This window comes from Polaromonas sp. CG_9.5, from assembly GCF_035984465.1.
In the GTDB taxonomy this organism is placed as follows: domain Bacteria; phylum Pseudomonadota; class Gammaproteobacteria; order Burkholderiales; family Burkholderiaceae_C; genus Polaromonas.
Window position 1 is genome coordinate 1 of the sequence record NZ_JAXCHR010000001.1, and the last position, 57,333, is coordinate 57,333.

The following is a 57,333-nucleotide window of genomic DNA, read 5'->3' on the forward strand; positions in this document are numbered from 1 at the left end:
TGGTGGTACTCGCAAGCCCTAAATCCGTCCGGACCGCCTAAAAATGGGGGGCCAGGGGGATGCCTCGTCATTGGAGGGATTTATGCAACAACGCCCCGTAGGCGGTCGGCTGGAATATCAAGTTAGGTTGCATACGACATAGCTGACGTATTTTGCAGAGGCGGAAAGTCTGTATTCCAAGCGTCGCGGTAGCTATTGATTGATTTTCCTTTTTTCCTGCCCACCGTCACATCGCCGTCACAGTGAAGCACCAACGGTATATTGGATGATGTGCTCTTGCCTCGAAGCCCCATTAGTTGAGTGCTCGTAAGAACATAACATTGCCATTCTCCAAAAACATACAGATAAATTACAATGTGAATGTTGGGATCCTTAAGGAGATTGATTTCAATCGAAATTTGAAAGTTTATAAATCCTGTGAGCTTTGAAAAATCAGGCTGCGCAGCAGTTTTAATTTGGAGGCGTCTACCTGTTCCACTTTTATGGTCCACGGCCCAAAGATCTGCGCCCTCATCAACGGTTGGTATATGAGCTACATAGCCACGTAGTGATAATTCACTAGCTGCTCGTAATTCACCCGCCGTTCCAAGATATGACTTAGAGAGATTTACGTTTGGTGTGGTGGCCATCTTCGTTACCATTTTTTTCTAATGTGTATTGGACGACACAAAGCTACCCAACAGTTCTAATTCAAATACAGAAAAATTTGAATTTTCTTTTAATTTGCAACGGCTTATAAAATTTCAAGTGTTTTAGGAAAATCTAAAATTCAGCGGATGAGCAGCGCTCTACCAGACCTTGCACCAAAACATAAAGTCAGCTGAAAACCGCTAAATCACCCCAGCAACCGCCCCCTCGCCTCTTCATACTCCCGCTTCAGCTGCGCCACATAATCAGCCGTTTTTTGCACTTTGCTGACCGCGCCAATGCCCTGCCCGCAGCCCCAGATGTCTTTCCAGGCTTTGCTCTTGTCGCCGCCGAAGTTCATCTTGCTCGGGTCGCTTTCGGGCAGGTTGTCGGGGTCCATGCCGGCGGCGCGGATGGACGGGGCCAGGTAGTTGCCATGCACGCCGGTAAACAGGTTGCTGTAGACGATGTCGTCGGAATTGCTTTCGACAATCGCCTGCTTGTAGGCGTCTGAGGCCCGGGCTTCTTCGGTGGCGATGAAGGCGGAGCCGATGTAGGCAAAGTCGGCACCCATCGCTTGCGCGGCCAGCACGCCGCCGCCGGTCGAGATGGAGCCGGACAGCGCCACCGGGCCGTCAAACCACTGGCGGATTTCCTGGATCAGGGCGAACGGACTTTTCACGCCCGCATGGCCGCCTGCGCCGGCCGCCACGGCGATCAGGCCGTCGGCGCCTTTTTCAATTGCCTTGTGGGCGTGCTTGTTGTTGATGATGTCGTGCAGCACCACGCCGCCCCAGCCATGCACGGCCTGGTTCAGGTCTTCGCGCGCGCCCAGCGAGGTGATGATGATGGGCACCTTGAAGCGGGCGCACATTTCCAGGTCGTGTTCGAGCCGGTCGTTGCTTTTGTGGACGATCTGGTTGATGGCATACGGCGCGGCGGGCTGGTCGGGGTTGGCCAGGTTGTAGGCGGCGAGTGTCTCGCTGATTTCGGCCAGCCAGTCTTCAAGCTGCGCGGCCGGGCGCGCATTGAGGGCAGGCATGGAGCCGACGACGCCAGCCTTGCACTGCTCAATGACGAGCGTGGGGTTGCTGATGATGAACAGCGGTGAGCCGATGATGGGCAGTGGCAAGTGATTCAGGGCGCCGGGAAGTCTGGACATGATTGTCTCCGTTGAAATTGTTTATTTTTAAGCAAAAAGTGGCTTATGCGCACGGCTGGCATGCGCAGTCAGCTATTTATTCAGTAGCAAAAAGCAAGCGCTTAAAACGCGTCGAGGGCCAGCGCATTCACGCTGTCAGCGCCTTCGACGATGCTGTCGCGCATACCGGGCACTTTGGTCAGCAGGTGGTCGGCGTAGAAACGCGCGGTGGTGATTTTGGCCTGCATGAACGCCGTATCAACACCCTGCGCGAGTTGCTCTTGCGCCACCAGCAGCGAACGCGCCATTTGCCAGCCAGCGACCACGTTGCCGGCCAGCATGAGGTAAGGCACGCTGCCGGCAAACACGGCGTTCGGGCTGGATTTGGTGTTGGCGGCGACGAACTCGACCACATCGACGAAGGCTTGGCGCGCGGCGCTCAAACGCTTGGCCACGGCCAGTGCGTCGGCGCTGCCTTGGGCCAGCAATTCGGCTTCGGTGGCTTCGATCTGGGCGGCGATGCCTTTGGCGGTCTGGCCACCGTCGCGCATGGTTTTGCGGCCAACCAGGTCGTTGGCCTGAATGGCGGTCGTGCCTTCGTAAATCGTCAGGATTTTGGAGTCGCGGTAATGCTGCGCAGCGCCGGTTTCTTCAATAAAGCCCATGCCGCCATGCACCTGCACGCCGAGCGAGGTGACTTCCTGGCTCATCTCGGTGCTGTAGCCCTTGACCAGCGGCACCATGAATTCATAGAAGGCCAGATTTTGCTTGCGCACGTCGGCATCCGGGTGTTGGTGCGCGGCATCGTAGGCAGCGGCGGCAACAGCGGCCATCGCGCGGCAGCCTTCGATGTAAGCGCGCATGGTCATGAGCATGCGCTTGACATCGGGGTGGTTGATGATGGCGACGCTGGCCTTGACGGAGCCATCGACCGGGCGGCTTTGCACGCGATCTTTGGCGAAGGTCACGGCTTGCTGGTAAGCGCGCTCGGCAATCGCAATGCCCTGCACGCCGACGGCGTAACGCGCGGCGTTCATCATGATGAACATGTACTCAAGGCCGCGATTTTCTTCACCGACGATGTAGCCGACTGCGCCGCCGTGGTCACCAAACTGCAACACCGCCGTCGGCGATGCCTTGATGCCCAGCTTGTGCTCGATGCTGACGCAATGCACGTCGTTACGGTCGCCCACCGAGCCGTCAGCGTTGACCATGAATTTCGGCACGACAAACAGGCTGATGCCCTTGACGCCTTCCGGTGCGTCCTTGGCACGGGCCAGCACCAGATGGACGATGTTGTCGGCCATGTCGTGTTCGCCGTAGGTGATGTAGATTTTGGTGCCAAACACCTTGTAGCTGCCGTCCGCTTGCGGCTCGGCGCGGGTGCGCACGGCGGCCAGGTCGGAGCCGGCTTGCGGCTCGGTCAGGTTCATGGTGCCGGTCCATTCACCGCTGACCAGCTTTTCAAGGTAGACGGCTTTGAGGTCGTCAGAGCCAGCAGTCAGCAGCGCTTCGATAGCGCCGTCGGTCAGCATCGGACACAGCGCAAAGCTCATGTTGGCCGAATTGACCATTTCGCCGCACACCGCACCGATGGTTTTGGGCAGGCCCTGGCCGCCAAAATCGGCCGGGTGCTGCAGGCCCTGCCAGCCGCCTTCGGCGTATTGCTTGAAGGCGTTCTTGAAGCCGGGCGTGGTGGTGACGACGCCGTCTTTCCAGCTGGACGGGTTTTGGTCGCCGGCCCAATTGAGCGGCGACAGCACGCCTTCGGTGAACTTGGCGCATTCTTCGAGCACGGCTTGCGCGGTGTCCAGCCCGGCGTCTTCAAACCCCGGAATCTGTGCGATCTGGTCGATGCGGGCCAGATGCTGGATGTCGAACAACATGTCTTTAAGAGGCGCTTTGTAGCTCATTTCTTTTCTCCAATAAATCAACAGTTGCCCGGCAGCCCAGGCAGTACAGATAAAAAAAGGGCGTCCATCAAGACGCCCTTTGGTTTGTCCTGGTTTACAGCGCAGCAACCAGTTCCGGCACGGCGGTGAACAGGTCGGCTTCAAGGCCGTAATCCGCCACACCGAAGATCGGCGCTTCGGCATCCTTGTTGATCGCCACGATGACCTTGGAGTCCTTCATGCCGGCCAAATGCTGGATGGCGCCTGAAATGCCGATGGCGACGTAGAGCTGCGGCGCAACAATCTTGCCAGTCTGGCCGACTTGCCAGTCGTTCGGTGCGTAACCGGCGTCCACTGCGGCGCGCGAAGCACCCAGTGCAGCGCCCAGCTTGTCGGCCAGCGGCTCCAGCACTTCATGGAATTTCTCGTTTGAGCCCAGTGCGCGGCCACCGGAGACGATGATCTTGGCGGCGGTCAGTTCAGGCCGGTCGCTCTTGGCAATTTCGGCGCTGACGAAGCTGGACTTGCCGCTGTCGGCCACGCCGCTGACGGTTTCAACGCTGGCCGAACCGCCGGTAGCAGCTGCGGCATCAAAGCCGGTTGTGCGTACGGTGATGACTTTGACGGCATCCAGGCTTTGCACAATGGCAATGGCGTTGCCGGCGTAAATCGGGCGCTCGAATGTGTCAGCCGCATCAACCTTGGTGATGTCGGAAATCTGGCCGACATCGAGCAATGCCGCCACGCGCGGGGCAATGTTCTTGCCTGACGCCGTGGCCGGAAACAGGATGTGCGAATACGCACTGGCCATGCCAATCACTTGCGCAGCCATGTTTTCAGCCAGGCCGTGGGCGAAGTGTTCGCCGTCAACGTGGATGACTTTGGAAACGCCGGCTATCTTGGAGGCGGCCTCGGCGGCGGCCTGGGCGTTGTAGCCCGCGACAAGCACATGCACGTCGCCGCCGCACTGGCTGGCAGCGGTCACGGTGTTGAGGGTGGCGGGCCGGATGCTCGCGTTGTCGTGTTCTGCAATTACAAGAGAGGTCATTGAGGTCTCCGTCATTCCCGCGAAGGCGGGAATCTAGGGGGTTTTCTGGGGAAGCTGGATTCCCGCCTGCGCGGGAATGACAACCGTTTTGCTGCGAGTCTGGCGGGGATAGTTTGCGTTTGGCGTCAAATCACCTTGGCTTCGTTCTTGAGCTTGTCCACCAGCGCGGCGACATCAGCCACCTTGATGCCGGCGCTGCGCTTGGGCGGCTCGCTGACTTTCAGGGTCTTGAGGCGCGGGGCGACATCAACGCCCAGATCAGCCGGCTTGACGTTGTCAAGCTGTTTTTTCTTGGCCTTCATGATGTTGGGCAGCGTGACGTAGCGCGGCTCGTTGAGGCGCAGGTCGGTGGTGATGATGGCGGGCAGCGTGAGGCTGAGCGTCTCTGAGCCGCCATCGACTTCGCGCGTGACGTTGACCTTGCCCTCAAGCACTTCCACTTTTGAAGCAAACGTCGCCTGACCCCAGCCCAGCAAAGCTGCCAGCATCTGGCCGGTCTGGTTGCAGTCGTCGTCGATGGCCTGCTTGCCAAGAATGACCAGCTGCGGCTGCTCTTTGTCGACAAGCGCCTTGAGCAGCTTGGCGACCGCCAGCGGCTGCAACTCTTCTGCGGTTTCAACCAAAATGGCGCGGTCAGCACCGATCGCCATGGCAGTACGCAGGGTTTCCTGGCACTGCAACACGCCGCAAGACACGGCGATCACTTCAGTCGCCACGCCTTTTTCTTTCAGACGCACGGCTTCTTCGATAGCGATCTCGTCGAACGGATTCATGCTCATCTTGACGTTGGCGATGTCGACACCGCTGCCATCTGACTTGACGCGGACTTTGACGTTGTAGTCGACGACGCGCTTGACGGGGACCAGAATTTTCATGACAGGCTCCAAAGTTATTAATTGACGTTGACGTAAACGTAAGCTTACGCATTCTATGCCGGGCACTTGTGGTGCTCTGTGTGTGACCAAGCCGCACAAGCAGCGTAATCGCTTGTGGCAGCATCAAAAAAGAACGGTCGTTCTATTTATTATAAATGGCCTGTTGCCGCTAATTAGAGCATTCTCCCGAACGACTGTCGTGCAGGCGTCAGCAGATTGCTGCAACGCTAAAAGTGGCAAAAGCCGCCAGCGCAGGCGCATCAGCCATGGCTGCACACGCCGCCGAAGCAGCCAGACTTACGCCGCTGCTGCGGGCCATTGCGGCTTTCTTTTTTCGATAAACGCCTGCACGCCTTCTTGCGCCACCGGATGCACCATGTTGCAGGCCATCGTCTGGCCGGCCAGCTGGTAGGCGGCTTCGATGCCGGTTTCACGCTGCTTGTAGAAAAGCGCCTTGCCCATCGCCACGGCTTCACGGGGTTTGGACAGCACCGCCTGCACCATCTTTTCAACCTCGGCATCCAGTGCGTCCAGCGGCACCACACGGTTGACCAGCCCCCGCGCTTTCGCTTCGTCTGCCGTGATGAATTCGCCGGTCAGCAGCATTTCCATGGCTTGTTTGGCCGGCATGTTGCGCACCAGCGGCACACTGGGCGTTGCGCAGAACAGGCCGACATCAATGCCGTTGACCCCGAAACTGGCCGAACTGGCGGCCACCGCCAGATCGCTTTGCGCCACCAGTTGGCAACCCGCCGCAGTGGCCAGCCCCTGCACCTTGGCAATCACCGGCACTGGAAGCTGCTGGATGCTGAGCATCATGCGGGTGCATTGCGCAAACAGCTTTTGGTAATAGGCCAGTTCGGGCTGGGCGTGCATTTCCTTGAGGTTGTGGCCGGCGCAAAACGCCTTGCCCTGCGCCGACAGCACCACGATGCGGGCGGATGTATCCAGCGCTACGGCATCCAGCGCGGCTTGCAGCGCGGCCAGCATTTCTTCACTCATGGCGTTGAACGTGGCGGGCCGACTCAAGACTAAGTTGTGAACGCCGCGCTCGTCACGGGTGTGAAGCACGGCGGGCGGCAGGTCGGCAGCAGTCGCCGGAGCAGAAATGACAGGTTGCATGAAAATTCCTATAAATCAGCCAGCACGCGAATATGCGCTTCGACGCTGCGGCCCAATGCGCCGTGGCTGTATCCACCTTCCAGCGCTGACACGATGCGTCCTTTGCTGTGGCGCTTGGCGACGTTCTTGATGCGCTCGGTGATCCAGGCGTAGTCTTGCTCGTTCAGATTCATCTGGCCCAACTCGTCGTCCCGGTGGGCGTCAAACCCGGCGCTGATAAAAATCATTTCAGGCTTGAAGGCTTCGAGTTTGGGAATCCACATCATGTCGATCAACTCGCGCACGTCCATGCCCTTGGTATGGGCCGGCACCGGCAGGTTCACCATGTTGGACTCGTGCGTGTCGGCACCGCTGAACGGAAACAACGGGTGCTGGAAGAAACTGACCATCAAGATGCGGTTGTCACCCCGCACGATGTCTTCGGTGCCGTTGCCGTGGTGCACGTCAAAGTCCACGATGGCCACGCGCTTCAAGCCGTGCCGCTCCAGCGCATATTTGGCGGCAATGGCCATGTTGTTAAAAAAGCAAAAGCCCATGGCTTTGCTGCGCTCGGCATGGTGGCCCGGCGGGCGCACCGCGCAAAAGGCGTTTTCCATCTCGCCGGCCATCACCGCATCGGTGGCGGCAACTGCAGCGCCGGCCGCGCGCAAGGCGGCGTTGAAGGTATGCACATTCATGGACGTGTCAGGGTCGATCTGGACATGGCTTGGCCCGCCCGCTAACGCGTCATCGGCGAGCTGTTCGCTCAGGCCGCGAAGCCCGGCCACCAGCATCCGGTCATGCGCCAGTTCGATATCGCCAATGGCGGCCTGCGGCGCTTCGCGGTGCTGCAGCGCATCGGCCAGGCCGCTGGCCTGCAACTGCGCTTGAATCGCATCGAGCCGCTCGGGACATTCGGGATGGCCGGGCCCCATTTCATGTTTCCAGCAGTCTGTGTGGGTGAAATAGCCGGTGGTTTTCATGAGGAATAATTTTTGTTAAAAATTGCGCTATGGTTCAACTCATGCACGTCAAAGAAAAACTTCAAGCACTTCTAAATCAGCTTAACACGGTGATTGTGGGCAAGTCCGCACAAGTCAGCGACTGCGTGGCGTGCCTGCTGGCAGGCGGCCATTTGCTGATTGAAGACGTGCCGGGCGTCGGCAAAACCACCCTCGCCCATGCGCTGTCGCGCTCGTTCGGCCTGCAGTTTTCGCGCGTCCAGTTCACCGCCGATTTGATGCCCAGCGACCTGTCAGGCGTGTCGATTTACGAGCGCCAGAAAGAAAGCTTTGTGTTTCATCCGGGGCCGATGTTTGCCCAGGTGTTGCTGGCCGACGAGATCAACCGTGCCAGCCCCAAAACGCAAAGCGCGCTGTTAGAGGCGATGGAAGAAAAGCAGGTCACGATTGAAGGCCAGACGCGGCCACTGCCGCTGCCGTTTTTTGTCATTGCGACGCAAAACCCGCACGACCAGTTGGGCACCTACGCCCTGCCGGAATCGCAACTAGACCGTTTTCACATGCGGATTTCGCTCGGTTACCCCGACCGAGCCGCCGAACGCGAACTGCTGCGCGGTGCTGACCGGCGCGAAATGCTGGACGTGTTGCCGGCCATGCTGGTGCCGCACGAATTGCTGGAGTTGCAGCACCTCGTGCAGCAAGTGCATGCTGCCGAGCCGCTGCTGAACTATCTGCAGGATTTGCTGGCCGCCACGCGTTCGGGCCGCTGGTTTTTGCAGGGCCTGAGCCCGCGCGCCGGCATTGCCATCATGCGGGCAGCCAGGGCGCAGGCGTTTATGAGCGGACGGGACTATGTCGCGCCCGACGACATTGCCGCCATCCTGCCGCAAACCGCCGCCCACCGCCTGGTTCCGGTTGGCGACGCGGGCCGGGGTGCGGTCGAGCAAGTGCGCGCCATGCTGGACGCCGTGCCGCTGCCTTGAGGCGCAGGCCTGCTTTTTTCATGGCTGTGTTTGCATTTCTTCCTCGCCCCGTGTCGTTTGTCAGGGCACGTTTTCAACACTGGTTTGAATCGCGCATTGGTTTGAGCGACAGCGTCACGCTGACCCAGCGCACTGTCTACATCCTGCCGACGCGCCCCGGCTGGATGTTGTTTCTGACGCTGTTGGTATTGCTGGTAGCGTCCATCAACTACCAGCTCAATCTGGGCTATCTGCTGACGTTTTTGCTGGCCGGCACGGCGCTGGTCGGCATGCATGTCTGCCACGGCACGCTGCGCGGGCTTGCCATGAATTTAATAGCGCCTCACGCCCACTACGCGGGCGCCAGCACGGCTTTTGATATCAAATTGACGAATTCAAGGCGCTCTGTGCGCTACGGCATCGGCCTGAGCGTGCTGAATCCGCAAATGGCCAATCCCAAAAAAGCCAGCCCGCCCCACTGGGTCTGGACTGACGTGCCGGCGCAAGGCAGCAGCCTGGTGCAAGTGGCGTTCACACCGTCCCAGCGCGGCCTGCACCGCTTGCCGACGCTGACAGCTGAAACGCGTTTTCCGCTGGGCACTTTCCGGGTCTGGACGGTCTGGCGACCGGCGGCGCAGGTCATGGTGTATCCGGCACCCGAGCTGACGCCGCCGCCGCTGCCGCCAGGCGAGCCCCGCGCACAAGGCGCAGGCAGCGCCGCCCGAGCGCAGAGCAGCGCCGAATTTGACGGTGTGCGTGGCTACCGGCGCGGCGACCCGCTAAAAAACGTGCTCTGGAAAAAAGCTGCCAAAGCGGGCGAACAAAGCGGCGAAAGCGGTGGCCTGGTGGTGCGCGACACCCAGCAGGCCGAGCGACACGAGCTGTGGCTCGACATTCGGCAGGCCGGTTCGCTGGACTTGGAACACAAGCTCTCGCGCTTGTGCGCCTGGGTGCTGCAGGCCGACCGGCTCGGGCTGGACTACGGCTTGCGCCTGAGCGCACTCGAAATCAAGCCCGCCAGCGGCGAAGCCCATAAACGCCGCTGCCTGGAGGCGCTGGCCACATGCTGACACCCGCCCCACCCCGGCCAGCCAAGGCCGCCCGATTGACCCCAACCACGCAGTTGCCCACGCTGGCCACCTTGCGGGCTCTGCCGCGCGAAGGCCGCGACACGCTGTTTTTGCTGGCCGTGATTGCCTGGGTGCTGTTGCCGCAAGCCGCCCGTTTGCCGCTCTGGTGCAGCCTGGGCGCGGCGGCTGTGTTGCTGTGGCGCGGCTGGCTGGCGCTCAATGCCCGCAGTCTGCCGCGCAAAATTTGGCTGGTGGTGCTGCTGGTACTGACGCTGGCGGGCACTTACGCCACGCACGGCACGCTGATTGGTCGCGACGCTGGTGTCACGCTGCTGGTGGTGTTGCTCACCCTTAAAACGCTGGAGCTGCGCGCGCGGCGCGATGCGTTTGTGATTTTTTTCCTCGGCTTTTTCTGCATGCTGAGCAATTTTTTCTATTCCCAGTCGCTGCTGACGGCAGTCAGCATGGTGATCGGGCTGCTCGGGCTGCTAACGGCGCTGGTCAATGCCCACATGCCGGTCGGCAAACCGCCGCTGGCGCAAGCCGCCAAAACTGCCGGCTGGATGGCGCTGCTGGGGGCGCCCATCATGCTGGTGCTGTTCATGCTGTTTCCGCGCATGGCCCCGCTCTGGGGTGTGCCCAGCGACGGCATGACCGGCCGCAGCGGCCTGAGCGCGCGCATGGAAGTCGGCACGATTGCCACCCTGGCGCTGGACGACAGCGTGGCCATGCGCATTAAATTCGCAGGCAAACCGCCGCCTCAGCGCGACCTGTACTTTCGCGGGCCGGTGCTGTCCGGCTTTGACGGTCGCCAATGGCTGCCCGCCCCCGACAACCTGCAGGCCAATTTGCAAGTCACGGGCGAGCCGGTGCGCTACGAAGTCACGCTGGAGCCTACGCAGCGGCCTTGGCTGTTCGTGATGGAAGCGGCCACGCAAAAACCCGTGTTGCCCGGCTACCGCAGTGTCATGTCGGATGACCTGCAGTGGCTGACCAACCAACCCATCACCGAGCTGGTGCGCTACCAGGCCAGCAGCTACGCGTCGTTTACCCACGGGCCAGTGCAAAAAACCCTGGGCCTGCAGCAATACGTCGATTTGCCGCCCGGCTTCAATCCGCGCACGCACCAGATGGCCGCCGACATACGCCGCGACCCGCGTTATGCCCAAGCTACTACTGACGTGCTGGTGCAGGTCGCCATGGAGCGGCTGCGCACGGGTGGCTACACCTACACGCTGGATCCCGGCGTCTATGGCCGCGACACAGCCGACGAGTTCTGGTTTGACCGCAAGGAAGGTTTTTGCGAGCACATTGCCTCCAGCTTTGTGATCTTGATGCGCGCGCTCGACATTCCGGCACGCATCGTCACCGGCTACCAGGGCGGCGAGGAAAACGGCGTGGACGGCTTTTGGGTGGTGCGGCAAAGCGACGCACATGCCTGGGCCGAAGTCTGGCAGGCCGGGCGCGGCTGGGTGCGGGTCGACCCGACTTCTGCCGTGTCGCCGGGGCGCACCGGTGCTTTCCAGCGGCTGGCCGCACCGCGCAGCGCTATCGGACAGGCCTTCGGCAACTTCAGCCCGACCTTGTCGGCCCAGCTGCGCGCCACCTGGGAGGCCATCAACAACAACTGGAACCAATGGGTGCTCAATTACACCCAAGGCAAGCAGCTCAAGCTGCTCAAGGACATCGGCTTTGACACGCCAAGCTGGCAAGACCTGAGCACGCTGCTGATTGGCGTGATTGTTCTGGCCAGCGCGGCAGGCGGCGGCTGGGCGCTGTGGGACCGGGCGCAGCACGACCCGTGGCTGCGACTTTTGGGCCGGGCCCGCAAGCGGCTGGCGCAAGCCGGCATCGAAAGCACCGCCGCCACTTCGCCGCGCCAACTGGCCCGCCAGGTGCTTCAAAAATACGGCGATCCGGGCCAGCCGCTGCATGACTGGCTGATGCAGCTGGAAATGCAGCGTTATGCTTCGCAGGGTACGCAGGCTGCGTCGCGCGGCCAGGCGTCAAGCCAGCGCCAGCGAATTGCTCAGCTCCAGCAGCAATTTAGCCGCCTGCACTGGCCTGCTTGAGATCTGGCGCAGTCCATCCCATTGCCACGCATGATTAAAAAATCCTCCTTCCGTTTTAAATTCACTCTCTTTTTAATAGCTTCTATCGCAGGTGCAGCAAGCGCAAGCGACACAAAACTCTTAAAAAAGAAGGTTTCAGCTCGCACCGAGCAAGCGCAGGGACCGCTTTACGCTACGCGCCCGGACGCGATGCAGTTTGCCGACGACCTGGCCAGCCGACGCAACCTGGACCCGCAGTGGGTGCGGCAAACCATCGGCCAGTCGCGCTTCAACCCCACCGTGTCGCGGCTGATGCAGCCGCCGACGAAGACTTTCATCAAAAACTGGCGGGTTTACCGCAGCCGCTTTATTGACCCGATCCGCATTCGGGCCGGTGTAAATTTTTGGCAGGCCAACCGCACGGCGCTGGCGCGCGCGCAAGCCGAATACGGCGTGCCGGCTGAGATCATCGTCGGCATCATTGGCGTTGAAACCATCTACGGCCGCGACACTGGCAGTTTTCGGGTGATGGATTCGCTCGCCACGCTGGCCTTCGACTACCCGTCTAGCCATCCGCGCGTGCAGGAACGCAGTGACTATTTCAAAGGCGAGATCGAGCAATTCCTGACGACGGAAAGCCGGCGAAATGCCGACCCGTTCGAGCCTAAAGGCAGTTATGCCGGGGCGATGGGCATGCCGCAGTTCATGCCGTCAAGCGCCGCCAAATACGCCGTGGACTTTGACGGCGACGGCAAGATTGACCTGTGGAACAGCCCGGCTGACGTGATTGGTTCGGTCGCCAACTATTTCAAGTCCTACGGCTGGCAAACCGGCATGCCGACGCATTACCCGGTGCGCTTTGACACCGCCCGCCTGGACATGGACGCGCTGATGGCACCCGACATTTTGCCCACCTTCGGCGTGACCAGCTTCACGGCCAAGGGCGCGGTGCTTGAAGGCCCGGCGCTTGAACACAAAGGCCCGCTAGCACTGATCGAATTACGCAACGGCCCAGCTGCACCGAGCTATGTGGCCGGCACCGAAAACTTCTACGTCATCACCCGTTACAACTGGAGCAGTTATTACGCAATGTCGGTGATTGAACTGGGGCAGGAAGTGACGCAGGCGATGGCAAGCGGGCGTTAAACGGCTTCAACCCGCAAGACGCGGGCCTGGCCAGCCCGTGCCTCACATCACTTTTAGCAGCGCATGAATTTGCGCCTGCGGCCCTTCTTACCGCAGGGTGGCCGTAGAAATCGTCTGAACGTTGCCGGCAGGCTCCGTCCAGCCACCGCCCAGCGTTTTGTACAGCGTGACCTGGCTTTGCAGCTGGGCCAGCCGGGTTTGCACCACGGCTTGCTGCGCCGTGAACAGCGAACGCTGTGCATCGAGCAAATCCAGGTAACTGGCAATGCCGTTTTTGTAGCGCAAGTCGGACAGCTTGAAACGCACGGCTTCAGCATTGGCCTGCGCCTGCTGCGACCGCAGCTGGTCGACCAGCGTGCTGCGCGTGGCCAGCGCATCGGCCACTTCGCGAAACGCGGTCTGGATCGATTTTTCGTATTGCGCCACGGCAATGTCGCGCCCGGCTTTGGACGAGTCGAGGTTGGCGTTATTGCGTCCGGCGTCAAAAATCGGCAACAGCAATTGCGGTGCCAACGTCCAGCCCCACGAGCCGCTTTGCAGCAGATCAGAGAGATGGCTGCTGGCGCTTCCCGCCGCCACCGTCAGCGCAATTTTCGGAAAAAAAGCCGCCCGTGCCGCACCGATGTTGGCGTTGGACGCCAGCAGCAACTGCTCGGCCTGACGGATATCGGGCCGGTTGGTGAGGAGCTCGGACGGCAGTCCGGCCGGCACATTGACCATCAATTGCGCCTGCGCAAGAGGCACTGACTGGCTGGCGGCAGTCGGCAATTCGCCTGCCAGCGGCTGGCCCACCAGCAAGGTCAGCGCGTTTTCATCGAGGGCGCGCTGGCGCTGCTGCTGCGCGTACGCGACGCGTGCGGCTTCCAGTAAAGACTCCGACTGCCGGTAGTCGAGCTCGGAAGTCACGCCGCTGTCAAAGCGCAGCTTGCTCAGCTTGATGGATTCCTGGCGCGTGGACAATGTCTGGCGTGTGATTTCTAGCAGCTCTTCGTCCGCCAGAATGCTCAGGTAGGTGTTGGCTACTGCAGACACCAGGCTGATCTGGGCGGTCTTGCGGCCTTCTTCCGTCGCCAGGTACTGGCCCAGTGCAGCTTCCTTCAGGCTGCTGACGCGGCCAAAAAAGTCCAGTTCATACGCAGTCACTGTCAGACCAACGTTGTAAAGGCTGGAGATGCCGCCGTTGGCATTGGGCGCGCGCGAACCGGTCAGTGCGCCGCTGACTGTCGGCAACTGGTCAGCCCGGCGAATCCGGTATTGCGCCCGCGCCTGCTCGATATTGAGCACGGCTACGCGCAAGTCGCGGTTGTTGACCAGCGCCAGCTCGATCAGGCGCTTGAGTTTGGCGTCTAAAAAGAAATCCTGCCAGGCGATGCTGGCCGCTGGCAGCGCGCCTTCAGCTTGCGCGGCGCTGCCTGAACCTCCATAAGCCGGAAAGCTGGTGGCAATCGGCGCCACGGGACGCTGGTAGGTGGGAATCATCGAGCAGCCGGCCAGCAACACCGCCGCAGTGAGCGCCAGGAGCTTCGGAAGCCTTGTTGTCTTAATCATGGGCTTTGCCTTCATTGCCATCAATACCTGCCGATTTGGCATGCTCGGAATACACCTGCTTTTGACGCTCGCTGCCTTTGAAAAAGCCGCGAATCAGGACAAAGAAAACAGGAACAAAAAACACCGCCAGCACCGTGCCGGTGATCATGCCGCCAATCACGCTCGTGCCAATGGCGCGCTGGCTGGCCGAACTGGCACCGGTGGCAATGGCCAACGGCAACACGCCCAGCATGAAAGCCAGCGAGGTCATGACGATGGGCCGAAAGCGCAGGTGCGCGGCCGTCAGCGCCGACTCAATTACGCCCTTGCCCTGCGCCTGCAGGTCTTTGGCGAACTCAATGATCAAAATCGCATTTTTTGCCGACAGACCAATGATGGTGATCAACCCGACCTGGAAATACACGTCGTTGGAGTAACTGCGCAGCAAGGTCGCCAGCAAAACACCCAGCACGCCCAGCGGCACGACCAGAATCACCGCCAGCGGAATCGACCAGCTTTCATACAGCGCGGCCAGGCACAGGAACACCGCCAGAATCGCAAAGCCGTACAGGATCATGGCTTGCGAGCCGGCCAGCTTTTCTTCACGCGACTGGCCACTCCACTCGTAGCCAAAACCCTGCGGCAACTGCGCAGCAATTTTCTCCATCTCGGCCATGGCCGCACCCGTGCTGTAGCCCGGCGCTGCGCCGCCGCTGATACGCATGGCGGGGTAACCGTTGTAGCGAACCGTCTGCATCGCGCCTTTCACCCAGTGCGTGGTCGCAAAAGCCGACAGCGGAACGGACTCGCCTTTGCTGTTGCTGGCGTTGATCCTGAGCAAATCGTCGGGCTGCATACGGGACGGCGCATCGGCTTGCACCACCACACGCTGCAGACGGCCCTGGTTCGGGAAGTCGTTCACATAGCTTGACCCCAGCGACGTGGACAGCGACGCATTGATGGCATCAAAACTCACGCCCAAAGCGTTGGCTTTGTCGCGGTCAATATCGATCTGCAGCTGCGGCGCATCTTCCAGGCCGTCGGGCCGCACCTGCGCCAATATCGGACTTTTCCCCGCCATGCCCAGCAACTGGTTACGCGCTGCCAGCAGCGCCGCACCTCCGGCGCCGGAACGGTCTTGCAGGCGGAAGGTAAAGCCGGTGGCATTGCCGAGTTCAGGAATCGGCGGTGGGCTGAGCGGGAACACGAATGCATCGCGAATCCCGGAAAGAGCGCCAAAAGCACGTTTGGCCAGCGCATCGGCATGCTGATTGTCTTGCTTGCGCTCAGACCAGTCCTTCAGTGTCACAAAGGCCAGCCCGGCGTTTTGTCCTTGTCCGGCAAAGCTGAAACCCAACACGCCAATCATGCTTTGCACTTCGGGCTGCTTGAGCATGAAGCCTTCGACTTGTTCCATGACCGCCTGCGTGCGCTCAATCGTGGCACCCGGTGGCAGTTGTATGTTCACCAGCAGGGTGCCTTGGTCTTCGGCGGGCAAGAATGACGTTGGCAGGCGGGTATAGACCAGCCCCACCACACCAATGATGGCGGCATAAATGATCATGTAACGCCCGGCCCGCTTGAGCAGACGCGCCACCACGCCTTCATAGCCCTTGGCGGTGCGCGTAAAGCCCCGGTTGAACCAGCCAAACAGTCCGGTCTTGGCATGCTGATGGCCGGCTTCCACCGGCTTGAGCAGCGTGGCGCAGAGCGCCGGCGTCAGCGACAAGGCCAGGAAAGCGGAAAACGCAATCGACGTGACCATGACGGCAGAGAACTGGCGGTAAATATTGCCCACCGAGCCTGCAAAGAAGGCCAGCGGCACGAACACCGAAATCAGCACCACCGTCACGCCGATGATGGCGCCTGAAATCTGGCTCATCGCCTTGCGGGTGGCTTCCAGCGGCGGCAAGCCTTCTTCGCTCATGATGCGCTCGACGTTTTCGACCACCACAATCGCATCATCGACCACGATGCCGATCACCAGCACCATGCCAAACATCGTCAGCACGTTGATCGAAAAACCCAGCGCCAGCAACGTAGCAAAGGTGCCCAGCAGCGCAATCGGCACGACGATGGTCGGGATAACGGTGTAGCGCCAGTTTTGCAGAAACAAAAACATCACCAAAAACACCAGCACAATCGCCTCGACCAGTGTCTCGGCCACCTGCTTGATGGAAATACTGACAAAGCGCGAGCTGTCGTAGGGGATGGAATAGTTCACGCCCTGCGGAAAATAGGGCTTGAGCTGGTCCATCTTTACACGCACGGCCTTGGCGGCATCCAGCGCATTACCGCCCGGTGTCAGTTGCAGGCCGATGCCGACGGCAGGCTTGCCATTGAGGCGCGCGGACGTTGCATAAGTCTGTGCGCCAAGCTCAATACGGGCGACATCCTTGAGGCGAACCGTGGCGCCATCGGTCTTGGCCCGCAGCACGATATTGCCGAATTGCTCGACACTGGAGAGCTGGCCATTGACCACCACCGTGGCAGCAATGCCTTGCCCCGCCACATTGGGCAGGTCGCCAATCGTGCCGGAGGAAATCTGGGCGTTCTGGGCACGGATGGCATTTGTCACGTCGGTTGACGACAAAGCAAACCCGGCCAGCTTGGCCGGATCAATCCAGATGCGCATGGCACGTTCGGTGCCAAACAGCTGGGCCTGGCCGATGCCCGTCAAGCGCTGGAGTTCAGGAACCACATTGCGCGAGGCATAGTCGCCCAGCGCAATCGGGTCAACCGCTGGATTGTCCGAAGACAACATGGCGAACAGCAGGAAGTTGGAGTTGGACTTGTCCACCCGCACGCCCTGCTGCGTCACAGCTTGCGGCAGGCGCGGCGTGGCCCGCGACAGCCGGTTTTGCACATCCACCTGCGCCAGCGCAGGGTTGGTGCCTGGCTGGAAACTCAGGGTAATGTTGCCGCTGCCGTTGGCCTGCGCCACCGATTCCATATAAATCAGGCCGGTCGCGCCGTTCATCTCGCGCTCAATGACGCTCAGCACACTGTCTTCAAGCGTCTTGGCAGATGCACCGGGATAGCTGGCCGCCACCACAATCGAAGGCGGCGCCACCGGCGGATACTGGGCAATCGGCAGCTGCGTGATGGCTACGCCGCCCACGACCAGAATGAACAGGGCAATCACCCACGCAAAAATCGGTCGGTCAATAAAAAACTTTGCCATGAAATGCGCTCCTTACTTCGCTGCAGCCGAGGCAGCAGACGCTGCGGAGCTGGCGGTAGCGGGTGCCGAAGCGCCAGCGGCAGGCGCAGAAGCTGTACCGGCGGGCTGGGCCGCCCGAGCGCCTTTGGGCTCCCACGGAACGGCCTTGACCGGGGTTCCGGGCGGCATCATCTGCAATTTCTGGAATCCGTCAACCATCACCTGCTCGCCCGCCTTCAGCCCTTCAAGCACCACCCATTGCGTGCCTTTGGACGAACCGATCTTGATGGGGCGCGGCGACACCTTTCCGTCGGCCCCCACCACCATGACGGTATCGCCCTGCGCCGTGCGCGTTACCGCCTGCTGCGGCAAGGTAATGGCATTGGTGGCCTGCGCCTGCTCCAGCCGCACACGCACATAAAGTCCGGGCAACAACTGGCCGCCGGCATTCGGAACTTCAGCCCGCAAGGTAATCTGTCCGGTGGTGGAGTCAACCGTCAGGTCTGAAAACAACAAACGGCCCGCCTGCGCGTATTCCGAGCCATCTTCCAGCACGATGCGCACGCTGGCTGCATCGGCAGCGCCAGCACGCTTGAACTGGCCGCTGGCCATGGCAGCGCGGAGCTTCATCACATCCGACGCCGACTGCGTGAAGTTCACGTACATCGGGTTGATCTGCTGGATGACGGCAAGCTGAGTCGCATCGCCCTGCCCGACCAGCGACCCCTCGGTGACCAACGAGCGCCCAATGCGCCCCGAAATGGGCGCCGTCACTGCGGCATAGCCAAGGGTAATGTTGGCGGTTTGCACGTTGGCCTTGGCCACGGCAACATCAGCTGCAGCCTGCTTTTGAGCGGCCACTGCGTTCGCATATTCCTGCTTGCTGATGGCATTCGCTTCAACCAGCGGCTTATAGCGGTCAGCGAGGGCTTTGGCCTGAGACAAATTGGCTTCAGCCCGCGACTGCCCGGCACGCGCACTGGCGGCAGCCGCAGCGTAAGGAGCCGAGTCAATGGTGAAGAGCGCCTGACCGGCTTTGACGTCGCTGCCTTCACGAAACAGGCGCTTTTGCAAAATGCCGGCTGCACGTGCCCTGACCTGGGCAACGCGGGAGGCCTCCAGACGGCCAGGCAATTCGGTCACCAGACCCACGTCACCCGGCGTGACCGTCACCACGCCGACTTGAGGCGACGGTGGTGCTCCGCCTGCCTTGGGCGCTGGCGCATTGTCCTTACCGCAGGCGGCCAAAAAAAGCGATAGAACGGCAGCCAGTATCAACGGCTGATGGGGCTTAAACCCAAGAGATAAAAAAGAAGGGGCAACGCGGGGCGTAGGCATATCTGTTCCTCAAATTTTTGGAATGAAAGCGCAAAAAAGTAGTGCGATACCGGGATTGAGTCAACCTGAACGCCGAAAGCAAAAGACCAGAAAGCAAGAATTTTCACCAGTGCTATAGTTTACATACATTTTTGAATGTATATAAGATCAAGATGAAATCGATTTCAGGAGACTCAAATGGCCCGTCGAACAAAAGAAGAAGCTTTGGAAACGCGTAACAAACTGCTTGATTCTGCAGAATATCTGTTTCAGTCAGAAGGCGTATCACGCACCACCTTGCAAGATATCGCCCAGCACGCAGGCGCGACGCGGGGTGCTGTGTATTGGCATTTCAAGGACAAGGCAGATTTGTTCGGTGCCATGATGGAGCGCGTCACACTTCCGCTGGAAAGCTTCTTCAACGACGAACAAACCGATCAAGAAGCCAGTGATGATTCAGGCGTGCAGGCGCTTGCCCACACGAAGAATGCCATTCTTAAAGCGCTGTACCAAATCGTCAATGATCCGCAGACGCGCCGCGTTCTTGAAATCGCCACGCAAAAAGTGGAATATCTGGAAGGAATCAAGAACATTCGCGTTCGGCATATGACTACATGCAATAGTTTTTTGTGTCGCGTCAAGCAAGGTCTGGACACCGCATCCCGGCAGGGCAATCGGACACTGCCTTTGTCCAGCATCCTTGCCGCCAGAGGATTGCACGCACTTATTGACGGACTGATACAAAACTGGCTGTTTGACCCGCAAGCTTTCGACTTGGTGGACGCTGGTGAGCGCACCATGAATGTTTACTTTGTAGGTTTGGGGTTTACGCCTGAAAACCCGCCACGCCCGGCTCTGCAGGAAGCCTAAAAATGGCAAAAACCGCGCGGATTGGTAAAGGTTAAACACTACCGTAGCTCACCGGATGACCAGCGCCTGACGGCAAATGTATTGCCAACTTCCTGAATAGGATTTTTTATTCCGCGATTCTTGACGCATAATAGGACGGTATGGATAGCAATATATCCAGACAGGTTAGGTGATAGGTCTGTTTCGCGCGCTACGGCGATACTTTTTGGGTTTGTTGTGCTTTCGGGACCCCATCGCTTTTTTTTTATGTGTTTTTGAGGAGTCCCCATGGGCAATAAACTTTACGTAGGCAACCTGCCTTACACCGTTCGTGACGAAGATCTGCAACAGTCTTTCGGCGAATTTGGTTCCATCACCAGCGCAAAAGTCATGATGGAACGCGACACCGGCCGTTCAAAAGGCTTCGGCTTTGTCGAAATGGGCAGCGATGCTGAAGCTCAAGCCGCAATCGCCGGCATGAACGGTCAGTCATTGGGTGGTCGTAGCATCACTGTGAACGAAGCCCGTCCGATGGAGGCACGTCCTCCGCGCACCGGCGGCTTCGGTGGCGGTGGCGGCTACGGCGGTGGTGGTGATCGCTCCGGCGGTGGCGGCTACGGCGGTGGTGGTGATCGCTCCGGCGGTGGCGGCTACGGCGGTGGCGGTGGTGGACGCGGCGGCTACTAAGCCCTGCAAAACCCAATTCACGACAGTGATGTCGTTGAAATAGCTAGCTCAGTCTTGTACTGAGAAAAGCAAAAAAAGGCTTCGAAACTCCAGTTTTGAAGCCTTTTTTATTAGGCAGATCGAAATATCGTTATCGAAATTGAGCTACGCGAATCGCAGCGCGCGAAATACTGCATCACAAGAAACCAAAGATTTTTTGCAGCACTTGTGCTTACTTTTAGAAAAAATCCTGGCTCGTCAATCATAGAAGAATGCCGTGACGATTAAACTTCTTGGGAACCGTACCAATAGGTCTTGATGAATGCAAAACCCCAGAAACTCATTTGCGCTGCACATGATCAGTGGCAACGACAGATTCATTTACGGTGAATGCTGAAAAATACAGCGATTCTTGCTCAAGCGCCATCGCAGACCACTCATATTTACTGGCGAAATCTATAGCTCCTTGTACCAGTTTTTTGCTGAGTTCTGGCTGAAAAAGAACACTTTCAAGTGCACGGCGCAAGCGAATGGCATCTTTAGGTGCTTCAAGCAGCAAAGCATTCACGCCATCTTGCAGCAGCCCTGCAATACCGCAGTAGGCAGACCCACTGACGACAACTGGCAAGCCATAAGACATGGCTTCGAGCACCACCATGGCAAAAGTATCTTCCAGCGTGGGATGAACCAGGCAATCAGCAGCTTCATAAGCAGGCGCAACCTCTTTCAGCGACCCCAAAAAGAACACGCGCTTGCCAAGACTTGCGATTTTCACTTGCTCGCGAAATACAGAAATCTGGCCAGGATTTCCCACGACGGTCAGAAAAACATCGTCTGGTAATTCTGACAAGGCTTCAAGCAAGGTTTTCAAGCCTTTTTTTCGGTAATCGTTCGCAACAAAAAGCAAACCTCTACCCACGGTCGGCAACCCCAACATGGCTCTCGCATTGCTTTTTTGCAGGGGTGTCACAGGTGCCGGCATCGTAATGCCCGGCGTAATCACCGAGATCATCTCCCGGCAAGCTGGATAACTGGAATCCATGATGCTGCGTAAGCTGTCAGAAGTTACAACCACCTGCCGTCCTGGCCGTTTGGCATAACGAAAACGCTCCAGGACCAGATAGGTCAGCAGGCGCGGGCTGCTCATCACCTTTATCCATCGCAATACGCGGCTCCAACCTTTACGCCCGTAAAAAAGGTTGTGCTTTACGGGTAATACGTGAACAGTCTGAACGTCACCGTGCCATGTGTTTTCATGCGAATGGACAACGTCAAAACCCTTTCGCGTCAACCACCAGGTGCGGGTAGCAAACCACAGCTGGTTGATCCAGCGGGGTTTAAGCATCGGTGCAGATACGGTGTGATAACTTACACCGGGCCATTGGTGATCAATATGCTGTGCATACACATGAATCTCATGCCTGGCAGCGAGTTGTTCGACTAACGCAATGGAGTAGCGTTCTGCACCGCCACCCGTGGTGGCAAAAGTCCGATTCAAGACCGCTATACGCAATCTTTTTTTTATCTGATTGACTGGCGAAACAGCGCTCAAGAGATGCACGCTCATTTTTTACGACGATCCTCATAACCAGTCGCAATTTTTAACCAGAAAATCGGCAAACTGGTAGAGCGCAGCACGGGCACACGTGGCAGTTGCAGCAAGTCCATCTGCGCACGGCAGCGACTGCGCACAGTTGTGGTGGCGGTCACGAACCCCAATTTGCCGGCAATGGCCGTGTGTCTTGGCTCATAGCGACCATACGGATAGCAAAAGTGGTCGACTGGCTGCTTAATTAACGCCTCAAGCTTCGTTTTGCCCACCCCCATTTCAGCGCGACACGTCTGATCGTCTACCGCTGTCAAATCAATATGCTGATGCGTGTGTGAGCCTATCTCTTGCCCTGCGGCCTTCCATTGAAGAATTTCGGATTCGTTCATTAAGGGGGTTTGCGCAATGCCTAAGCTCGCATCCCACACATTGGTCTTTCCGAGCAAGCCACTCACAGCGTAGCAAGTGGATGAAAAGCCCTTTTTTTCCAGTATCGGCAAGGCATGGACGAGGTTATTTTGATAACCGTCATCAAAAGTAATTCCCACCACTTTGCCGCTTTTCTCGCCAAGCAGATACGGTTGTAAAGCGCTCATCGATAAACCTGTGTAACCCAGCAGTTTGAGCCAGGCCATTTGCCTGGCAAAGGCTTCGGGCGCCACATACAAACTCCGAAAAGGGCTGCCCTTGGGCGGTGCAGCTTCAATCTGGTGATAAACCAGAATCGGAATAGGTCGGTGGTTGGCAGTGTGTGTGTTTGACATGGTGCGCAAATTGACCCGGGTCAGAGCAACACGATGTCGTATTGTTCTTGCGCCATGACGGCTTCAGCCTGCAGGGAAATCGGCTTGCCAATAAAGCCACTCAGGCTCGCCAAATGGTGGCTTTCTTCATCCAGAAACAACTCAATCACCTTGGGCGAGGCAACTACCCTGAATTCCCTTGGATTAAACTGCCGCGCTTCCCGCAAAATTTCACGCAAGATGTCGTAGGTTACGCTACGTGCCGTTTTAACGACGCCTTTGCCCACGCACGCGCTGCAAGGTTCACACAATTGATGCGCCAGCGACTCCCGGGTTCGCTTGCGTGTCATCTCAAGCAATCCCAGTGCAGAAAAACCATTCACGGCGGTCTTGATGCGATCACGCGCCAACTGTCTTTTGAACTCTGCCAATACCGCATCGCGGTGATTGTCCTTGGTCATATCAATGAAATCGACAATCACAATGCCACCCAAATTACGCAAACGAAGTTGCCGGGCAATCGCCTGCGCCGCTTCAAGATTGGTTTTATAAATGGTTTCATCAAAATTACGCGCACCGACAAAACCTCCGGTATTGACATCAACGGTGGTCAACGCTTCCGTCTGGTCAATGACCAGGTAACCTCCTGATTTGAGGTCTACACGGCGTCCCAGTGCTTTGGCAATTTCTTCGTCAATATTGAAGAGATCGAAAATCGGCCGTTCACCGCTATACAGCTGAAGTTTTGGCACTGTTGCGGGCATAAACTCCACGGCAAAGGCCTTCAATTTTTCAAACTGCTCCCGTGAATCAATGCGAATGGTTTGCGTGGTTTCCAGCACCATGTCACGCAATACGCGTTGCAGCAGGCTCAAGTCCTGGTGCAACGCCGAGGCTGCAGGCAAGCGCAATGCAGCATCCTTGATGCGTATCCAGGTTTTACGCAAATAGGCGATGTCTTCGGCCAGTTCTGGGTCGGTGGCATCCTCCCCATTAGTACGAAGAATAAATCCGCCGCCTGTTTCACCCGCCAAAGACTGCAGGCGCTGACGCAGGTCTTCACGCTGCCGGAGCGGGATTTTTTGCGACACGCCAATATGGTTGTCCTGCGGTAAAAACACCAGCAAGCGGCCAGCGATACTAATTTGCGCCGTCAGCCTTGCCCCCTTGGTGCCCATCGGATCCTTTAGCACTTGCACCATGACAGCCTGTCCTTCGAAAAGCTGCTTTTCAATCGGCTGAAGCGATGCGCCCGGCGACGACGCTGAAGTGCCATTGAGCAGCGGTTCGGGTTCCGCATGGCGACTGTTGATGCTGCTCATCAAGTCGGCGACATGCAGAAATGCGGCACGTTCCAATCCAATATCGATGAACGCGGACTGCATTCCCGGCAACACCCGTGCTACTTTTCCCAGATAAACATTACCCACCAGACCGCGTTCAAGCGTTCGCTCAACTTGCAACTCCTGCACAGCGGCGTGCTCCACCACGGCAACACGGGTTTCCTGCGGCGACCAGTTAATCAGGATTTCTTGTTGCATGGTTATCAGAAGTTAAGAGGGCTAGATTTTTATGCCGGCAGCTTGCAGGAGCGCGGCGGTTTCCCAAAGCGGGAGTCCCATGATGCCACTGTAGCTGCCATGAATACGCATGATGTGCATTGCCACCCTGCCCTGTATGCCATAGGCACCCGCTTTGCCCATCGGTTCGCCTGTGGCCACATAGGCGTGTATTTTTTCGGCAGTCATGGGCTCAAAGCTCACACGCGAAGTGCTCACAGCCTGAAAGCGCTGCGTGCCCTGCTGGACGGCAATGGCGGTCAAAACGCGGTGGGTTTTGCCCGCCAATTCGGACAACATGCGCTCGGCGTCACGCGCATTTTCCGGCTTGCCGTAGATGGTGCGGCCCAATGCGACGGTGGTGTCAGAACATAGAACAGGTGCAGGTGGCAGTTTGCGCCGAATCAGTCGCGCTACAGCGGCGTCAAGCTTGAGCGCAGTGACGCGTTTGACATAAGCGGCTGGTGCCTCATTTTTCAGCGCAAGCTCCAGCGCTTCAGCGTCCTCACTGGCATCTGCCAGCAGCAATTCATACTGCACGCCAAGCTGCTCCAGCAACTGGCGGCGCCGGGGGCTTTGCGACGCCAGATAAACAAAATTCACCATGCTCAAGACCTGAAAAAACTACTCGCGATGATACGGATGGTTGATCGTGATGCTCCACGCCCGGTACAGCTGCTCAATCAGCAGCACACGCACCATCGCATGTGGCAAGGTCAAGTCTGAAAGACGAATGCGCTCATGCGCTGATTGCTTGAAACCAGCGTCCAGCCCATCCGGCCCGCCAATTACGATGGCGACGTCGTCACCGGACAGCTGCCAGCCTTTGAGCTTTTCGGCAAGCGCCATGGTGGTGACATTCGTACCGCGCTCATCCAGTGCCACGACCCGGCAACCCCGGCTGATAGCCCCCTCAATGCGGGTACGCTCTGCCGCCAGCAGGTTTTCGAGGGTTTTAGAGGCACGCGGCTCGATTTTTACCGCCTTGAGTTCAACTTTCAGCTCGGGGGGAAACCGTTTGGCGTAGTCGTCATAAGCCGTCTGCGCCCAGTCGGGCACCTTTTGTCCGACTGCGACGATCGTCAGTCTCATTCGCTCCGGGGCGTGAGTTTCTTGGCCGCTGGCTTCTTGACGGAAGGCTTTTTAACGTCGGCTTTAGCGGCTGCTTTCTTGGCGGCAACTTTTTTGGCCGCTGGAATTTTCACAATCGGCGTTTTGGCGGGTGCTTTTTTAGCAGCGACCTTTTTCGCGGGTGGTGCGGCATCCGTCTTGGCTGCGCTGGCTGGCTTGCGCGCCTTGATGAGCTTTGCTTCAGGCTCGGTCACCGGTGTGACGGCATTGCGCTTGGCAGTCCAGTCGTTGGTCTTGCCGACGCGGCCTACGTAAGTGCCGTCATCGGTGCGCGCGATTTTCTGCGCGGCGGGCGCATCGTCTCCAGCGTCTTTTTCGGCCTTGGACGGCTTGGCGGCAGACTTGGACTTGCTGCCAGCGGCGGCGCGTGACTTGGCGGGCTTGATCTCTGCTTTCGGTTCTGGCTTGCTTGCTTTCACCAAAGGCGCAGGCGCACCCAGCTTGAGCTTGATGGGTTTTTCGCCCCAGAGTTCTTCGAGGTTGTAATACTGGCGAATCGTGGGCTGCATGATGTGCGCAACGGCGGCGCCGCAATCAACAATGATCCACTCACCGTTTTCTTCGCCTTCAATACGCGGCTTGGCAAAACCGGCGTCGCGCACGGCGTCGCGCACACTGGCGGCAAGTGCTTTGGTCTGGCGGTTGGAGGTTCCCGAAGCGACGATCACGCGCTCAAAAAGCGAGGTGATGTGCTCGGTGTCAAACACCTGGATGTTTTGCGCCTTGACATCTTCCAGCCCGTCAATAATGGCGCGCTGCAGTTTTTGGACATCTTTTTTGCCCTCGGTGCTGGGGGTTTTGACAATGTTAGAGGTCATGCAATGCTTTGCTTCAATAAGGTAAAAAATTAACGGGGTGCGTACAGTTGATGGAGTGCAATATAACGCGCAACCGGTTCGGGAACCAGCGTGGCGATATCGCAGGCAGCGCCAGAGGCTATCAATTGACGGACTTGGGTGGCGCTGACCAACATCCAGGGCAGCTTGAGCGCAAAAAAGCGGTGACTTTGTGCACCGTAAGCATCAAATTGAGTTTGAGTCGGCGTGGATTCAGCGCGATCAGCTATACAAATTATAGCAATTTCAAGAATCTCCTGCCATTGGTGCCATTGCCTGAAGGCGACAAACTGGTCAGTCCCCATAAACAGGTAAATCTGCGCCTGTGGGTTTTCGGTTTGCAGCGCCCTCAAGGTGTCGATTGTGAATGTCGGCCCCTCGCGCTGCAATTCGCGGTCATCGACCACCCCGCGGGCCACATCGTCAAAAGCCAGCCGCGTCATGGCCAAGCGATGCACGGGCGCACTCAACGCTCGGGATTTGTGCCAGGCCAGTCCGGTCGGCACCACATGGAGTGAGTCAAGTTGAAACTGATCCAGCGCCGACCTGGCCAAGGCGACATGGGCATTATGGGGAGGATCAAAAGACCCCCCAAACACGCCGATTCGTTGACCTCGGGGCAAGGCTTGGGCGTTCAAACCCATTCCCGGCGGACAAGAAAATCTTTGTAAAGACGTTCTTCAGGCGAGCCGACTTCATTTGGGCGCTGGTACGACCAGCTTGCCAGCGGCGGCATGGACAGCAAAATCGATTCCGTGCGTCCACCGGACTGAAGGCCAAAATGCGTTCCCCGGTCCCACACCAGGTTGAACTCCACATAGCGGCCACGGCGGTAGAGCTGGAAATCCCGCTCTTTCTCGCTGTAGGGCGTGTCCTGGCGGCGCTCGACAATCGGCAAATAAGCCTGCAAAAAGGAATCGCCCACGCTTTGCATCATGGCAAAACTCTGCGCCAGACCCAGCTCCTGGAAGTCATCAAAAAAGACCCCGCCGATTCCGCGCTGCTCCTGGCGGTGCTTGAGGTAAAAATACTCGTCGCACCATTGCTTGAAGCGCGGATATTTGTCCGCACCAAACGGCGTCAGCGTGTCTTTGCAGACCTGATGAAAATGCACGGCGTCTTCGTCAAACCCGTAAAAAGGCGTCAAGTCCATGCCGCCGCCAAACCAGCAAACCGGCTCAACATCCTGGCCCAGCGGGGTTGCCGCCAGCATGCGCACATTCATGTGGACTGTCGGCACATAAGGATTGCGGGGATGAAACACCAGCGAAACCCCCATCGCTTCAAACGGAGCCCCCGCCAGCTCAGGCCGATGCTGGGTGGCTGAAGGCGGCAGTCTGGGTCCCCGCACATGTGAAAAACCGCAACCGGCGCGCTCAAACACGCGGCCCTGCTCCAGAATTTTGGTAATGCCACTGCCCTGCAGTGTCTCGCCCGGCTCTTTTTGCCAGTGGTCGGCCACAAACGGCTGCCCGTCCAGCTCGGCAATCGCGCTGGTAATGCGCTCTTGCAACCCGAGCAAAAAAGTGCGAACGACTGAAAGGTCAATGCTGGACATGTGTTGGCCTCAAGACTTGATGGCGCGGTAGCCAATGTCTTTGCGGTACTGCGCGCCGTCGAAATCAATGCCGCGCGCGACTTCATAGGCGCGCTGCTGCGCCGCCTTTACCGTCTCGCCCAGCGCAGTGACGCACAGCACGCGGCCACCGGAAGTCACGGTCTCGCCTTCGCGCCGCTGGGTTCCGGCATGAAACACCATGGCATCTTCAGTCGCCGCAGGCAGGCCGCCAATAGCATCGCCTTTGCGCGGATGCAGCGGATAACCGTGCGCAGCCATCACCACGCCCAGCGCCGGGCGGCGATCCCATTCCAGCTCGATCTTGTCCAGCGCGCCCGAGGTGGCGGCCATCATCACGTCAAACAAATCGGTTTTCAGCCGCATCATGATGGGCTGGGTTTCCGGGTCACCCATGCGGCAATTGAACTCCAGCGTCTTGGGCTTGCCGTGCGTGTCAATCATCAGGCCGGCGTACAAAAATCCGGTGAAGGGAATGCCGTCTTTTTCCATGCCCTTGATCGTGGGCAAGATGATTTCGCGCATGGCGCGGGCATGCACCTCGGGCGTGACCACCGGGGCCGGTGAATACGCGCCCATTCCGCCGGTGTTTGGCCCCAGGTCGCCGTCGAGCAGGCGTTTGTGATCCTGGCTGGTGGCCATCGCCACCACGTTCTTGCCGTCGCACATGACGATGAAACTGGCTTCTTCGCCTTGCAGGAATTCCTCGATGACGACGCGTGCGCCGCCTTCGTTGTGCGTGACGCCCAAGGGGTTGAATTGCGGGTCGGGTGCCAGCATGAACTCGATGGCTTCGTGCGCCTCGTGCAGCGTCATCGCCACCACCACGCCTTTGCCTGCGGCCAGGCCGTCGGCCTTTACGACAATTGGCGCGCCTTTTTCGTCAATGTAGGCGTGTGCGGCGGCGGCATCGGTGAAGGTTTCGTAGTCTGCCGTCGGAATCTGGTGGCGCTTCATGAAGGCCTTTGAAAAGGCCTTGGAGCTTTCCAGCTGCGCCGCCGCTTGGGTCGGGCCAAACACCCGCAGGCCGTGCTGGCGAAACTCATCAACAATGCCGGCAGCCAGTGGCTGCTCGGGACCGACCACGGTCAGCGCTATCTTTTCAGTAGCTGCCCACGCCCGCAGCGCTTGCATATCACTGATATTTATGTTCTCAAATCGCGAATCCAGCGCCGTTCCGCCGTTGCCGGGTGCCACGTAAACCGCCTGCACTTTGGGTGACTGGGCCAGCTTCCAGGCCAGCGCATGTTCACGGCCACCGCCGCCCACTACTAAAACTTTCATGCTGCTGCTTTCATTGTTGTTGTTGTTGTGCTCATCGGGTCGGCTTATTCGGAAAACTCGGCGTTGTGAAAAACGTCTTGCGTGTCGTCAAGGTCTTCCAGCACATCGAGCAGCTTTTGCATCTTGCGGGCTTCTTCGCCCGACAGCTCAATCGGGTTGTCGGCGCGCATGGCGACTTCGGCCAGCTCGGGCGTCAAGCCGGCCGCCTCCAGGGCGTTCTTGACAGTCTCAAATGCGGTGTAGGGCGTCAGCACTTCAATGGCGCCATCGTCATGCGCAATCACGTCGTCGGCACCGGCTTCCAGCGCTACTTCCATGACTTTGTCTTCGCTCGTGCCGGGGGCAAAAATCAGCTGGCCGCAGTGCTTGAACTGGAAAACCACCGAGCCTTCCGTGCCCATGTTGCCGCCGTGCTTGGAAAATGCATGCCGAACCTCGGCCACGGTGCGCACCTTGTTGTCGGTCATGCAGTCAATCACAATCGCCGCGCCGCCAATGCCATAGCCTTCGTAGCGGACTTCTTCGTAGTGAACGCCTTCCAGACTGCCGGTGGCTTTGGCAATACCGTATTTGACGTTTTCAGACGGCATGTTGGCGGCCTTGCCTTTTTCGACCGCCAGGCGCAGGCGCGGGTTGGTTCCCAGGTCACCGCCGCCCATGCGCGCTGCCACCATGATCTCGCGCATGACGCGTGTCCAGACACGCTGGCGTTTTTCGTCCTGGCGACCCTTGCGGTGTTGAATATTCGCCCATTTACTATGACCAGCCACGGCAAATCCTTTTGCAATTGATTTAATCTATACGCTGCATTTTACTTTTCGCTTGTCTTTGCCTGACAAGTTTCATCAGGACACCTCAAAACCATGGCCGAGCCGCTCGTCATTGCAAAAAATTCGTCGATTCAATGTGCACTGCTGCCAGCCCTGGCCAACCGCCACGGCTTGATCACGGGTGCCACCGGTACCGGCAAGACCGTGACGCTGCAAACCCTGGCCGAGCGCTTCTCGACAATAGGTGTTCCGGTGTTCATGGCAGACGTCAAAGGCGATCTGACCGGCATCAGCCAGGCGGGCAGCATCGCGGGCAAGATGGCCGCCATCCTGAAAGAGTGCGACATCGACCTGCCCGAACCGCTGGCCTGCCCCACTACGCTGTGGGACGTGTTTGGCGAACAAGGCCATCCGGTGCGCGCCACGGTGTCTGACATGGGGCCGCTGCTGCTGGGGCGCATGCTTAACCTGAACGAAACCCAGTCGGGCGTTCTCAATCTGGTCTTCAAGATTGCTGACGACAACGCCATGCTGCTGCTCGACCTCAAGGACTTGCGCGCCATGCTGCAATACGTAGGCGAAAACGCCAGCGAATTCACGACGAAATACGGCAACGTCAGCGCGGCCAGTGTGGGTGCCATCCAGCGCGGGCTGCTGCAGATCGAGACGCAGGGCGGCACAAAGTTCTTCGGCGAGCCCATGCTCAATATCAACGACCTCATGCAGACCAACAGCGCCGGCCACGGCATGGTGAACATCCTGGCGGCCGACAAGCTGATGAATTCACCGCGCCTGTATGCGACTTTTTTGCTCTGGATGCTGTCTGAGCTGTTCGAGCAGTTGCCCGAGATTGGCGACCCGGAGAAACCGAAACTGGTGTTCTTCTTTGACGAGGCGCACTTGCTGTTCAACGAAGCGCCCAAGGCGCTGGTTGAGCGGATCGAACTGGTAGTGCGGCTGGTGCGCTCCAAAGGCGTCGGCGTTTACTTTGTCACGCAAAATCCGCTCGACATTCCCGATTCAGTGCTGGCTCAACTGGGCAACCGGGTGCAGCACGCTCTGCGCGCCTACACGCCGCGCGACCAGAAAGCCGTCAAGGCCACGGCGCAAACCATGCGCCAGAAACCCGGACTGGATATTGAGGCGGCCATTACCGAGCTGGCCGTGGGCGAAGCGCTGGTGAGTTTCCTCGACGACAAAGGCCGGCCTAGCGTGACAGAACGCGTCTATGTGCTGCCGCCCGGTAGCCAGATCGGCCCCATCACACCGCAGCAGCGCCAGCAATTGCTGCAAGACTCGCTGGTCGCCGGCGTGTATGAAAAAGAAATAGACCGCGCGTCCGCTTACGAAATGCTGCAAGAGCGTGTCGGCGCAACGGCTGCCCAGGCCAACACAGCCCCCAACGGCGGCGCGGCAGGCCCATCGGCTTTTGGCGGCATGCTGGGCGGCCTGAACGACATGCTGTTTGGCAGCACCGGGCCTCGCGGTGCCAAGCATGACGGATTGGCGCAAAGCATGGCCAAATCTGCCGTCCGCACGATGGGTTCTACCGTCGGGCGCGAAATCATTCGAGGCGTGCTGGGCAACCTGTTTGGCGGCAAAAAACGCTGATTTTTCCTCTCTCATCACTCCAAGAAAGCTTCCTGATCCATGAGCAACGTCCACCTGATTGATCACCCGCTGGTGCAGCACAAGCTGACGCTGATGCGCCGCAAAGACGCGTCCACCAACACCTTTCGCACGCTGCTCAATGAGCTGAGCAGCCTGATGGCGTATGAAGTCACACGCGACATGCCCCTGCAAGACGTGGAGGTCGAAACGCCGCTGGAAACCATGACCGGCAAAATGATTGACGGCAAAAAACTGGTGTTTGTGTCCATCCTGCGCGCCGGCAATGGCATTCTGGAAGGCATGCTCAGTGTGGTTCCGGGTGCCCGCGTCGGCCATGTCGGCCTGTACCGCGACCCTGAAACGCTGCAGCCTGTCGAGTATTACTTCAAGATGCCGCAAGAAATGGAAGAGCGCGACATCGTCATCGTTGACCCGATGCTGGCCACCGGCAACTCGGCCATTGCAGCGGTGGACAGGCTCAAGCAGCTCAAGCCAAAATCCATCAAGTTTGTCTGCCTGCTGACCTGCCCGGAAGGCGTGGCCGCACTGCAAAAAGCCCATCCTGACGTAGCCATCTACACCGCAGCCATTGACCGTCAGCTTAATGAGCACGGCTACATCCTGCCGGGCCTCGGGGATGCCGGTGATCGTATTTTTGGAACTAAATAAGGCTCTGGCGCAATGGATACGTGCGCTGGCAGCTATTTAATTGATAGCAATTTATTTGCTTATGAAATGACGTGACGTTCCAGGTTCATCTTCTTCATGCCCATGGTTAAGCAATCACATAGCCCCCCGACGCGGCCGCTGCCTTGGCTGGCACCCGGGCAGGTTTTTCCGCCGCTTGAAAGCGCCTGGGGCGGCGCAGACCCCGCGCCAGGCCTGCTGGCCGCTGGTGAAACGCTGGATGTGCCCACATTGGTTGAGGCTTACTCGCACGGAATTTTCCCCTGGTTCAGCCTGGGGCAGCCGGTGCTTTGGTGGAGCCCAGACCCTCGCATGGTGCTGGAGACGCGTCACTTCAAGCTGCATCGCTCCTTGCGTAAAAGCCTGGTTCATTTCATCAACGATACGAAATGCGAAATCAGGGTTGACAGCGCTTTTGAGCGTGTCATCAACGCCTGCGCCAGCCAGCCCAGAGCCGGCCAATCCGGCACCTGGATCGTGTCGGACATGCAGCGTGCCTACCTCGATTTACACCACGCGGGTCATGCGCACAGCGTGGAAACCTGGATCAATGGCGAGCTTGCCGGTGGCCTTTACTGCGTTAACCTGGGCCAGATGGTGTTTGGTGAATCCATGTTTGCGCATCAGACCGATGCGTCCAAAATCGCATTGGCTGCGCTGGTCGCGTTTTGCCGCGCAAATAGCATCACGATGATCGACTGCCAGCAAAACACTGGCCATCTCGCCTCATTGGGTGCGGCTGAAATCAGCCGTGCCGAATTTGCCATACATGTTGCGCAGAACGTAGCGGCAAGCGCGCCGGTCTGGCACTTCAGCCCGTCTTACTGGAATCAGCTTTTGGCGGCCACAGCCCCTGCAGCGCCGACAAGGCCAACAACGCCGTGACGCACCTCAAAGACCTGCCGCTGCACACGCTGCAGTTTTACGCCACAGCACCCTACCCGTGCAGCTATCTGCCGGGCAAGCAGGCCCGCTCGCAAGTCGCCACGCCCAGCCACCTGATCCACAACGATGCGTATTCAACGCTGGTCACTCAGGGCTTTCGGCGCAGCGGCATGTTCACCTACCGGCCTTACTGCGACGGTTGCCAGGCATGCGTGCCACTGCGGGTGCCAGTGAACACTTTCAAGCCAAACCGCAGCCAGCGCCGCGCCTGGACACATCACCAGTCGCTACAAGTCAGCATTTTGAAATTGTGTTTTCAGCCTGAGCATTACCAGCTCTATTTGCGCTACCAGAATAGCCGCCACGCGGGCGGCGGCATGGACCACGACAGCATCGATCAATACACGCAGTTCCTTTTACAAAGCCGTGTCAATTCACGGCTGGTGGAGTTTCGCGAAACCCTGCCCAACGGAGAGGCAGGCGCGCTGCGCATGGTCTCGATCCTGGATGTATTGGAGAACGGGCTGTCAGCGGTTTATACGTTTTATGAACCCGACGCACGGGCCGCCTACGGCAACTACAGCGTGCTGTGGCAAATCGAGCAAGCCCGGCACCTTGGCCTGCCCTATGTCTATCTGGGTTACTGGATAGCGCAAAGCCCGAAGATGAATTACAAGCTCGGGTTCAGCCCGTGCGAGCTTTTGATGAACGGCGAATGGCTGAAGGCAAGCGAAGCGCTTGCCGTAAAACAGGAAAGCCCGGCGGGTTGAATTGCCTGTCCCGAATGAAACGCCTGCAGCAACTTCACTAAATTTCACAAGGTAAAATTTAGCGCAGAAAGTCTGCACATGACAAAACACGAAAGCATCCTTCCCGTAAAGCCTACCGTTCAGGTTATTGAACGCATGTTCACCTTGCTGGAAATTCTGGCGACCCGTGAAGAGGCAGTTTCGCTCAAGGAAATCAGCGAAAAATCAGGGTTACATCCCTCTACAGCGCACCGTATTCTGAACGACCTGGCGACAGGCCGTTTCGTTGACCGGCCTGCTGCTGGAAATTACCGTTTGGGAATGCGCCTGCTCGAGTTAGGCAACTTGGTCAAAGCGCGCCTGAATGTACGCGACGCAGCCTTGCTTCCGATGCGTGAACTGCACAAACTGACCCAGCAGCCGGTCAATCTGAGCATGCGTCAGGGTGATGAAATTGTGTATGTCGAGCGCGCTTACAGCGAGCGTTCCGGCATGCAGGTCGTCAGAGCCATCGGCGGAAGAGCGCCACTGCACCTGACGTCGGTGGGTAAACTTTTTCTGGCGTCTGACGATCCGCAGCGCCTGAGCACCTACGCCACACGCACCGGACTGCCCGGCCACACCCGCAACAGCATCACCGAGCTGCCAGTCCTTGAGCGTGAGCTTTCAAAAGCCCGCCAGTACGGCATTGCCCGTGACAATGAAGAGTTGGAACTCGGCGTGCGCTGCATGGCTGTCGGCATTTACGACGACCAGAACACACTGGTGGCCGGCCTGTCGATTTCAGCACCTGCCGACAGGCTTGATGAAAGCTGGTTACCAAAACTGCAGGCCACGGCCAATGAAATATCGAAATCGCTGGGCGGCGTCCGGAAGGTTTGAAGGCGGGCAAGGCAGGGGAAATTTCCTCAATCCCGTGCTTTTCACAGGTGGATGCCCGAAAAAACTTCAGGCTTGAAGGTTTCTGCTTCAAGCCTGTTGTCTAACCGTGGATCTTCAACTTAGCCGCTGATTTGCTTGCTGGAGGCACTAAGCTTGAGTTTTTGCTCTGTCACAGGGTTGGCTTCCACCCAGCGACGCACACGTTCTGCATCGCCCAGACGACTCATTTTTCCTGCGGAGTCCAAAAACACCATGATCAGCTTGCGTCCTGCAATCCTGGTCTGCATGACCAGGCACTGACCCGCTTCATTGATGTACCCGGTTTTTTGCAACCCAATATCCCAGTCCGGATTTTTCACCAAGCGATTGGTATTGTTGTACTGCAAGGTTCGGTTACCCACCGCAACCTGATAACCCGGCGATGTCGTCAACTCACGCAGCATCGGATCACCATGCGCTGCATTGACCAATGCGGCTAAGTCCTGCGCGCTTGACTGGTTACGGCTGGAAAGACCCGTCGGCTCTGCATAACTGGTGTCATGCATACCAAGCATTTTTGCCTTGGCGTTCATCAGGCTGACAAAGGTAGCCATGCCGCCCGGATAGGTTCGCCCCAAGGCATGGGCGGCACGGTTCTCGCTCGACATCAGGGCCAGATGCAGCAACTCGCCGCGCGACAGCGTAGCGCCTACGCTGAGCCGTGAACGGCTGTGTTTTTCAGTATCCACGTCATCTTGCGTGACGGTGATCATTTCATCCATGGGAAGCCTGGCGCCGCTGATGATGACACCCGTCATCAATTTGGTCAGGGACGCGATAGGTAAAACAGCATGGTCATTTTTACTGAACAGCACTTCACGCGTGTCCTGGTCAATTACCAGGGCAACACTGGACTTCAAGTCCAGCGGATCAATAGCACCGTGCAGGCCGGCCAGCTGACCAAACGAGGGAATGGCTGGAACCAGCGCCTGAATGATGGACGGACGTTTTGATCTGGCGGTCTTGACGCTTGCTTCAAAGCGAACACTCTTGCGGGTCGAAGCGACTTTTTTGGAAGCGGTTGCTTTTGCAAAGTGCGGCTTCTTGACAATCGCGCGCTTGGCAGAAGACTTGGCGGGCGCCGCATTGACCGAAGGAACAACCAGAGCCACCGATAAAGCAAGGAGTCCGACGATTTTTAATGCGCGACTCAAAAGCTGATTAGACATGGTGAATATCGCCTGTTTTGGTTGCGAAAAAGAGAAAGGCTGAAGTGTATAGAAATAAAAAAAGTCACGCAATATCATGAGCTTGCGTGACTTTCTTGATTGTGCCAAAAAGTTATATATCTACTCTTTGCATAAGAGACAGATTATGACCCCAAGCGATTGAATATAAAGGATATTCTTAAAAAAACTCCGAAATTATCCTTGGGCAGCAACCCTGTCAGCTTTACTTTGCAGTTTATTCAAGGCGCTCAAATAAGCCTTGGCTGAAGCCACCACAATGTCCGGATCAGACCCAACACCATTGACGACGCGCCCACTGTTTTGCAACCGCACCGTTACTTCACCTTGGCTTTCGGTCGAACCGCTGATGGCATTCACAGAATAAAGCACCATCTCGGCACCGCTTTTAACGTGTTTTTCAATTGCCTTGAGCGATGCATCCACCGGCCCATTGCCGTCTGATTCGCCTTTGACTTCCTTGCCCTCCACGGTAAATACTACGCAGGCCTGAGGACGCTCGCCAGTTTCACTGTGCTGGGACAAGGACACAAAACCGTACTGCTCTTTGCCGTGGGTTGCGCTCTCGTCGCTGACCAAGGCAAGAATATCTTCATCAAAAATTTCGCTTTTGCGGTCTGCCAGGTCTTTGAACTTGATAAAAGCATTGTTGATATCGGTTTCACTTTCCATCGCAACACCAAGTTCCTGCAGGCGCTGCTTGAACGCATTGCGGCCACTCAACTTGCCCAGCACAATTTTATTGGCCGACCAGCCCACATCTTCAGCGCGCATGATTTCATAGGTGTCACGGGCTTTAAGCACGCCGTCCTGATGGATGCCCGAGGCATGCGCAAAAGCATTGGCACCCACCACGGCCTTGTTGGGTTGCACCACAAAACCCGTCGTCTGGCTGACCAAGCGGCTGGCTGCCAGAATCTGCTGCGTGTCAATGCCCACGTCAAGGCCGAAATAGTCCTTACGGGTTTTCAGCGCCATGACGACTTCTTCAAGTGAACAATTGCCTGCACGCTCGCCCAAGCCATTGATGGTGCATTCCACCTGCCGGGCACCGCCGATTTTCACACCTGCGAGTGAATTGGCAACCGCCATGCCCAGGTCGTTATGGCAATGAACCGACCAGACGGCCTTGTCGCTATTGGGAATTCGTTCACGCAAGCTCTTGATGAAGTTGCCGTAGAGCTCTGGAATCGCATAGCCCACCGTGTCGGGAACGTTGATGGTGGTGGCACCTTCGTTGATAACAGCTTCAATAACCCGGCACAAAAAGTCCGGGTCAGAACGGTAACCATCTTCGGGGCTGAACTCGACATCGGCCATCAGGTTACGCGCAAAGCGCACCGACATTTTTGCCTGCTCAAACACCTGGTCGGGCGTCATGCGAAGCTTTTTTTCCATGTGCAGCGCACTGGTTGCCAAAAAGAGATGCAAACGGCCTGAGTTCGCCGGTTTGAGCGCTTCAGCGGCCCTGGAAATATCACGGTCGTTGGCGCGGGCCAGCGAACAGATGGTGGAATCCTTGATGACTTCGGCAATCGCCTTGACACATTCGAAGTCGCCATTCGAGCTGGCGGCAAAACCAGCTTCAATCACATCAACCTTCAGCCGTTCCAGTTGACGGGCAATGCGCAGTTTTTCATCACGTGTCATTGAAGCGCCTGGGGACTGTTCGCCGTCGCGCAATGTGGTGTCGAAAATAATGAGTTTGTCAGTCATGGAAGGTCTTTCGGTTTAAAGGATTTTCATAATCCGCAATAGGCGGAAAAAAGAGAGGTATCTGGCTGCAGGCTGGTTTTAAATTGGTTCTAAATGGATTGAACTTTCCTGTTTTCAAAAACCAGCAACCAAAAAAAACGGCCCGTTGCTGGTGCAAACGGGCCGTCGAATCTGGTGTACGCGTACGCTACCGTCTCCGCCCGTTGGCAGATAGCAGTAGTGCTAGCGAAATTTTTTTCATCGAAACAATGTACCACAAATTTATTTGTGAAGCCCGCGCTCGTCCGGCTCATCGGTCGAAGTTGAAATTACGCTGGTCTGCTGACCTTTTGCTTTTCTCCACCCATAAAGCGCATAACCTGAGAAACCATAAATGACAAACAGACCAAAGATAACGGTCGGCGGATGAATATTGATAATGGCAATACCCAGCGCGATCAATACGATAACGGCAAAGGGAACGCTGCGCTTCATATTAATATCCTTGAAGCTATAAAAAGGCACGTTGGTCACCATGGTCAATCCGGCATACAGCATCAACCCAAAAGTAATCCAGCGTACTTCCAATCCTTCAAAACCCAGGTCGTTCATCAGCCAGATAAAGCCCGCCACAAGAGCAGCAGCGGCAGGCGAAGGCAGGCCCTGGAAAAATCGCTTGTCAACCACCGCTGTATTTACATTGAAGCGGGCCAAGCGCAAAGCCGCGCAAGCACAATAAACAAAAGCGCCAATCCAGCCCCATCGACCCAGGCTAGTCAGCGCCCATACGTAGGCGATCAGCGCAGGCGCAGCCCCAAAAGACACCATGTCTGACAATGAATCCATCTGTTCGCCAAAAGCGCTCTGGGTATTGGTTAGGCGTGCTACGCGGCCATCCAGGCTGTCTAGCACCATAGCGCAAAATACGCCGATCGCGGCTTGGTCAAAGCGTCCGTTCATCGCCATGACGATGGCATAAAAACCACCGAACAGTGCCGCCAGCGTGAAGAGATTGGGCAATATGTAGATACCCTTGCGCCGCTTGCGTGGCAGGATATCTTGCGTTATGGAAGCGGAGTCCTCACCATCATGCATAAAAAGTACTCCTTTAGCACGGTTGGCGCGCGCAAATAGCTATTAAATTAATAGCACATGGTTAATCTGTTGCCATGTGCAAAGGTGGTCGTGCATGCAGCGGGGTAAGCATAACAAGTTGGCTGACGGCGGTGGCACGGCGTAAAACAGTCAATGATTTTGCCAGCGCCATTGAAAAAGCCGCGCAAAAACATGCGCGGCTTTTTTGCAGACCAAGGCCTGCGCTAATCAAAAGATCAGTTACGTGTCTGGTCAACCAGCTTGTTCTTGGCAATCCAAGGCATCATGGCGCGGAGTTTTCCGCCCACTTGTTCAATCTGGTGCTCGGCATTCAGACGACGACGGCTGATCAACGTTGGTGCGCCAGCGATGTTTTCCAGCAGGAAGCTCTTGGCGTATTCGCCGGTCTGGATGTCTTTGAGGACAGCGCGCATGGCGTTCTTGGTGTCTTCGGTCACGATGCGCGGGCCGGTCACGTACTCGCCATACTCGGCGTTGTTCGAGATCGAGTAGTTCATGTTGGCAATGCCGCCTTCGTAGATCAGGTCAACGATCAGCTTGAGCTCGTGCAGGCATTCAAAGTAGGCCATTTCAGGCGCGTAGCCGGCTTCCACCAGCGTCTCGAAACCCGCCTTGATGAGTTCAACCGCACCGCCGCACAAAACAGCCTGTTCGCCGAACAGGTCGGTTTCGGTTTCTTCGCGGAAATTGGTTTCAATAATGCCGGCCTTGCCGCCGCCATTGGCCATGGCATAGCTCAGCGCCAGGTCACGCGCTTTGCCGGATTTGTCCTGATGCACGGCAACCAGGTGAGGAACGCCGCCACCCTGGGTGTAGGTGTTGCGAACGGTGTGGCCAGGCGCCTTGGGGGCGACCATCCAGACATCCAGGTCGTCGCGCGGAATCACGGCACCGTAATGCACGTTGAAGCCGTGGGCGAACACCAGCGATGCGCCTTGCTTGATGTTGGGCGCCACATCGTTCTTGTAGACGGCACCGATTTGCTCATCAGGCAACAAAATCATGACCACATCGGCAGATTTGACCGCATCAGCCACTTCGGCCACTTGCAGGCCGGCTTTTTCAACCTTGGGCCACGAAGCGCCGCCTTTGCGAAGACCGACAACGACCTTGACGCCACTGTCGTTCAAATTTTGGGCGTGTGCATGGCCTTGACTGCCGTAGCCAATGATGGCCACTGTCTTGCCCTTGATCAGGCTCAAATCGCAATCTTTGTCGTAAAAAACTTTCATCTGTCGCTCCTAAATAATCAGCAAAAAAATAAAACTGCCAGATCCGATACCCGGATTCCAGCCGTATCAGACTCTCAGAATTCGCTCGCCACGGCCTATGCCGCTTGAACCGGTTCTCACCGTCTCCAGGATGGCGCTGCGGTCGATGGCTTCCAGGAACGCATCGTTCTTGGTTTGGTCGCCCGTCAGTTCAATCGTGTAACTTTTCTCGGTCACGTCAATAATTCGCCCGCGAAATATATCAGCCATGCGCTTCATCTCTTCGCGCTCCTTGCCGACCGCCCGCACCTTGACCATCATGAGTTCGCGCTCGGTATAAGCGCCTTCGGTCAGGTCGACCACCTTGACCACTTCGATCAGGCGGTTCAGGTGCTTGGTGATTTGCTCGATCACGTCATCCGAGCCCGAGGTCTGGATCGTCATGCGCGACAGCGTCGGGTCTTCCGTCGGCGCGACGGTCAAACTCTCGATGTTGTAGCCACGGGCCGAAAAAAGGCCGACGACACGGGAAAGAGCGCCGGGCTCGTTTTCGAGCAAAACTGCAATGATGTGTTTCATATAGATAGATTCCTCTTTTCGCTGCCCTCCTCTGCGCACGGTAATGCGCAGACTCGGCAGTCAATAGATTCGTCAATTGACGGGGTAAATGAATGGAACGGCGATGCGGTTACAGGTCTTCCGACCCCAGCAGCATTTCAGTGATGCCCTTGCCGGCCTTGACCATCGGAAACACGTTTTCCGTCGGATCGGTCCGGAAGTCCATGAATACGGTGCGGTCTTTGAGCTTGCGCGCTTCGCGCAGCGCTGGCTCCACATCCTGCGGCTTTTCAATCAGCATACCAACATGGCCATAAGCCTCGGCGAGCTTGACGAAGTTGGGCAGCGCATCCATGTAGCTGCTGCTGTAACGGCCGGAATATTCGATTTCCTGCCACTGGCGCACCATGCCCAGATAGCGGTTGTTGAGCGACACGATCTTGATCGGCGTGTTGTACTGCAGGCAGGTGGAAAGCTCCTGGATGCACATCTGCACCGAGCCTTCGCCGGTGATACAGAAAACTTCCGAATCCGGCTTGGCCAGCTTGATGCCCATGGCGTACGGAATGCCGACGCCCATCGTGCCCAGGCCGCCGGAGTTGATCCAGCGGCGCGGCTCGTCAAACTTGTAATACTGGGCAGCCCACATCTGATGCTGTCCGACATCGGACGTGATGTAGGTGTCGGCATCCTTGGTCATGTTCCAGAGCGTCTCCACCACATACTGCGGCTTGATGACATCGCCGCTGCCCATGCTGTACTTCATGCAATCCCGTGAGCGCCAAGCCTCAATGGTGCTCCACCAGCCGCCCAGCGCATCGGCGTCAGGCTTGAGGCCTGATTCACGGATCATGCCGATCAGTTCTGTCAGTACATCCTTGACGTCACCCACGATGGGAACGTCCACCTTGACGCGTTTTGAAATGCTCGAAGGGTCGATATCGATATGAATGATCTTGCGTTCGTTCTGGGCAAAGTGCTTGGGGTTGCCAATCACACGGTCATCAAAACGCGCGCCGACGGCCAGCAGCACGTCACAGTTCTGCATCGCATTGTTGGCTTCAAGCGTGCCGTGCATGCCCAGCATGCCGAGAAATTTTCGGTCGCTCGCCGGATAGGCACCCAGTCCCATCAACGTGTTGGTGCACGGATACCCCAGCATGTCCACCAGCGTGCGCAACTCCTGCGATGCATTGCTGAGCAGCACACCGCCACCGGTGTAAATATAGGGGCGCTTTGCCGCCATCAGCAAATGCAGCGCCTTGCGAATCTGGCCGGCGTGGCCTTTGCGAACCGGGTTGTAAGAACGCATTTCGACGGTTTTTGGATAGCCGGTATAAAGCGTCTTGTTGAACGAAATATCCTTGGGTACATCCACCACCACGGGGCCAGGACGGCCGGTGCGGGCAATATGAAAAGCCTTTTTCATGGTCTCGGCCATGTCACGCACATCCTTGACCAGGAAATTGTGCTTGACGATGGGACGGGTAATGCCCACGGTGTCACATTCCTGGAAAGCATCCAGGCCAATCGCAGCCGTCGGCACCTGCCCGCTGATGATGACCATGGGAATGCTGTCCATGTAGGCAGTCGCAATGCCGGTCACGGCGTTGGTCAGGCCTGGACCGGAAGTGACCAGGGCCACGCCGACATCGCCAGTGGCGCGCGCATAGCCATCGGCCGCATGCACGGCAGCCTGCTCGTGGCGCACCAGCACATGCTGAATTGAATCCTGCTTGTAGAAAGCGTCGTAGATATGCAGAACTGCGCCGCCTGGATAGCCCCAGATGTACTTGACACCTTCGGCCTGAAGCGACTTGACGAGGATTTCAGCGCCCCGGAGTTCTTGAGAATTTGTGTTGGCAGAAGCTGCCGCTGCGGAAGCAATTTCCGCTTTTGTGATTTCCATGATGAACCTTTGTGAATTTCTCTAACGAAATACCTAGGGTGCCTCTTGGCTCGCTCTTGTGAAGCCGCGTCGAGACTTGAGGCCAAAACCATAAGCAGAAACATAATCCGCCGAGCCATGACCCGTTTGCCTTTTTATGTGCAGGCAGCATTATGACATTGCGCCCAACAGGGCTTGCCTTGAGGCGCTCGCCAGAAAAACAAAACGTCCTTGGTTGTGGTGGACTAAATGCGATAATTTTCAGGCTGAATATTCATCTGCCTGACACGCAATTGGGGATGCAAACTGAACCCCGAAATAACGATAACGCTGGACAACCCGGAATTACACCGTTGGCAACTGAACAAGAACTTTCCGACTTTCTGAAAAGCGTCGAAAAACGGGCTTTCAAGCGCAGTATTTATCACGTGCGGGACGAAGAAGCGGCACTCGATATCGTGCAGGACAGCATGATGAAACTGGCGCAGCACTACGGCGACAAGCCGGCTGCAGAGCTGCCCATGCTGTTTCAGCGGATTTTGTCCAACACCACGCTCGACTGGTTTCGTCGCCGCAAGACCCGCAACGCCCTTTTTTCCAATATGAGCGACTTCGCGTCTTCGGGAGAAGATGGAGATTTTGATCTTCTTGAAACTTTGGAGAGCCTGACCAACTCAGAAGGAACTGAAAGCGCTCAAGACGCTACGGAACGGGCAGAGATATTGCATGCCATCGAACTGCAGATAAAGGAACTGCCAGAGCGTCAACGGGAAGCCTTTCTGATGCGTTACTGGGAGGAAATGGATGTGGCTGAAACGGCTGCAGCCATGGGTTGCTCGGAGGGCAGCGTCAAAACTCATTGCTCCCGTGCAGTTCACGCCCTGAGCAAAGCACTAAGCGCCAAAGGCATAAAACTATGATCAATTCACCACAAAAAAGAGCGGCAGTCCTGGAAGAGCGTTTTGCGCTCAAAACCGTCTCTCACCTGTCAGCCGGAGCGGCCGACCTGCCCTACGACATCTCGGAGCGGTTGCGGGCGGCGCGCGCACAAGCCGTTTCCCAGCGCAAGATTGCAAAACCGCTCACGGTCAGCACAGTGGTCAACACGGGCAGCAGTGCCGCGCTGACCTGGGGCGCTGACGAGGGCCTTGGCTGGTGGGGCCGGATTGGCTCGGTGCTACCGCTGATTGCACTGGTGGTGGGCTTGCTTGCCATCAATAATTTTCAAAGTGACAACCGCGCCTACGAACTTGCCGAAGTCGACTCGGCGCTGCTGACCGATGAATTGCCGCCGGCCGCATTTGCCGACGCCGGTTTTGTGCAGTTCCTGAAAAACACCCGCCAAGCTGCAGTCACGCAATGAACCAGCAAGCAGTGTTTGATCCAGGCTTGCCGCCATCGCATCGTCTGCATTTGACGGCCAAGGCGCTAGGCGCACCGGCCCTGAAACTGCGGGTACTGAGTGCCGGACTGGTCGCGGTCGGTTTGCTGGTTTTTTCCTCCCCTGGATTTTCACAGGCCCCTAACTCGTTCGCATCTGCCAGTGCGCCAGCAAGCGCAAAACCGGTTGCATCAGGGCCGTCCTGGTCTGAACTTACGCCGGTACAGCAGCGAGCGCTTGCGCCGCTTGCATCCAGCTGGAACACGGGTATGAGCGAGGCGCAAAAACGCAAATGGCTCGAAATTTCCAGAAATTACAGCGCTCTGTCGCCAGAAGGCCAGGCGACCTTGAACAGCCGCATGAACGACTGGGCGTCCCTGAGCCCTCAGCAACGTGCGCAGGCCCGGCTGAACTTTGGCAAGACCAAAGAGCTGTCCAGGCAACTGACACCCGAAGAAAAAAAGGCTAAGTGGGAGGCTTACCAGGCTTTGAGCCCGGAAGAAAAGCTCAAGCTTGCAGCCAAGAGCCCGAAGCCCACAGGTGCCGCTACGGCGATCAAACCGGTCGCGCCGCAAAAGCTAACCACACTCCCCGCCCACACGGGCATCAAGCCTGCCTCTAAAATCGTGCCTTCGCCTCCGGCGACAGTCACCCCACCTGCAGCCCCGGCTGCGGGCCAGGCCGCTACTGTCGACACCGGCCCTGCACCTCTGCGATAAATCCCGCCGGTGCTTTGCCGGCCGGAATTATTGCTGAATCAGTGCTTCAGCGCTTAGGTAGCGCTCATTACGAGCTATTAAATTGACAGTAAAAAACTCTCAAGTCCCGTCGATCCCGCGACGCATGGCCTGCTGGATGTATGAAGGCCTGCTGATGTTTGGCGTGGTCTTCATCGCCGGTTATCTTTTCAGCACCCTGAGCCAGACCCGCAATGCACTGGACAACCGGCATGCGCTGCAAGCCTTTGTGTTTGTCGTTTTTGGCGTTTACTTTGTCTGGTTCTGGTCTAAAGGCCAGACGCTGGCGATGAAAACCTGGCATATCCGCGTTGTCGATGTGCACGGTGCCGCCCTGACCCAGCAACGCGCCTTGCTGCGCTATGCGCTCAGCTGGCTGTGGTTTTTGCCGCCGCTGGGCATGAGCTGGCTGCTTGATCTTCCCGCGCGTGAAGGTGCCGTCATTACGCTGGGCTGGGTCGCCATCTGGGCTATTTTGGCGCGCTTTCATCCCCAGCGGCAGTTTTGGCACGATGCATGGGCAGGCACCCGCCTGATCACCTGGATCATCCCGGCAAAACCCAAAGACCTTGTGCGCGCAAAAAAAGTGGTCGCTAAAAAGCCCTGAACAGAAGGCCGTTACACCGCTGCGACACAATGCCATCCATGCCTGAAAAAGCCGCGTTTTCTGCCGTCGTCAATCCCCAAAAAAATCGCCGGGGACTGAACCGTGTCTGGCATGCCACGGGCTATTCGCTGGCGGGCCTGCGCGCAGGCTGGAACGAAACTGCTTTTCGCCAGGAAGCGCTCGCGTCCCTCATGCTGATTCCCGCCGCGTTCTGGGTGGGCCAAAGCTGGATGGAAACCGTTCTGTTGGCGGGCAGCGTCATTCTGGTGCTGATTGTCGAGCTGCTCAACACCGGCATTGAAGCGGCCATCGACCGCATCGGCCCCGAATGGCACGATCTTTCCAAACGCGCCAAAGACATGGGCAGCGCGGCTGTGCTGCTCAGTCTGCTGCTGTGCGCAGGCACCTGGGCTCTAGCGCTACTTCACCGTTTTATCTTATGAATCACGAACAACTATCCATGACAAAACCCGCCTTTTCCTTGTGTGTTTACTGCGGCTCGCGTCCGGGCAACAGTCCGGAGTTTGCAACGATGGCGCGTGACGTCGGCACCTGGATTGGCCAACACGGCGGCCAGCTGGTCTATGGCGGCGGCCACAGCGGACTGATGGGCATCATGGCCGATGCGGCATTGGCCGCAGGTGCGCGGGTGGTGGGTGTGATACCAACGGCGCTGGTCGAAAAAGAATGGGCCCATACCGGTTGCACTGAATTGCATATTGTTGAAAACATGCACGATCGCAAACGCATCATGGCCGAGCATGCCGACGCATTTCTGGCGTTGCCTGGCGGCATTGGCACGATGGAAGAGTTCTTTGAAGTCTGGACCTGGCGCCAGTTGGGCTACCACAACAAGCCGGTCGGCCTGCTGAACATGGACGGCTTTTACGACAGCCTGCTGACGTTCCTCAATTCAGCGGTCAACAGCGGTTTTATGAATGAATGGCAGATGGACTTAATCCGCACCGGCACCGACGCACCTTCGCTGATGAAAGAGCTGGTGCAAGCGGCGGGCAGCAAGGCACCTACTCTGCTGCTTGATCAGATTTAACCCGGTTTAAATCGCCGAGTCGTCTTCTTCGCCGGTGCGGATACGCACCACGCGCTCGACGCTGGTGATGAAAATCTTGCCGTCGCCAATCTTTCCGGTGCGTGCCGCGCGCACGATGGCCTCGACACAGCGGTCAACGTCGTCGGTCTTGACGACCACTTCGACCTTCACCTTGGGCAAAAAATCGACCACATATTCGGCGCCCCGGTACAGCTCGGTATGGCCTTTCTGGCGGCCAAAACCCTTGACTTCCGTCACGGTCAAGCCGGTGACGCCACATTCAGCCAAGGCTTCGCGGACTTCTTCCAGCTTGAAGGGTTTGAGGACGGCGGTAATTTGTTTCACTGAAAGTTCTCCGTTATCGAGGGGTCTGAATAGTTAATGATGGCTACGGTCTGCAACCTAGCGCGTATGGCAGGCTACAGACTGGTTTATTCGCCAAATTTGCTGGTAATAGGATAACGCCAATCCTTGCCGAAGCTCCTGTGGCTGACACGGATGCCGACCGGTGCCTGGCGGCGCTTGTATTCGTTGATGCGGATAAGCCGGGCCACGCGATTGACCACGGCGCGCTCGAACCCGGCCGCCACCACGGTATCAATACTCTGGTCATTTTCCATGTAGCGTTTGAGGATGGCATCCAGCACTTCATAAGGCGGCAAGCTGTCCTGGTCGGTCTGGTCTGGACGCAGCTCGGCGCTGGGCGGACGCGTGATGATGCGTTCCGGAATCGGGCTGCTGCCGGTGCCGTACGGGTCGTTTTCATTGCGCCAGCGGGCCAGCTTGAACACGGTGGTTTTCAGCAAGTCCTTGATGACCGCAAAGCCGCCGGCCATGTCGCCGTAGAGCGTGCAATAACCCGTCGCCATTTCGCTTTTGTTACCCGTCGTCAACACGATGGAGCCGAACTTGTTCGACAGCGCCATCAGGAACACACCTCGAATGCGCGCCTGGATGTTTTCTTCGGTAGTGTCTTCTGCCCGCCCCTTGAACTCGCCGGCCAGCGATGATTTAAAAGCTTCAAACTCCGGAATGATCGAAATCTCGTCGTAGCGAACCTGCATGCGCTCGGCCATTTCACGCGCGTCCGTCAATGAAATGTCCGCCGTATAAGGCGAAGGCATCATCACGGTGCGCACTTTGCTAGAGCCCAGCGCATCGACCGCAATCGCCAGCACCAGCGCCGAATCAATGCCGCCCGACAAGCCCAGCAGCGCACCCGGAAAGCCGTTTTTCCCCAGATAGTCACGCACGCCCAGCACCAGCGCGTCCCACAAGTCGGCTTCAGGGCTGCGCAACGGCACGGTATCCGCTACCAATTCAATAGCTGCTTGCACCCGTACTGCCTGCACATCAAACAGATTTTCCTTAAAACTCTCGGCCCGACCGGCCAGTGCGCCGTCGGCCTGCAGGGCAAACGAGTGGCCTTCAAAAACAATTTCGTCCTGGCCGCCCACCAGATGCGCATAGACCAGCGGCAAGCCGGTCGCCAGGCAGCGCTCGCGCATCATCACTTCACGCTCGCCGCCCTTGCCGACATGAAATGGCGACGCATTGATAACCACCAGCAGTTCAGCGCCGGCCTGCCGGCTCAGGCGCGCGGGTTCTTCAAACCAGGCATCCTCGCAAATCAAGAGGCCTACGCTGATGGCGTCGTCGCCTTCGCCAGCCTGAAAAACGCAGGTGCCCTGCCCCGGTGCGAAATACCGGCGCTCGTCAAACACCTGGTAATTGGGCAACTCGCGTTTGGCATAGGTTTCAATGACGCGGCCTTCGCGCAGCACGCGGGCGGCATTGTGGCGCTGCTGCACCTGCACGCTTTTGGTGTGCAGACCCAGGCCGCTGTCGCCGTGGGTCGGCGTGCCCACCACCACGCTCAGCCCCTTTAACCCGGCCAGCGCATGGGCCACCTCATTCACGGCATCATCACAGGCCTGAATGAACGCGGGCCGCAAAAACAGGTCTTCAGCCGCATAACCGCAAATTGCCATCTCGGGCGTCAGCACCAGCCGCGCGCCGCCTTGGTAGGCGGTGCGCGCTGCAGCGATAATTTTTTGCGCATTGCCGGGCATGTCGCCCACGCAATAGTTCAATTGGGCGACACAGATTTTGAGTGACATTAGAAAATTGAATCCCGAAAAAAACACGTGAAAAACAACGCAAACGATTATGTCATCCGCCTTCTGGATTCGCCGCTGAAGGTGCGAGCCGCCGAATGGAACGCCTTGCTGGCAGCGCAAAGCCTTGACGGCATCGTCAACCCGTTCATGCGCCACGAATACCTGGCTGCCCTGCACACCAGCGGCAGCGCCACGCCAGAAACCGGCTGGACGCCGTGCTTTGTCACGCTCTGGCAAGGCGACACGCTGGCCGGCGGCTGCGCCCTGTACCTCAAGGCGCATTCGTACGGCGAATACGTGTTCGACTGGGCCTGGGCCAATGCTTATCAGCAACACGGCCTGGACTATTACCCCAAAGCCGTGGTCGCGGTGCCGTTTACACCGGTCCCCGGCGCACGTTTGCTGGCGCGCAACGCGGCAGAACGCGCGCTGCTGGTGAAGGCGTTGATCGCCTGGTGCGAAGCGGAAAAACTCTCGTCGCTGCATTTGCTGTTTGCCAGCGATGACGACGTGGCCGCTTGCGAGGAAGCCGGCCTGCTGCTGCGGCACACGGTGCAGTTTCATTGGACCAATAGAGCCCCCACGCTTGTCGCTGCGCGTACTGCGCTGCCCCCCGAGGGGGCCGCTGCGCCTATGGCCCGGCAAAGCCGGTTCCACGGCCCTGACTTGCTGGACGTTGCCCCCACGCTTGTCGCTTCGCGTACTGCGCTGCCCCCCGGGGGGGCCGCTGCGCCTGTGGCCCGGCATAGCCGGTTCCACGGCCCTGACTTGGCCGGAGTTGACTCTTCCGCGCTGGTCGCTTCTTCGCCTTCGGGCTACCGCGATTTCGACGATTTTTTGATGTCGTTGAGTCAGGAAAAGCGCAAGAAAATCCGCCAGGAGCGCCGCAAGGTGCTGGATGCGGGCATCACCTTTCGCTGGGCGCTGGGCAAAAACATCAGCCAGGCGGATTGGGATTTTTTCTACCGCTGCTATGAACGCACTTATCTGGAACACGGCAACGCCCCCTACCTGAGCCGGGATTTCTTTCGCTGCATGGCGCGCGACATGCCGGAGAACTGGCTGCTGTTTGTGGCAGAGCATGAAGGCCAGCCCATTGCTACGAGTTTGATAGCTGTCAGCGCACGTCCTGATTGCACAAGCGGCCTGAATGATGATCAAAATCCGCTTTCAGCGCAATATCTGCCGCCCCAAGGCTTGACGGTTTATGGGCGCTACTGGGGCGCGCTGGCGCGGGTCGATTGCCTACACTTTGAAGCCTGCTATTACCAGCCTTTGCAGTGGTGCATTGAACACGACTTTGAGCGTTTCGAGGGCGGCGCGCAGGGCGAGCACAAAATGGCGCGCGCCCTGCTGCCCGTCAAAACCACCAGCGCGCACTGGCTGGCGCATCCTTCGTTTGCCGATGCGATTGAACGCTTTCTGGAACGCGAAGGCGCGGGCATCGACCATTACATGGACGATCTGGAGCGGCGCAGCCCCTTCAAGACCCCATCACCGCCACAACAACCTGACCCGACAAACCTTTCATGAGCGAAAAACCCTCTTCCTACACCGTGAAAATGGTCAACGCCACCGGCCTGAGCGCAGCCGAGCGCAGTGCCGCAGAGTTGCGTTTTCGCATGGCGCTTGAATTTGGCGTCGGTGGCCGCGACGATGTGGTGCCCACGCTGCAGGCCTGCATGCTGGCGCGCTCGCTGATGGCGCATTTGTCTGCAGAGGAAGCCGCCAGTGCCGACCATGCCGCCGAGCGCGAAGTGATTGCACTCTGGGAAAAGGCCGAAGACAAAGCCGTGTTGACCGCCCTCAAGCCCCTGAACCGCGACATGGGCGACGCGCAATTTGAGATCAATACCTGAAAAACTGGCGCGGCACAGGCGGCAGCCAAGCCTTCAATTCACTTCTTTTTTAATAGCTGCTTGCGCCCGCAGCTATTGCGCCAGCGGCCTATTTCATCATTAATTTGAACGGAACGATGCGGGAAGCCATGAATTGAATGCCCAGCTCGCTGGAAGGGTGTGCGCCCACAGGCACTTGCGCGACAGAGCGCCCCGGCAAACCCCCGTGCAAAAATTTTCCCGCTCGGTTAATGTGGCCGTACGGAGACCCGAAAAATGCACACCCTGACCGGACTGGACGCCAGTTTTCTTTACCTTGAAACTCCTGAAATGCCCATGCATGTGGGCTCTTTCAACCTGTGCGAGCTGCCTGCGGGGTTCAAGGGGAGCTTTCACAAGGCGGTGCAAAAGCATGTCCGCCAGCGCCTGCACCTGGCGCCGGTGTTCACGCGCAAGCTGATGTTGATGCCGCTGAATCTGGGGCATCCGGCCTGGATTGACGCGCCAGCGGTGGACATTGACTTTCATGTCCGGCGCGCTGATAAGGCCAGAAAAGGCGCGCGGGCCATGACGCTGGCCGAGGCGCACCAGCGCTGCGCGCAATTGCACAGCGAACTGCTGGACCGGCGGTTTGCGCTCTGGGAGTTCCATGTTTTTGACCGCATCGCGCTGCCAGATGGCCGCATCGTCGCCGGCGTCCTGTCCAAGATTCACCATGCCGCACTCGATGGCAAAGGCGCTGTCCTGCTGGCCCATGCCACGCTGGACACCAGCCCGCTGCCCCGAAAAGTGCCGCCGCCTGACCCGGCGCACCGGCACCCGACCGACAGCGAAGCCGATTTGGGCACCCGCACGCTGATCGCTTCGGTGCTTGCAACGTCGCTCGGCCAGTTTTCCAGACTGGCCAAAGCGCTGCCTTCGTCCCTGCGCGCGATTGGAAGCACGCTGATCGAACAATCGGCCGCCGACCCGTCCACCGGCCAGCGCAACCGCATGCCGATGAAGCTGGCACCGCATACGCCGTTCAACATCGGTATCGGCACGGAGCGAGTGTTTGCGGCGGCTACGCTGCCGCTGCAGGAATGCAAGGCGCTGGGCAAGGCGGCCGGCGGCTCGCTCAACGACATGCTGCTGTGGATTTGCGCGACTGCGCTGCGCGATTATTTGTCGCACCATTTCAGCCTTCCGCACAAATCCCTGGTCGCGGCCATGCCGGTCTCGCTGCGTAATGACGCTGCGGATTCGGGCGACGCAGGCAACCAGGTCGGCATGACGCTGGTCGAGCTGGGCACCCAGATTGCCAACCCGCGCCAGCGCATGAAGGCCATCATCGCCTCCACGGCCAAGGTCAAGTCGTCGATGCAAAGCCTCAAGGGCGTGCTGCCGACCGATTACCCTTCGCTGCTGGCACCCTGGCTGGTCGGCGGCATCGGCAAACAGGCGCTCAATGCCTACGGCAAAAGCGGCCTGGCCCGCCACCTGCCGGTGGTGACCAACCTGGCTATTTCCAATGTGCCGGGCTCGCCGGTGCCGCTGTACCTGGCGGGCGCGCGGGTTTTGGGGTTTCATCCGCTGTCGATCATCACGCACGGCGTGGCGCTCAACATCACCATCCAGACCTATGACGAAAAGATCGATTTCGGCATGGTTGCCGACAGCCAGGCGCTGCCGCATGCCGACGATTTGGCCCGTGCCATTGAAGCGGCTTTTACCCAAGCGCAGTCGCTGATGGGTGAAGCGGCAGCCTCTGAAAAAGCAATGCCTGCCGCGCCCACGCCTGCGGCAAAAGCCAAGCCCAGAACCCGCAAGCCAGCCAGCCCAAAGGCGCCAGCCAGTGTCAGGTTAGAGAGTTCACCCTCTTCAAAACGCCGCCAACGCCCCGATACTGGCCGTGTTTCTACAGAAAAAAAGTGACATTCTTCACTTGACCCCACACTATGACCCGATCGTCAAAACTACCGCTTGCGCAAAGTCTGGCCGGCGTGCCCCTGACCGGACAATCTGAAAAAACCCCGCTGCACGACACTCCGCCCAGCGCCTGGCTGATGACGCTGGAAGTGCGCGCCATCTGGGAATTCAGCGCGCTGCTGCCCGCCTGGCCGCTGCTGAACCGCGCGCCACGGGGCGACAACCATCCGGTGGTGGTGTTTCCGGGTCTTTCGGCCAACGACATCTCGACGGTACCGCTGCGCCGCTATTTGCAACTGCTCAACTATTCAGCTTGCGGCTGGGACCAGGGCTTTAACTTTGGCCCGCGTCCAGGGGTGCTGCAGGAAGCCAGAAACCAGGTGATTCGCACCTTTGCCCGCACCGGCCGCAAGGTGAGTCTGATTGGCTGGAGCCTGGGCGGCATTTATGCGCGCGAGCTGGCCAAGGAACTGCCGGAGATGGTGCGCGGCGTCATCACGCTGGGAACGCCGTTTGCAGGCTCGCACAAGGCCACCAACGCCTGGCGGCTTTATGAGCTGGCCAGCGGACGCAGCGTGACGCGTGAAAGCGCCAGCTATAACCTGCCGGTTGCGCCGCCTGTGCCGACCACCAGCATTTTTTCACGCACCGATGGCGTGGTCGCCTGGCAAGGCAGCATCCAGTCGCCCAGCCCGCAAAACCCGCACACGGAAAACATTGAAGTCGTGGCCAGCCATGTGGGGTTGGGCTTTAACCCGAGCGCCTGGTGGGCCATCGCCGACCGACTGGCGCAGCCCGAAGGCGAATGGCAGCCTTTTTTACGGCAAAAACGCGGCCGCATTCACGGCCTGATTTACCCTGACCCGAGCCGTCCGGCCTGAGCCGCAAGCGTCGAAAAAAACAGTTTCTTGCGCATCTGCGACGCACCACAAAAACGATTGCACACTAAAAAAAAGCGCTTGCCGTAGTACAGCAAGCGCTTTTTTCGTTAAAAACCTGAAATTTTGCTATTTTATAAATAGCAAAGAAGCACCGCCCCTATTGTGCAATGCCTGTTAATCGCTCAATAGCTTCGATTATTTGGCGCTGTCCGACTCGGCTTTGAGGTAATTGGCGATGCCGTCGGCAATTTCCTTCTTGGCCGCGTCCGGGCCTTCCCAGCCATCGACCTTGACCCACTTGCCCTCTTCCAGGTCTTTGTAGTGTTCAAAGAAATGGGCGATGGTTTTCAGGCGCAGCGGATTCATGTCTTCCGGCTTTTTCCAGTGGCTGTACAGCGAGCATTTTTTGTCGATGGGCACGGCCAGCACTTTGCCGTCTTCGCCGGCTTCGTCGGTCATTTTCAGAATGCCGATGACGCGGCAGGTCACCACCACGCCTGAAATCAGCGGCACCGGCGTGATCACCAGCACGTCGACCGGATCGCCGTCGCCGCTCAGGGTTTGGGGCACGTAGCCATAGTTGCACGGGTAGTGCATGGAAGTGCTCATGAAGCGGTCAACAAACAGCGCGCCGGATTCCTTGTCCACTTCGTACTTCACCGGGTCGGCGTTCATCGGAATTTCGATGATCACGTTGAAGGCGTCAGGTGCGTTTTTGCCGGGTGTAACTTTATCTAGGGACATGGTCGCTTTGCGTTGTTGGAAAGGCGTTGATAAAAAAGGAAACGGGTTGCCAGATCGCCGCAGCCGGCTTGCCTGTTCAGGGCTTGTTTTGCAATCCGCCGAGGCGTCAAAACAGCACTGTATTTATCCTCATTTTACTGATCCTGACCTTACGGGTTGCCAACGGCGCCTGTTTTGGCGTTTAATTTCTCCAGTTGGCCAATCGCCCATCGCCGTCCAGCGAGCCCCGAGGAAGCAACGCAGCGGGGTCCGCTTGCGTGGCACCCTTCAAAGCAAAAAATAACGGAGGAGGTCGTTATGACCGGTCATTCAACCGCGCTCATTCTTGCGCTGGTCTGTGGATTGATTGCCGTGGGGTACGGCTTTTGGGCTAGAGCCTGGATTCTTTCGCAGGACGCAGGCAATGCGCGAATGCAGGAAATCTCGGCCGCCATCCAGACGGGGGCCGCTGCTTATCTGGCGCGGCAGTACAAAACCATCGCTATCGTGGGCGTCATTCTGGCGGTACTGATTGGCGTTTTTCTGGACGGCAAAACAGCCATTGGATTTGTCGTAGGGGCACTTTTGTCAGGCGCTTGCGGCTTTATCGGCATGAACATTTCCGTGCGTGCCAATGTGCGCACCGCGCAGGCGGCCACGCGCGGCATTGGCCCGGCGCTCGATGTGGCGTTTCGTGGCGGCGCGATCACCGGCATGCTGGTGGTGGGGTTGGGCCTGCTCGGCGTGAGCGGCTTTTTCTGGTTTCTGGTGGGCAACGGCAATTATTTGCCCACCAGCAAACTGGCCGATTTGCTCAATCCGCTGATCGGTTTTGCCTTTGGCTCTTCCTTGATTTCGATTTTTGCGCGGCTGGGCGGTGGCATTTTTACCAAAGGCGCGGACGTGGGCGCTGACCTGGTCGGCAAGGTCGAAGCCGGCATTCCCGAGGACGACCCGCGCAACCCGGCGGTCATTGCCGACAACGTCGGCGACAACGTGGGCGACTGCGCCGGCATGGCGGCTGATCTGTTTGAAACCTACGCCGTCACGCTCATTGCCACCATGGTGCTGGGCGCGTTGCTGGTGGCCGCCAGCCCGATTAACGCGGTGCTGTATCCGCTGGCGCTGGGCGCGGTGTCGATCATTGCGTCCATCATCGGCTGCTTTTTCGTCAAGGCCTCGCCGGGCATGACCAACGTGATGCCGGCGCTGTACAAGGGCCTGGCGGTGGCGGGCGTGCTGTCGTTGATTGCGTTTTATTTCGTCACGATGTGGCTGATGCCCGACAACGCGATCTATGCGACTGGCAGCCAGATGAAACTGTTCGGTGCCTGCGCCGTCGGCCTGGTGCTGACAGCCGCGCTGGTCTGGGTGACCGAGTACTACACCGGCACGCAATACGCGCCGGTCCAGCACATTGCACAAGCGTCCACCACCGGCCACGGCACCAACATCATTGCTGGCCTGGGCGTGTCGATGCGTTCGACCGCGTGGCCCGTGGTGTTTGTCTGCATCGCGATTCTGGTGTCCTACCACCTGGCCGGGCTGTACGGCATTGCGATTGCCGCCACGTCCATGCTCAGCATGGCCGGCATTGTGGTGGCGCTCGATGCCTACGGCCCCATCACCGACAACGCCGGCGGCATTGCCGAAATGGCCGACATGCCGCCCGCAGTGCGCGCCGTCACAGACCCGCTGGACGCCGTCGGCAACACCACCAAGGCCGTCACCAAAGGCTACGCGATTGGCTCTGCCGGCCTGGCGTCGCTGGTGCTGTTTGCCGATTACACCCACAAGCTGGAAGGCTATGGCCGCGCCATCAGTTTCGATTTGAGCGACCCGATGGTCATCGTCGGCCTCTTCATCGGCGGCTTGATTCCCTACCTGTTTGGCGCGATGGCGATGGAAGCTGTGGGCCGCGCTGCCGGGGCCGTGGTGGTCGAAGTGCGCCGCCAGTTCAAGGAAATCCCCGGCATCATGCTGGGCACCGCCAAGCCCGAATATGGCCGCGCGGTGGACATGCTGACGACGGCGGCGATCAAGGAAATGGTGATTCCTTCGCTGCTGCCGGTCATCGTGCCGATTCTGGTCGGGCTGTTGCTCGGCCCCAAAGCACTGGGCGGTTTGCTGATGGGCACCATCGTCACCGGCATCTTTCTGGCGATTTCGATGTGTACCGGCGGCGGGGCCTGGGACAACGCCAAAAAGTACATTGAAGACGGCCACCATGGCGGCAAGGGAAGCGAAGCGCACAAGGCGGCGGTGACCGGCGACACCGTGGGCGACCCGTACAAGGACACCGCAGGCCCGGCCATCAACCCGCTGATCAAGATCATCAACATCGTGGCGCTGCTGATCGTGCCGCTGATGATGAAGTTCCACGGCGGCACGTTGCAAGCCGCGCCGCTGGTGCCAGTGGCCGCCCCCACCGCCATCAGCGCGCCCGCCGTCACACCGATGGCACCCGCCCTGCCGGCCCCAGCGCCTATTCAGGCGCCGGACGCCGCCGGATTGACAACACCTGCTGCTGCCGTCAGCGCCCCGGCTGCGGCGGCATCGCCATAACGCGCCCCGACGTGTCAGCCCGTCGCCCCCGCTGGTGCCGAACGATGCCTTCGTGAAACACGCGCCCGGACAAACCCTGAGCCGCTATTGAATAAATAGCTGGCAGCGTATGGGGGGCATGCGCTACGGCCCTATTTCGTTGTCAAGTCGACAGCCGTGACGGGTTAAACAGTTTCAAGCAAAATCACTTCCATGCAGCTCAACTACATCGCCAACGCCTCCGTTCCTTCTTCTTCCGGTAAAACCATTCCCATGCTGGACCCGTCAGACGGCCAGGTCTTTGACGAGATTCAGCGCAGCAATACGCACGACATTGACGTGGCGGTGCGCAGCGCCCGCGACTGCCTGGATCTGGTCTGGAGCCGGCTCAGCGCAGCTGAACGCGGCCGGTTGCTGATGCGGCTGTCAGTCAAAGTCGCGCAGCATGCCGAAGAACTGGCCATGATCGAGCAGCGCGACTGCGGCAAGCCGACCCAACAAGCCCGGGCCGATGCGCTGGCGCTGGCCCGCTATTTCGAGTTTTATGCCGGCGCTTGCGACAAGCTGCACGGCGACACCATTCCCTACCTCGACGGCTACAGCGTGATGACCTGGCGCGAGCCGCACGGCGTGACCGGCCACGTCATTCCGTGGAACTACCCGATGCAGATTTTTGGCCGCAGCGTGGGCGGCGCGCTGGCGGCGGGCAATGTCTGCGTCGTCAAACCGGCGGAAGACGCTTGTTTGTCGCTGCTACGCGTAGCAGAACTGGCGACAGAAGTCGGCTTTCCGGCGGGCGCGCTCAATATCGTCACCGGCTACGGCCATGAAGTCGGCGATGCGCTGGCCCGCCATCCGGGCATTGACCACATCAGCTTTACCGGCAGCCCCAGCATCGGCACGCTCATTCAGCAAGTGGCCGCCGAGCGGCATTGCCCGGTCACGCTGGAGCTGGGCGGAAAAAGCCCGCAAATCATATTTGCCGATGCCGACCTTGACGCCGCCCTTCCGGCCATCGTCAACGCCATTGTGCAAAACGCCGGGCAAACCTGCTCGGCCGGCTCCCGGCTACTGGTGGCGCAATCGATTTACGACCCGCTGATTGCGCGGCTGGGCGAGGCGTTTGAAAACCTGCGCGTCGGCCCCGCCTCGATGGACCTGGACGTCGGCCCGCTGATTCGCCAGAGCCA

52 protein-coding genes (1 of these 52 only partly in view) are annotated in these 57,333 nt (G+C 58.4%); 23 read left to right on the top strand and 29 right to left on the bottom strand.

Annotated elements, in window-relative coordinates; all coding sequences use genetic code 11:
• Positions 1-122: 122 nt before the first annotated feature.
• The 7 genes from RCH06_RS00005 to RCH06_RS00035 all read right to left on the bottom strand — a co-directional run bounded on the left by RCH06_RS00005 (position 123) and on the right by RCH06_RS00035 (position 7,667).
• Positions 123-629: a hypothetical protein gene (locus RCH06_RS00005; RefSeq protein ID WP_327079382.1), complete on the bottom strand. Its 507-nt coding sequence runs from the start codon at positions 627-629 to the stop codon at positions 123-125.
• 206 nt (positions 630-835) lie between these two features.
• Complete coding sequence (locus RCH06_RS00010) at positions 836-1,789, bottom strand: NAD(P)H-dependent flavin oxidoreductase (RefSeq protein ID WP_327079383.1); 954 nt, start codon at positions 1,787-1,789, stop codon at positions 836-838.
• A gap of 101 nt (positions 1,790-1,890) precedes the next feature.
• A complete protein-coding gene (locus RCH06_RS00015; protein ID WP_327079384.1) occupies positions 1,891-3,681 on the bottom strand; it encodes an acyl-CoA dehydrogenase in 1,791 nt (596 codons plus the stop codon).
• A 94-nt stretch (positions 3,682-3,775) separates the two neighbouring features.
• Positions 3,776-4,708 carry an electron transfer flavoprotein subunit alpha/FixB family protein gene (locus tag RCH06_RS00020; protein WP_327079385.1) on the bottom strand — a complete coding sequence of 311 codons (933 nt, stop codon included), beginning with the start codon at positions 4,706-4,708 and terminating at the stop codon, positions 3,776-3,778.
• 125 nt (positions 4,709-4,833) lie between these two features.
• Entirely contained in the window at positions 4,834-5,583 is a 750-nt protein-coding gene (locus RCH06_RS00025; protein ID WP_327079386.1) for an electron transfer flavoprotein subunit beta/FixA family protein, read from the bottom strand.
• Positions 5,584-5,880: 297 nt separating this feature from the next.
• On the bottom strand, positions 5,881-6,705 hold the full coding sequence (locus RCH06_RS00030; RefSeq protein WP_327079387.1) for an enoyl-CoA hydratase: 825 nt from the start codon (positions 6,703-6,705) through the stop codon (positions 5,881-5,883).
• Positions 6,706-6,713: 8 nt separating this feature from the next.
• The gene (locus tag RCH06_RS00035; protein WP_327079388.1) at positions 6,714-7,667 is read right to left on the bottom strand and encodes a histone deacetylase family protein; all 954 of its coding nucleotides are present in this window, start codon (positions 7,665-7,667) and stop codon (positions 6,714-6,716) included.
• Positions 7,668-7,708: 41 nt separating this feature from the next.
• Here RCH06_RS00035 and RCH06_RS00040 point away from each other — a divergent pair, with 41 nt between their 5' ends.
• Genes RCH06_RS00040 through mltB form a run of 4 tightly spaced genes read left to right on the top strand, consistent with a single transcriptional unit; the run spans position 7,709 to position 12,875 of the window.
• A complete protein-coding gene (locus tag RCH06_RS00040) occupies positions 7,709-8,629 on the top strand; it encodes an AAA family ATPase (RefSeq protein ID WP_327079389.1) in 921 nt (306 codons plus the stop codon).
• 20 nt (positions 8,630-8,649) lie between these two features.
• On the top strand, positions 8,650-9,678 hold the full coding sequence (locus RCH06_RS00045; protein WP_327079390.1) for a DUF58 domain-containing protein: 1,029 nt from the start codon (positions 8,650-8,652) through the stop codon (positions 9,676-9,678).
• A complete protein-coding gene (locus RCH06_RS00050) occupies positions 9,672-11,750 on the top strand; it encodes a transglutaminase family protein (protein WP_327079391.1) in 2,079 nt (692 codons plus the stop codon). The genes RCH06_RS00045 and RCH06_RS00050 overlap by 7 nt, the downstream gene beginning before the upstream one ends.
• A 30-nt stretch (positions 11,751-11,780) precedes the next feature.
• The gene (gene mltB, locus RCH06_RS00055; RefSeq protein ID WP_327079392.1) at positions 11,781-12,875 is read left to right on the top strand and encodes a lytic murein transglycosylase B; all 1,095 of its coding nucleotides are present in this window, start codon (positions 11,781-11,783) and stop codon (positions 12,873-12,875) included.
• Positions 12,876-12,962: 87 nt separating this feature from the next.
• Here mltB and RCH06_RS00060 read toward each other — a convergent pair whose 3' ends face one another.
• Genes RCH06_RS00060 through RCH06_RS00070 form a run of 3 tightly spaced genes read right to left on the bottom strand, consistent with a single transcriptional unit; the run spans position 12,963 to position 18,903 of the window.
• The gene (locus RCH06_RS00060) at positions 12,963-14,423 is read right to left on the bottom strand and encodes an efflux transporter outer membrane subunit (RefSeq protein ID WP_327079393.1); all 1,461 of its coding nucleotides are present in this window, start codon (positions 14,421-14,423) and stop codon (positions 12,963-12,965) included.
• Positions 14,416-17,586, bottom strand: coding sequence for an efflux RND transporter permease subunit (locus RCH06_RS00065; RefSeq protein ID WP_327079394.1), 3,171 nt, complete (start codon positions 17,584-17,586; stop codon positions 14,416-14,418). The genes RCH06_RS00060 and RCH06_RS00065 overlap by 8 nt, the downstream gene beginning before the upstream one ends.
• 12 nt (positions 17,587-17,598) lie before the next feature.
• Positions 17,599-18,903, bottom strand: coding sequence for an efflux RND transporter periplasmic adaptor subunit (locus tag RCH06_RS00070; protein ID WP_327079395.1), 1,305 nt, complete (start codon positions 18,901-18,903; stop codon positions 17,599-17,601).
• 177 nt (positions 18,904-19,080) lie between these two features.
• Here RCH06_RS00070 and RCH06_RS00075 point away from each other — a divergent pair, with 177 nt between their 5' ends.
• Complete coding sequence (locus RCH06_RS00075) at positions 19,081-19,752, top strand: TetR family transcriptional regulator (protein WP_327079396.1); 672 nt, start codon at positions 19,081-19,083, stop codon at positions 19,750-19,752.
• A gap of 267 nt (positions 19,753-20,019) precedes the next feature.
• Entirely contained in the window at positions 20,020-20,418 is a 399-nt protein-coding gene (locus tag RCH06_RS00080) for an RNA recognition motif domain-containing protein (protein WP_327079397.1), read from the top strand.
• Positions 20,419-20,737: 319 nt separating this feature from the next.
• Here RCH06_RS00080 and RCH06_RS00085 read toward each other — a convergent pair whose 3' ends face one another.
• The 10 genes from RCH06_RS00085 to RCH06_RS00130 are packed head-to-tail and all read right to left on the bottom strand — an operon-like array spanning position 20,738 to position 29,845.
• Positions 20,738-21,964, bottom strand: a complete 1,227-nt coding sequence (locus RCH06_RS00085; protein ID WP_327079398.1) for a glycosyltransferase family 4 protein — start codon at positions 21,962-21,964, stop codon at positions 20,738-20,740.
• Positions 21,961-22,710: a polysaccharide deacetylase family protein gene (locus RCH06_RS00090; RefSeq protein ID WP_327079399.1), complete on the bottom strand. Its 750-nt coding sequence runs from the start codon at positions 22,708-22,710 to the stop codon at positions 21,961-21,963. Before RCH06_RS00090 ends, RCH06_RS00085 begins: the two co-directional genes overlap by 4 nt.
• A 20-nt stretch (positions 22,711-22,730) precedes the next feature.
• Positions 22,731-24,230, bottom strand: a complete 1,500-nt coding sequence (gene rng / locus RCH06_RS00095; RefSeq protein WP_327079400.1) for a ribonuclease G — start codon at positions 24,228-24,230, stop codon at positions 22,731-22,733.
• A gap of 21 nt (positions 24,231-24,251) precedes the next feature.
• A complete protein-coding gene (locus RCH06_RS00100; protein ID WP_327079401.1) occupies positions 24,252-24,854 on the bottom strand; it encodes a Maf family protein in 603 nt (200 codons plus the stop codon).
• An 18-nt stretch (positions 24,855-24,872) separates the two neighbouring features.
• The gene (gene rlmH / locus RCH06_RS00105) at positions 24,873-25,340 is read right to left on the bottom strand and encodes a 23S rRNA (pseudouridine(1915)-N(3))-methyltransferase RlmH (RefSeq protein ID WP_327079402.1); all 468 of its coding nucleotides are present in this window, start codon (positions 25,338-25,340) and stop codon (positions 24,873-24,875) included.
• The gene (rsfS, locus tag RCH06_RS00110; protein WP_327079403.1) at positions 25,337-26,197 is read right to left on the bottom strand and encodes a ribosome silencing factor; all 861 of its coding nucleotides are present in this window, start codon (positions 26,195-26,197) and stop codon (positions 25,337-25,339) included. Before rsfS ends, rlmH begins: the two co-directional genes overlap by 4 nt.
• 29 nt (positions 26,198-26,226) lie before the next feature.
• Positions 26,227-26,859, bottom strand: coding sequence for a nicotinate (nicotinamide) nucleotide adenylyltransferase (gene nadD / locus RCH06_RS00115; protein WP_327079404.1), 633 nt, complete (start codon positions 26,857-26,859; stop codon positions 26,227-26,229).
• Positions 26,850-27,773: an oxygen-dependent coproporphyrinogen oxidase gene (gene hemF / locus RCH06_RS00120; RefSeq protein WP_327079405.1), complete on the bottom strand. Its 924-nt coding sequence runs from the start codon at positions 27,771-27,773 to the stop codon at positions 26,850-26,852. Before hemF ends, nadD begins: the two co-directional genes overlap by 10 nt.
• Before the next feature lie 9 nt (positions 27,774-27,782).
• Complete coding sequence (gene purD / locus RCH06_RS00125) at positions 27,783-29,075, bottom strand: phosphoribosylamine--glycine ligase (RefSeq protein WP_327079406.1); 1,293 nt, start codon at positions 29,073-29,075, stop codon at positions 27,783-27,785.
• Positions 29,076-29,119: 44 nt separating this feature from the next.
• Positions 29,120-29,845: a YebC/PmpR family DNA-binding transcriptional regulator gene (locus RCH06_RS00130; RefSeq protein WP_327079407.1), complete on the bottom strand. Its 726-nt coding sequence runs from the start codon at positions 29,843-29,845 to the stop codon at positions 29,120-29,122.
• A gap of 93 nt (positions 29,846-29,938) precedes the next feature.
• Here RCH06_RS00130 and RCH06_RS00135 point away from each other — a divergent pair, with 93 nt between their 5' ends.
• The 5 genes from RCH06_RS00135 (at position 29,939) to RCH06_RS00155 (ending at position 34,659) form a co-directional block, all read left to right on the top strand.
• Positions 29,939-31,456 carry a helicase HerA-like C-terminal domain-containing protein gene (locus RCH06_RS00135; protein WP_327079408.1) on the top strand — a complete coding sequence of 506 codons (1,518 nt, stop codon included), beginning with the start codon at positions 29,939-29,941 and terminating at the stop codon, positions 31,454-31,456.
• 39 nt (positions 31,457-31,495) lie between these two features.
• Positions 31,496-32,125, top strand: a complete 630-nt coding sequence (gene upp / locus RCH06_RS00140) for a uracil phosphoribosyltransferase (protein ID WP_327079409.1) — start codon at positions 31,496-31,498, stop codon at positions 32,123-32,125.
• Between the two features lie 102 nt (positions 32,126-32,227).
• Positions 32,228-33,028, top strand: coding sequence for a leucyl/phenylalanyl-tRNA--protein transferase (gene aat / locus RCH06_RS00145; protein WP_327079647.1), 801 nt, complete (start codon positions 32,228-32,230; stop codon positions 33,026-33,028).
• Entirely contained in the window at positions 33,025-33,798 is a 774-nt protein-coding gene (locus RCH06_RS00150; RefSeq protein WP_327079410.1) for an arginyltransferase, read from the top strand. The genes aat and RCH06_RS00150 overlap by 4 nt, the downstream gene beginning before the upstream one ends.
• 78 nt (positions 33,799-33,876) lie before the next feature.
• Positions 33,877-34,659 (top strand): IclR family transcriptional regulator, encoded by a 783-nt coding sequence (locus tag RCH06_RS00155; protein ID WP_327079411.1) that lies wholly within the window; start codon positions 33,877-33,879, stop codon positions 34,657-34,659.
• Between the two features lie 119 nt (positions 34,660-34,778).
• Here the strand turns inward: RCH06_RS00155 and pbpG are convergent, their stop codons facing one another.
• The 6 genes from pbpG to RCH06_RS00185 form a co-directional block, all read right to left on the bottom strand.
• Positions 34,779-35,867 carry a D-alanyl-D-alanine endopeptidase gene (gene pbpG / locus RCH06_RS00160; protein WP_327079648.1) on the bottom strand — a complete coding sequence of 363 codons (1,089 nt, stop codon included), beginning with the start codon at positions 35,865-35,867 and terminating at the stop codon, positions 34,779-34,781.
• A gap of 195 nt (positions 35,868-36,062) precedes the next feature.
• On the bottom strand, positions 36,063-37,601 hold the full coding sequence (locus tag RCH06_RS00165; RefSeq protein WP_327079412.1) for a 2-isopropylmalate synthase: 1,539 nt from the start codon (positions 37,599-37,601) through the stop codon (positions 36,063-36,065).
• Positions 37,602-37,862: 261 nt separating this feature from the next.
• Positions 37,863-38,675 (bottom strand): CDP-diacylglycerol--serine O-phosphatidyltransferase, encoded by an 813-nt coding sequence (gene pssA / locus RCH06_RS00170; RefSeq protein WP_327079413.1) that lies wholly within the window; start codon positions 38,673-38,675, stop codon positions 37,863-37,865.
• Between the two features lie 236 nt (positions 38,676-38,911).
• Complete coding sequence (gene ilvC / locus RCH06_RS00175; RefSeq protein WP_029524610.1) at positions 38,912-39,928, bottom strand: ketol-acid reductoisomerase; 1,017 nt, start codon at positions 39,926-39,928, stop codon at positions 38,912-38,914.
• A 66-nt stretch (positions 39,929-39,994) separates the two neighbouring features.
• The gene (ilvN, locus tag RCH06_RS00180; RefSeq protein WP_296907359.1) at positions 39,995-40,486 is read right to left on the bottom strand and encodes an acetolactate synthase small subunit; all 492 of its coding nucleotides are present in this window, start codon (positions 40,484-40,486) and stop codon (positions 39,995-39,997) included.
• A 109-nt stretch (positions 40,487-40,595) separates the two neighbouring features.
• Positions 40,596-42,374 carry an acetolactate synthase 3 catalytic subunit gene (locus RCH06_RS00185; RefSeq protein ID WP_327079414.1) on the bottom strand — a complete coding sequence of 593 codons (1,779 nt, stop codon included), beginning with the start codon at positions 42,372-42,374 and terminating at the stop codon, positions 40,596-40,598.
• Between the two features lie 332 nt (positions 42,375-42,706).
• Here RCH06_RS00185 and RCH06_RS00190 point away from each other — a divergent pair, with 332 nt between their 5' ends.
• The 6 genes from RCH06_RS00190 to RCH06_RS00215 all read left to right on the top strand — a co-directional run bounded on the left by RCH06_RS00190 (position 42,707) and on the right by RCH06_RS00215 (position 46,129).
• Positions 42,707-43,273: an RNA polymerase sigma factor gene (locus tag RCH06_RS00190; RefSeq protein ID WP_327079649.1), complete on the top strand. Its 567-nt coding sequence runs from the start codon at positions 42,707-42,709 to the stop codon at positions 43,271-43,273.
• Complete coding sequence (locus RCH06_RS00195; RefSeq protein WP_327079415.1) at positions 43,270-43,716, top strand: DUF3619 family protein; 447 nt, start codon at positions 43,270-43,272, stop codon at positions 43,714-43,716. Before RCH06_RS00190 ends, RCH06_RS00195 begins: the two co-directional genes overlap by 4 nt.
• Positions 43,713-44,453 (top strand): DUF3106 domain-containing protein, encoded by a 741-nt coding sequence (locus tag RCH06_RS00200; RefSeq protein WP_327079416.1) that lies wholly within the window; start codon positions 43,713-43,715, stop codon positions 44,451-44,453. Before RCH06_RS00195 ends, RCH06_RS00200 begins: the two co-directional genes overlap by 4 nt.
• Before the next feature lie 112 nt (positions 44,454-44,565).
• A complete protein-coding gene (locus RCH06_RS00205) occupies positions 44,566-45,078 on the top strand; it encodes an RDD family protein (RefSeq protein ID WP_327079650.1) in 513 nt (170 codons plus the stop codon).
• A 29-nt stretch (positions 45,079-45,107) separates the two neighbouring features.
• Positions 45,108-45,521 (top strand): diacylglycerol kinase, encoded by a 414-nt coding sequence (locus RCH06_RS00210; protein WP_327079417.1) that lies wholly within the window; start codon positions 45,108-45,110, stop codon positions 45,519-45,521.
• A 17-nt stretch (positions 45,522-45,538) separates the two neighbouring features.
• Complete coding sequence (locus RCH06_RS00215; RefSeq protein ID WP_327079418.1) at positions 45,539-46,129, top strand: TIGR00730 family Rossman fold protein; 591 nt, start codon at positions 45,539-45,541, stop codon at positions 46,127-46,129.
• A 6-nt stretch (positions 46,130-46,135) separates the two neighbouring features.
• On the opposite strand, the gene RCH06_RS00220 is transcribed toward RCH06_RS00215, so the two are convergent.
• Both RCH06_RS00220 and RCH06_RS00225 read right to left on the bottom strand, forming a co-directional pair.
• Positions 46,136-46,474, bottom strand: a complete 339-nt coding sequence (locus tag RCH06_RS00220) for a P-II family nitrogen regulator (protein ID WP_327079419.1) — start codon at positions 46,472-46,474, stop codon at positions 46,136-46,138.
• A gap of 86 nt (positions 46,475-46,560) precedes the next feature.
• Positions 46,561-48,249: an NAD+ synthase gene (locus RCH06_RS00225; RefSeq protein ID WP_327079420.1), complete on the bottom strand. Its 1,689-nt coding sequence runs from the start codon at positions 48,247-48,249 to the stop codon at positions 46,561-46,563.
• A 27-nt stretch (positions 48,250-48,276) separates the two neighbouring features.
• Between RCH06_RS00225 and RCH06_RS00230 the strand changes: the two genes are divergently transcribed.
• From RCH06_RS00230 to RCH06_RS00245, 4 genes are all read left to right on the top strand, one after another.
• Entirely contained in the window at positions 48,277-49,782 is a 1,506-nt protein-coding gene (locus tag RCH06_RS00230; protein ID WP_327079421.1) for a GNAT family N-acetyltransferase, read from the top strand.
• On the top strand, positions 49,779-50,108 hold the full coding sequence (locus RCH06_RS00235) for a hypothetical protein (RefSeq protein ID WP_327079422.1): 330 nt from the start codon (positions 49,779-49,781) through the stop codon (positions 50,106-50,108). Before RCH06_RS00230 ends, RCH06_RS00235 begins: the two co-directional genes overlap by 4 nt.
• A gap of 255 nt (positions 50,109-50,363) precedes the next feature.
• The gene (locus tag RCH06_RS00240) at positions 50,364-52,001 is read left to right on the top strand and encodes a wax ester/triacylglycerol synthase family O-acyltransferase (protein ID WP_327079423.1); all 1,638 of its coding nucleotides are present in this window, start codon (positions 50,364-50,366) and stop codon (positions 51,999-52,001) included.
• 23 nt (positions 52,002-52,024) lie between these two features.
• Positions 52,025-52,876, top strand: coding sequence for an alpha/beta hydrolase (locus RCH06_RS00245; RefSeq protein ID WP_327079424.1), 852 nt, complete (start codon positions 52,025-52,027; stop codon positions 52,874-52,876).
• A gap of 195 nt (positions 52,877-53,071) precedes the next feature.
• Here the strand turns inward: RCH06_RS00245 and ppa are convergent, their stop codons facing one another.
• On the bottom strand, positions 53,072-53,620 hold the full coding sequence (ppa, locus tag RCH06_RS00250) for an inorganic diphosphatase (protein ID WP_327079425.1): 549 nt from the start codon (positions 53,618-53,620) through the stop codon (positions 53,072-53,074).
• Between the two features lie 297 nt (positions 53,621-53,917).
• On the opposite strand from ppa, the gene RCH06_RS00255 reads away from it, so the two are divergent.
• Both RCH06_RS00255 and RCH06_RS00260 read left to right on the top strand, forming a co-directional pair.
• A complete protein-coding gene (locus RCH06_RS00255) occupies positions 53,918-56,164 on the top strand; it encodes a sodium-translocating pyrophosphatase (protein WP_327079426.1) in 2,247 nt (748 codons plus the stop codon).
• Positions 56,165-56,356: 192 nt separating this feature from the next.
• Positions 56,357-57,333, top strand: the 5' portion of a protein-coding gene (locus RCH06_RS00260) for an aldehyde dehydrogenase family protein (protein WP_327079427.1). The gene runs 457 nt beyond the window's last position; 977 of the gene's 1,434 nt are visible here — the first part of the coding sequence; the start codon lies at positions 56,357-56,359; its stop codon lies off the right edge, out of view.

Excerpts from the sequence above, each read along its gene's own strand:
- RCH06_RS00005 (WP_327079382.1), bottom strand. The coding sequence starts at position 629 with ATGGCCACCACACCAAACGTAAATCTCTCTAAGTCATATCTTGGAACG.
- RCH06_RS00010 (WP_327079383.1), bottom strand. The coding sequence starts at position 1,789 with ATGTCCAGACTTCCCGGCGCCCTGAATCACTTGCCACTGCCCATCATC.
- RCH06_RS00015 (WP_327079384.1), bottom strand. The coding sequence starts at position 3,681 with ATGAGCTACAAAGCGCCTCTTAAAGACATGTTGTTCGACATCCAGCAT.
- RCH06_RS00020 (WP_327079385.1), bottom strand. The coding sequence starts at position 4,708 with ATGACCTCTCTTGTAATTGCAGAACACGACAACGCGAGCATCCGGCCC.
- RCH06_RS00025 (WP_327079386.1), bottom strand. The coding sequence starts at position 5,583 with ATGAAAATTCTGGTCCCCGTCAAGCGCGTCGTCGACTACAACGTCAAA.
- RCH06_RS00030 (WP_327079387.1), bottom strand. The coding sequence starts at position 6,705 with ATGCAACCTGTCATTTCTGCTCCGGCGACTGCTGCCGACCTGCCGCCC.
- RCH06_RS00035 (WP_327079388.1), bottom strand. The coding sequence starts at position 7,667 with ATGAAAACCACCGGCTATTTCACCCACACAGACTGCTGGAAACATGAA.
- RCH06_RS00040 (WP_327079389.1), top strand. The coding sequence starts at position 7,709 with ATGCACGTCAAAGAAAAACTTCAAGCACTTCTAAATCAGCTTAACACG.
- RCH06_RS00045 (WP_327079390.1), top strand. The coding sequence starts at position 8,650 with ATGGCTGTGTTTGCATTTCTTCCTCGCCCCGTGTCGTTTGTCAGGGCA.
- RCH06_RS00050 (WP_327079391.1), top strand. The coding sequence starts at position 9,672 with ATGCTGACACCCGCCCCACCCCGGCCAGCCAAGGCCGCCCGATTGACC.
- mltB (WP_327079392.1), top strand. The coding sequence starts at position 11,781 with ATGATTAAAAAATCCTCCTTCCGTTTTAAATTCACTCTCTTTTTAATA.
- RCH06_RS00060 (WP_327079393.1), bottom strand. The coding sequence starts at position 14,423 with ATGATTAAGACAACAAGGCTTCCGAAGCTCCTGGCGCTCACTGCGGCG.
- RCH06_RS00065 (WP_327079394.1), bottom strand. The coding sequence starts at position 17,586 with ATGGCAAAGTTTTTTATTGACCGACCGATTTTTGCGTGGGTGATTGCC.
- RCH06_RS00070 (WP_327079395.1), bottom strand. The coding sequence starts at position 18,903 with ATGCCTACGCCCCGCGTTGCCCCTTCTTTTTTATCTCTTGGGTTTAAG.
- RCH06_RS00075 (WP_327079396.1), top strand. The coding sequence starts at position 19,081 with ATGGCCCGTCGAACAAAAGAAGAAGCTTTGGAAACGCGTAACAAACTG.
- RCH06_RS00080 (WP_327079397.1), top strand. The coding sequence starts at position 20,020 with ATGGGCAATAAACTTTACGTAGGCAACCTGCCTTACACCGTTCGTGAC.
- RCH06_RS00085 (WP_327079398.1), bottom strand. The coding sequence starts at position 21,964 with ATGAGCGTGCATCTCTTGAGCGCTGTTTCGCCAGTCAATCAGATAAAA.
- RCH06_RS00090 (WP_327079399.1), bottom strand. The coding sequence starts at position 22,710 with ATGTCAAACACACACACTGCCAACCACCGACCTATTCCGATTCTGGTT.
- rng (WP_327079400.1), bottom strand. The coding sequence starts at position 24,230 with ATGCAACAAGAAATCCTGATTAACTGGTCGCCGCAGGAAACCCGTGTT.
- RCH06_RS00100 (WP_327079401.1), bottom strand. The coding sequence starts at position 24,854 with ATGGTGAATTTTGTTTATCTGGCGTCGCAAAGCCCCCGGCGCCGCCAG.
- rlmH (WP_327079402.1), bottom strand. The coding sequence starts at position 25,340 with ATGAGACTGACGATCGTCGCAGTCGGACAAAAGGTGCCCGACTGGGCG.
- rsfS (WP_327079403.1), bottom strand. The coding sequence starts at position 26,197 with ATGACCTCTAACATTGTCAAAACCCCCAGCACCGAGGGCAAAAAAGAT.
- nadD (WP_327079404.1), bottom strand. The coding sequence starts at position 26,859 with ATGGGTTTGAACGCCCAAGCCTTGCCCCGAGGTCAACGAATCGGCGTG.
- hemF (WP_327079405.1), bottom strand. The coding sequence starts at position 27,773 with ATGTCCAGCATTGACCTTTCAGTCGTTCGCACTTTTTTGCTCGGGTTG.
- purD (WP_327079406.1), bottom strand. The coding sequence starts at position 29,075 with ATGAAAGTTTTAGTAGTGGGCGGCGGTGGCCGTGAACATGCGCTGGCC.
- RCH06_RS00135 (WP_327079408.1), top strand. The coding sequence starts at position 29,939 with ATGGCCGAGCCGCTCGTCATTGCAAAAAATTCGTCGATTCAATGTGCA.
- upp (WP_327079409.1), top strand. The coding sequence starts at position 31,496 with ATGAGCAACGTCCACCTGATTGATCACCCGCTGGTGCAGCACAAGCTG.
- aat (WP_327079647.1), top strand. The coding sequence starts at position 32,228 with ATGGTTAAGCAATCACATAGCCCCCCGACGCGGCCGCTGCCTTGGCTG.
- RCH06_RS00155 (WP_327079411.1), top strand. The coding sequence starts at position 33,877 with ATGACAAAACACGAAAGCATCCTTCCCGTAAAGCCTACCGTTCAGGTT.
- pbpG (WP_327079648.1), bottom strand. The coding sequence starts at position 35,867 with ATGTCTAATCAGCTTTTGAGTCGCGCATTAAAAATCGTCGGACTCCTT.
- RCH06_RS00165 (WP_327079412.1), bottom strand. The coding sequence starts at position 37,601 with ATGACTGACAAACTCATTATTTTCGACACCACATTGCGCGACGGCGAA.
- pssA (WP_327079413.1), bottom strand. The coding sequence starts at position 38,675 with ATGCATGATGGTGAGGACTCCGCTTCCATAACGCAAGATATCCTGCCA.
- ilvC (WP_029524610.1), bottom strand. The coding sequence starts at position 39,928 with ATGAAAGTTTTTTACGACAAAGATTGCGATTTGAGCCTGATCAAGGGC.
- ilvN (WP_296907359.1), bottom strand. The coding sequence starts at position 40,486 with ATGAAACACATCATTGCAGTTTTGCTCGAAAACGAGCCCGGCGCTCTT.
- RCH06_RS00185 (WP_327079414.1), bottom strand. The coding sequence starts at position 42,374 with ATGGAAATCACAAAAGCGGAAATTGCTTCCGCAGCGGCAGCTTCTGCC.
- RCH06_RS00195 (WP_327079415.1), top strand. The coding sequence starts at position 43,270 with ATGATCAATTCACCACAAAAAAGAGCGGCAGTCCTGGAAGAGCGTTTT.
- RCH06_RS00200 (WP_327079416.1), top strand. The coding sequence starts at position 43,713 with ATGAACCAGCAAGCAGTGTTTGATCCAGGCTTGCCGCCATCGCATCGT.
- RCH06_RS00210 (WP_327079417.1), top strand. The coding sequence starts at position 45,108 with ATGCCATCCATGCCTGAAAAAGCCGCGTTTTCTGCCGTCGTCAATCCC.
- RCH06_RS00215 (WP_327079418.1), top strand. The coding sequence starts at position 45,539 with ATGACAAAACCCGCCTTTTCCTTGTGTGTTTACTGCGGCTCGCGTCCG.
- RCH06_RS00225 (WP_327079420.1), bottom strand. The coding sequence starts at position 48,249 with ATGTCACTCAAAATCTGTGTCGCCCAATTGAACTATTGCGTGGGCGAC.
- RCH06_RS00235 (WP_327079422.1), top strand. The coding sequence starts at position 49,779 with ATGAGCGAAAAACCCTCTTCCTACACCGTGAAAATGGTCAACGCCACC.
- RCH06_RS00240 (WP_327079423.1), top strand. The coding sequence starts at position 50,364 with ATGCACACCCTGACCGGACTGGACGCCAGTTTTCTTTACCTTGAAACT.
- RCH06_RS00245 (WP_327079424.1), top strand. The coding sequence starts at position 52,025 with ATGACCCGATCGTCAAAACTACCGCTTGCGCAAAGTCTGGCCGGCGTG.
- ppa (WP_327079425.1), bottom strand. The coding sequence starts at position 53,620 with ATGTCCCTAGATAAAGTTACACCCGGCAAAAACGCACCTGACGCCTTC.
- RCH06_RS00255 (WP_327079426.1), top strand. The coding sequence starts at position 53,918 with ATGACCGGTCATTCAACCGCGCTCATTCTTGCGCTGGTCTGTGGATTG.